Genomic DNA, 56,789 nt, shown 5'->3' with positions numbered 1-56,789 from the left:
GCTTACACCCTACGCTTTTCAGCTAGTCGTTGCACGTTCCTTTGTTAAAGGCTTCGCTCAGTATTGTCTCTTTTGAGAGTTCCACTGAATTAAGGGAGTTTTCTATGAATGTCACCACTCATAGGGACAATTTTTTATCCAATAGGTTATCTATATTCCAACTTTTAGTATCTACTCCTGCTGACATAATTCCTTGGACTTCTTTTGCCGAAAATCCAGCTTGAATCATCTGATCCCCATATTCTGCGATAATATCTAATTGTTCTGGGGGAAATCCCGTTTTTAATAATGTATTCACTAACCCCAATGCTTCCTCGTTCGTAATACCTAGCGTTGCACCAACCTCATTGGTTTCTTGTATAAGTTCATTAAAATCAATTCCAGCGTAGGATGCTGCAATAGTCGCTGCCCCTTTAACCACAGCGGCATTTGTTTCATCAGAAGCATCCTTATTTAATGCCCATTGTCGGCGAACACCTTCTAATGCTTCTTCAGCATCAATACCATACGTACTAACGCCCCTAATAGCTTCTTCCACTGATTTTTTCGAAGACTCTGGAACATCAAAAGTGATATCAATCTTAGTTTTCAATTTTGACATATCCATTGCTTTTTCAACTGCTGTTGCGATTCCGCCACCAGCTGCCATTCCACCAATGACGTTTTCGAGTCCTACTTTGAGTCCTTCAAACTTTTTCTCAGTTCTCCCAGCTTCTTGTTGTAAATCTCTCAGTTCATTCCGTACTTGCTGAATTGAATTCCCAGCATCCACAGATCGTAGCGCACGTTGTAACTTTTCAATATCAGCTTCAGTTCCTAAAGCTTCACGACCAATAAGACCAATTGCTTGTTCTAACTGTCGACTTGTAGCCGATCCACTTTTAATTGCATTTACAAGACGATTACCTAATGCACCTGCAAAATCATCCACGCTTTTGCCTGTAGCGCTAAAAAACGTTTCTAATTGTCTTGTTGAACTTGCCACATTTTCTTGTTCAGCTTTCATATTACCAAGCTTATTTTTCAAACCATCAAGTGACCCTTGTGTAAATTCAATTTCACGTCTAAATGCACGATATTGTTCTTCCGATATCTTTCCGTTTTGGAATTGCGCTTGAACCTGCTGCTCCGCTTCTTTTAATTTATCGAGCTTTTGTGTAGTGTTTTCAATTTGTTGTGTAAGCAACTGTTGTTTTTGGGCTAATGCTTCCACATTACCAGGATTAAATTTTAAAAGGCGCTCTACCTCTTTCAGTTCGGTCGCTAAGCTATCACTCTGTTTATTTACATCTTTTAAAGCGTTTTGTAACGGCTGCGTATTCCCACCAATTTCAATCGTAATCCCTTTGATTTTTCCTCCAGCCATTCTTTCACCCCTTTCTTAGAATGAATCAAAGTCTTTTTGGTTTGCTTTTCTGACTTTTTCTTTGTCTGGATTCTCCATTTCAGCGAATTCTGCAATATAATCAAAACAATCTCCAATTGTCATGACTTCCAAATCCCAATGCGTTAATTTCGCTTTATAACAAAGAGCAAGGAACGTATCAGTGGTTAATTCTTCATCACTGAACATCCCTTGCTCTCCATTACTTTTCTTTATTTTTTTTTTGCGCCCATCGTACTTTGAATCATATCCATAATTTCTGGAATAATCTCTGAGATAGGGAATTCATCAAAACCGTCTAACCATGTAATTGGATCATCAATTTCTGGATTTGCTGTTTTCGCATATAACCAAACTAAATCATATACAACTTCAAAATCTAGCTTACTTAAATCTGCGTTTGCTAAATCAATAGTGGCTAGTGAACCCTCTTGAGGATTTGAAGGAGACAAAATCCCTAACTTAAACATATCAGCAAATAAATCACGTCTGAATTGCGCTTTATATCGTTTAACAGTAGCTGCTGTACTTTTTAATCGGACTTGTTTCCCGTCTATTGTAATTGTCTTTTCCATTTACTATTACGCTCCTTTTGGTGCTGCTGGTGTTTTTACATATACTTTTTTGTACCAGTCGTTATAAATTGCTTGTGTTGTTTTAGCAGTCGTTTTCGTTTTAACCATTGGTCTTCCACCAGGTACTAAAACAATTGGGCTAGAAACAAACTTCAGTTCATTTGTATTTGGTTCAGCCGAACTTGTTTTTGTTTTAGATGCAAGTGTTGGACGACTTGCTGAACAGTTATACATAACATGTCGAGTTGCATTCACGTCACCATCAAACTCAAATAATAAAGCGAATGGTTTTCCTTTTGCATCAGCTAATTCATTTAATACGCCATCCGTTTCGTCTAATTCTTCACCGAGTGCATCAATAGCAAACTTTTCTGGAATAGTAGCAATACTTAATGTTCCGTCGTAACCCTGATTATTACTTGCCGCGTAATAAAGCATGTCATCTGCATAGAATTCAATTAAATCACCGCGTGGCTCAAATGTTAGTTCAACTCCACCAGGTAATGGCATTGGTGTCCCAAATGTAACTAAGAAATCTTTAATATCAAATGGCACGTAATGTACATTTTTCAAACCGAATGTTACCTTGTTTTCATTCATTTACAACAACCTCGTTTCATATGTTTTTTGAAATAATTTCTCAGATTCAATAAAAATCCCATACGAGTCATAAGGTATTTCATGATCGTCTAGGGCCTTTTCCAGCTTGGCTTCTGCAACCAAGTCCTTTTTTGTGGTATAAAGTTCGATATTTACATCATTTATCTTGTGATAGACCTTGTTATCAGCCATTAAATTTGCTGAACCATCCACAAGAAAACAGATATAAGGCGGCTCCGGAACTGGATTACCAGGTGTTGCTGTGAAATGCGAATAAGCCACAGGATAACCTGTAGCTTCAAGAATTTTTGTTAATTCACCTAATATCATTATTCAAGCGCCCTTTCAATACGTCTTGGCAATTCATCAATTACATACTCTTCAACTGGACGAATATGTACTTTCTCTGGTACTCGTCCACCATCAGCTTTCGCATGACCATTTTCTAAAAGATGCGTCAATTGCCCTTTTGTATTATGGATAACAACAGCTTTATCAACTTTTTTCTTACGCCAGCCTTTTCGATAACCACCTGTTTTTTTAGGACTATTTTGTCTTAACTTATCTACAGCGATATCAGCTACATCTTCTTGCGCTGTCAGTAATTCTTCTTCCACAACATTTGCATATCTTTGTAATTCTCTAGCAAGCTCTCCCGCAAAATCGTTCATATTAAACATGCTCCTTTGCGATAATAGTCAATGTTTGATACATTTCATCATCATTCATTGGCGGTTCGATAATATCAAAGATACGGCCTTTCATATTGATTCGCATTTCTTCTGTAATATCAGAAGTATAAGGAATCACAAAACGATAAACCCGTGTAGCTTGTGAAGCTGAAGCTTCAATGTACTCGGAACCTTTCATCGTTTTTATCATTGACCAGGCTTTCTTTAATTCTTGCCAAGATGTTTCGATTACTTGATTTAATTCATCTTTTATTACTACAGGTTGCTCAATGCTAATTCGATTCCTGAAATCACCTGTATTCAGCGGTTTTTTATACTGAAAAGGACGCATATTAATCACCGTCCAACTTAATTTCTTCTAAAGCTTTTCCAATGCTTAAACTATTAATCTGGCTTAAAAAATTCTTATCAAAATACTCTAAGGCATCGTTATAAACATAACGAGAGCGTTCAAAGACTAATTCCTTGAACACCTCGTCAATATTAAGATCATAATTACCACAAACCCTAGTTAAATCTTTATTGGATGCAAATAGGATGCGTCTTAGGTTTGCATCTTCATCATCACCTAATCGCATCCTATCTTTGAATTGCTGTAATATTTCATTTGAAATTACCTTATCCATTCACATCATTCCTTATTTAGTTGCTGGTGGAGTTGGTGGTGTGAAAGAAATTTTCAAATCATAAACAAGAGCTGCTTTATTATCTTTTGGTTTACCATTAGCAAACTGTTTGATTGTATAAAGCGTAGCATCTTCAATCGCTAATGTTTGGTCAAACTTTTTAAGTTTGTATCCACCTGCTATTGCTGCGATATATTGTCCTTTCACAAAGAATAACGCTTTTCCAACTGGAACTTCTTCAGATTCAACAGTTTGAATGTTATAAGGTAATGCCATTACCCATTGGCCATTAGCAGTTTGAATTGTGTTACGTGCTTGTACACCAATTGCATCTACAGGATTGACAACCATCACAATTTTATTTAACACTTTACGAGATTTTCCTTTTCCATCAACAGATAAAGCTTTTACTACTTCATAAAGCTCACCAGCAATTACTTCACCATTTTCAGAAGGAGCAAATGTTAGTGTACCGGATGATTTTTTATCAGTAACCGCGCCTGTAGTTGCATTTACATCTTTCATTAAACCTACAGGTTGATGTGCTACTGATCCACCACCATTTACAAAGCCAAACTCTAAACCAACAGAATAACTTTCTACTAATAATGTTCGAACGTAACGCTCTACCCATACTGGTCCTAATTCAAGCATGTCATTTGGAATAGCACTAAATGCAGTTAATTTAAGTTGTCCAATTTGTTCTTCTCTAAAGGCTGCATTTATTTGCCCTCTAATATCACCGAATAATTCTCCCCATGCATATGCTTTTGTTGCGTCAGAATAAATAAACTTCGTTACTGCTCCTAAATCTTGCATTCCAATTGCTTCAAGTAATGGATGTTCAGTTACTAAATCTTCAAATACACGTTCTTGTGTAGTATATGGAAGAATTGAATCATCCTTAAATCCCCCATCTTGTACAACTGTATTAAAGAATTTACGTTCTTCAGACGTTAAAACGTTTTGTCCACGTGACGTCAAAATTTGAGCGTCTTGCGCTTCGATACGTGCTTGTGCTGAAATTTTTTCTGATAAATCCGTTACAAGAGTATCAAACATATCATCAAATGCAGCTGATAAATCCTCCATTTTTGTATCTTCCGCTTTCACCAGATTCATATATGCTTGTTTTTTCGCTTCAAAGTTTTCCATTGTACCTTTAATTTTCATAACCATAATTGTTTCCTCCTAATTTTTGAGAATTAAAAAAACCTTTTACGTTTTTGATTGCCCTCCACTTGTAAATGTGGTGGTTCTGGATTAGGTTTATTTGATAAATTCATATTTTGTTGTAAGTTATTCGTTACCCTATTAATAATCTGTTCCAACTGTTCATCAGTAATACCACTATCACTTTCTCGATTATCAAATTCTACTTTGTCAGCAAAACCTTCTTGTACTGCTTGTTCAGCAGTAAACCACGTTTCAGCTTCTAATAAATCTGTAATCTCTTCACGACTTTTACCTGTTTTTTGCTGATAAATTGAAACTATCGACTCATCATACGCTTCGAGTGCATTCAATGTTTTTTGAATATCCTGCTTGTTCCCATAAGCTATTGTTGACGCTTCATGAATCATCATTCGTGAGCCTGTGCGCATAACAATCTCGTCAGCAGCCATTGCAATAATCGATGCAGCAGAAGCTGCTAGTGATGTAACTTCCACAATGACTTTTTTATCTAAGTCCTTTAAGTAATTATAAATCTCAACACCTTGATCGGCATCCCCACCACCACTGTTTAGTTTAATTTTAACTGTAGATGCTCTAACTTCTTTCAAAGCGCTTCTTACACTTTCAGCACTAATAGCATCGTACCACCAACTGCTACTACCGATATAACCTGATAACACCATTTCGTGCTCATCATTTTCTGGATTAACTGCATTAGAAAACTGATAAGGAATATGTTGTATTTTATTTTTCATTCTTATCACCTCCTTCAATTGAATTTGCAGATTGATAATTCTTCGTAATTACAAATTCATCTAGTTCTGGATTATTAGAGCGTTCAGCACCAAACAACTTCCTCACCTCATTTCTAGTGAATGCACCACTGGCTACTAATTTATCAACAGCCTCAGCATGATCTATAATATCTTTCTCTTTCACGCCTGTTACTTCAATTTTTTCTCCTGATAGGAAATTCTTTTTTTCAATTAATTTCGCATTTAATTCATCTTCAATCTTTTTAATCAGAGGACTAATACAAAACTTTATATACGCTTTAATTGATGTTTCGTAATCTCCCATATCGCCACGAACTAATGCCGTAGGAATACCTAAAATATTAGCCACATGATCTATTAAATCTTTTTTTAATTTAGATAGTTCCTCTACAGACCTTCCATTATTTGAACCATCGGCAATTTCCGTATAATTAAAACCCTTTATCTTTGGAACAATTGCAAAAGCATTTTTACGAAACGCCCCAAACAATTTATCCATAAAGCTTTGTAATTTAGTAAGGTTTTCCCCTTCCAAATTCTGTGCAGATTCCATCTCAGCGGTTGCACGTATTTGATTAGAAAACATATTTGTCTCAATCATACGACTAAACAGTTGAGTGTAATCTTTAAATATTCCACTCATGAATTTTGTCAATTCTTCATTGTTATAAGTAATGTAGATAACCTCATCCATTTGAAATGACCTTTGAAACGTGTAATCCTTTACGGTTACATTTTTAAATACATCAGGGTATACTGCATATTCAACACGGTCAAAATGATCAGCAATGAGTAAATCATTTTGATCTGTAAGAATTGCCAACACTTCATTATCAAGTATCAATTTGTACACAAAATCTTGCCAAAAGTCAGCGGCACTTTGATCTGTATTCGGTCTAATATTCAATAAGTAATGCCAATCATTATATTGACGTGTATCCTTTTTCATCATCCGAAATTCAGACAGCGAAACGGTTCGAGCAATAAAATTAATACAAGTTTCTAAAGCTACTTTTTTTAAATACGCTCTTTGATTCGTTTCAATACCAAAGAAATCAAAATCATTTAGCATTGTATTAATCTCTTTATTTTTACCAAGTACATCCGACAACCAACTCATATTTCCTCCTCACCCCTTTCTTAAAAGTTTAATGCATTCAGCAAGTCTAGCGCTGCGCCAACATCTGTTTCTCTTACCTCATCCGCTCGATACATAGCATGTACAAACGCCTGGAATCCATCTGTTTTTCTACGAACTGGTTCTTTCTTCTCATACATTTTATTTCCATCTTTTTTAATAACAACGAGTACATTATTGGTATACCAACGCATTAACGGATTATCACCAAATACAATTTGACGATGTGCGAATGCAACTTCAATTCTAGGAGCAAGCAAACCATGAATAGCTCTCGGATTTCTAATTACTTCAACTTCAAATCCAGCGTCCTCAAAAAGTGTTCTTAATAAATCTGCACGATAATTATCCATTATGATTTTTTTGATATCATAATAGTTTCGCATTTCAACAAACCAAGCAACGATGGTATTTGGATCAATTGTTTCGCCTTCCACAACTGTCAGCAGATCTTGCTCTTCCCATTCTCGAATTGGTGCAAACTTCTTCTTACCAGCTATTTCAGCATCCTGTTTTTTCGAATAACTATAATATTTATCAACGAATTCCTTTCTAGCATACGAATGAGAATTCCATAAATAATCACCCTTACTTCTAAAAAGTAATCCACATGATGCGAAATCACGAATACTTGCATAATCAAGCGCACCAATACATTCATGACCTCGTAAATCTGGCAATTCACGATTAGTTGCTGCAATCTCTTCCCATTTTGCAACTGACCTTTCTAAATCTGTAACAGGTAAATTCATTCGTTTTGTCATGAACTCTTCTCTATTACTTGGGTCATCTTCTAAATCTTCGTATTCTTCTTTTATAGTTTCAAGTAACCCCTCAGCATATTCGCTCAATGGTTTAGATAACATAGGATTAGCAAGTTCCCAATTATCAATATCATCCACTTCAGTTTCATCATTCAATTTACAGATAAAAGGAAAGACAGCATTCGGACGTGCTTCACCGTTCAATACCTTCATTGCCTTTTCTTTTTGCTTATCTAAGAAACCGTCACGAACATATCCATCTGTACCAATGTAAAATTCACGTGGGTTTTTCTTTTTCCCTAAACCACTGATATGAACGCGGACATCTTTATTACTTTCGTATTGATGTATTTCATCAAATACAACCGCACCATCACGCAAACCATCTTTTGTATCACCGTTCGAAGTCCTAAACTTCAGTACACTTTCAGTAGCCTTTGAAACCGTTTGAGTTAACGTTGTTTTAAAGGCTCTTTTCAAGACCTCATTCTTCTTCACACATTTATGAACTTCATCAGGGCTTGTTTTCGCCTGTTCTTCACTATTCGCAACAACTGAAATGTTATACTCTGGAATGCCATGTAATTCACTAATTAAAAAATGAATAATAACAGAAATCAGACCATTTTTACCGCCGCCACGCCCTAACATCCATAGGAATTTACGATAAAATACACGTCCATTTTTCTTATAAAACAAAAAGACGAATGCTATTAAGAATTTTTGAAATGGTTGCATCGGAAAATACCACTTCTCACCGAAGTTAATACAATCCTCAATCATTTCATCATCAAAATACAAATCGTCTCTATTTAAAACGTATTTTTCTAGATATCCAATTAACAGTTCTCTTTCTTTATTGAACTTCACTTTCCCACTTCGATAAAGTTCAATATATTCTTCTACATATTTTTGCTTAATCATGTAAGATCACTTTTGTTATATCCTGTATCAGGGATAGTATTCTTAACAACAAACTTTATATCTCTCCCTAACGCAATTAAAGAACTGTTAATTTTATTCCTCTCACTTATAAGAGGGTGGGCCTTAACGAAAACTTGGGTTCCATTTTTGATTGTTACGGATTCCCCTTCTTTGGTTATCGTTTTATTAATTTTTCGAAATGCTTTAACTAGATCAATATAGCGTTCCACCTTTTCAACTTCAACTAAATCTTTCGTATCAATACTATTCATTAACTGTTCCTTTAACCTTACAATACTAACAGCCATCTACCCACCCCCCCTTACGCGCGTATTTTCGAAAAAAACCTGACAGTTAACCCCCTCCTCCGGTGCCCCTTAGAGCATTTTTTGATGAAATATTTTAAGGGGGGGTATTATTATCGAACCATTTTTACCACTTTTCATCGTTTTCCCATTTGTTCGGTTTCTTTTTGAATGTCCTACCGTGTTCTTTATTATGGCAATCCACACAGACTGTTTCTAAGTTATCCATTTCTAATGCAAGTTCTGGATGATACTCGAGCTCTTTTATATGATGGACAACCAACTGAATCTTCTTACGCTTTGCACTCTCACTGTACTCATTGGTATCTGTTTGTACTCGACCATTTCGTTTACACTCTTGGCACTCATAGTTGTCACGCTTCTTTACTTGTTCACGTACACTCTTCCACTCACCACTGTCATAGAACTTACGCTTCTGCTGTTTAGTTTTGTATTCCTTCATTACACATTACACCACCATCTACACACCACTTGCAGCGTAATCCGTCCTTTGATTTCGCTATTCGTTCACTATACTGTTCCGTATATCCACATGCTTCACACCTAAACTGTACAATCTTTTGTACCCTTTTACTTCTTAATAGATCGTCAATTAGTTTATTCATTAAACTTATATCGGCTTCTTTCTTTGCTGCTGGTGTTAGATTGTTATGAAATCCTTCTATTACTTCAATTAAGATTGGCAACTTCTCTACATCTACATACTCTTCAATATCATCTACCCCAACCGAATGTATAAGCGTACTAATTGCAATTGCTTTTTCAAGCTTAGTTAGTTGCATCTATCCTCACCCCTTATGTTTAAATCCTTTCTCCGTCTGTCTCTTTCTAGTAATTCTTTTATTGATGTTTGTTTCAGGTATTCCACGGAATAAAACATAGGTTTCCCGTCATATAGCTTGTAATACTTAACATCTATTCCAGCTTTTTTATGTGCTTTTTCAAGAGGTTTAAGGTATTTGATATATGCTTTCTTATCAATGAGCATAAGACCAAGCGCAGCAATCTTACCATTTAAAACGCTGTCCAATTACCCTCACCCCTTATCTTCTAATAAACTAGCAATCATTTTATTTAGTACACTTAATGTCGCTTCTCCACACTCTTTCTCTGTTGCACCGTTTACTATCGGTCCGAACTCTTCTTCTAATCGTTGTAAGTCAATATGTTTAGCAAGTGCATCCTCACCTACCGCTACGAGGATTGAGCTAACAATACCTATCTTCTCAAGTTTAGTTAATTGCATCTACCTCACTCCTTCTCTATCAAATGCAACACGTTTGCGCTTATCTTTCCTTAACAACAAATATAATTTATATCTGAATGTTTGAATCACTATCATTAATACGTTTGACAATTTCTGAAGCCATCTTCTTACCATTTAAAACGATGGGACATTCTACTGTAATATCTTTCAGTGCGCTCTTTCCCTTAAACCTACTCATAACCTTTTCCAACTTCTCCAATGCAGCCGTACATTCATTAGCAGCTTCCGTTACTTCTTTAATTCCTTTTAATGCTTCAGTTGTTTCAACATTTAATTCAATTGTTAATCCTTGAATATTCTTTTTTGTATCATTTGATTGTCGTTTATAATTATTAATCACCCACACATCTACAAAAGCACCATTACATTTTGGACAAACTGTTACTTCTCGATACTCTTCTTTAGATGGATGATAAACTTTATCCATATGACCACATACTAAACATTTAGCTTTATTAAAATACTTTTTCCCTTCATTCATCTTACTCACTCCTTATCTAATAAAACGATTGTTGTATTGTGTTTAAAACAATAAATACAACTTCTCCCTTCCAATCTTTTTCTTTCTCCTCTAAACGATGTCCCACAATCATTACAAACAAGTTTCACTATTTCATTACCATCAGAAATAACTTTAGATGTATTAACTTCTTCAATAAACCAAACATTAACCGGATATTTGTGTTTATTAATTGGTACAGTCTTATACTCAATTTTCTTTTGCATTATGTACTCTTTTCCTAATGTATCCAGCGCTTCCATAACTTTATGTAGTTCCTCTAAGGATTCAATACGCTTTTTGTATACGTCCACGATATCCACCACCTATGAAATTTTTACATAATAAAAAGCACCCAATTTGGGTGCTCGATATACTGATATATTCATAAAAAACATATAAAAAAACAGAGTAATTCACCTTTATCTATTTATACGCATCGCGATGCGTGTTATAATAAATATAGAAAGTTGAAAGGAGGTAATAACGATTTCTAGTAGGGAAGTAATTAAGAGGTTAAAAAAAGAAGGATGGTTTATAGTGAACATTGAAGGCAGCCACCATCAGTTCAAACATCCTTCTAAGATTGGCAAAGTGACTGTGAAACATCCGTGCAAGGATATTCCAAAAGGTACACTTCGCTCAATCTATAAGCAAGCGGGTTGGTGATAAACCACCCCTTGCTTTCCCTAATTATACAAGAAATCGTTATAAAAACAAATTATGAAAAAAGACTATTACGTTTATCCCGCTATCCTTGAAAAGTCTTCAGATGGTTACGGTATTTACTTTCCAGACCTTCCTGGTTGCGTTTCTCATGCAGATACACAAGAAGATGCTTTAAAGGAAGGTAGAGAAGCATTAGGACTTCACTTATATGGTATGGAAAAGGATAATGAATCAATTCCCGAACCGACACCAATTGATAAATTAGAATTAGATAAAGACGAAAATTCTTTTTTAATTGATGTTTGGATGCCACCACTTAGAAATAAAGACAAAACAACTTATAAAAGAAAAAATGTAACTCTTCCTTCTTGGTTAGAAGAATACGCAACTCATAAAGGCGTTAATTTTTCCGAGATCCTTGTAGAAGGTTTGGAAATGCATTTGGGCATTAAAGATAAAAAGAATACACCATAAAGGACGCCATGAGCGTCCTCTTTTTTATATAAGCTATTTGTTACTCATATTCATTTTTTTATTCTTCTTTGAACCGACACTATAGATAGGCACGTATCAGCTCAAAGAAGAGCAAAAGCTCTCCTTATGGACCGTTTAATTATTTTTGTATTCCTGCATAATCACAATTAGATTCGAAAGTTATCTTTGTAATTATGTACTTGCCCTATAAACGCCAGTCCATTCAAACAGACATCCATAAAGCTTTATTCGGTAACCAACCCATTAAAATTTTACAGTTACTATTAAAAATAGAAAAGAGCAACCATGCACCAGTCGCTCTTACGTAAAATTCTATGCTATTACTATAATTCATTTTTTCAATAGATACCATATGTAAAACTTACTGTAAGAAAAGTGTAAGTTCTTCAGCAAGCTTTATCCTTCTAGAAATTTCAGCATGCTTCTGATATACATAACTACTACTATAGCCCAATTCCCTAGCTATAGATTCTAATGTTTTTCGTTGTACATACTTACCAAATAGAATTTTATTTTCTAGCCCTTCAAACTTACTAATTAATATTTTGAGGTCGTACTGATCGTTCATCTTATTCGCTAGTTCATATTCTATAGCGGCTATGTGCTCTTCTAATTTCGCACCATCCGATTCAGCAGTTAACTTATACTTAGATAAATCACCAACACTCCAACGCATTAATTCTCTTTTACTTCTATGCAATTTATTTTCTAAATAAATGATTTCATCTTCCAACTTTTTATAATCTTTAAACCATTCAAACAAGGGTTGGTTCACCTGCTTCCTCTTTTACCATGTAAACTCATTTCTTCACGTTACGTTTATTTAACTGTTTTCTTAAATGCCCGTAACTCACATTAAACTTTTTAGCAATTTCAATATATTTCATTCCATGTTCTTTAAGTTTCATGGTTTCTTCACAAATTTCATTCCATTCATCTTCTGTTCTCTGTATGGATGTTTTAACAAAAACTTTACCACCCAAAACAACCCCTATTTCATTCAATCTCTTCCCTACTTCACACTTTGTCCAACAATACACAAAATCGCGAGAACATTTATTGTCACACTGACGGCAATGATTATCTGTTAATCCTATTACTTCCATTCTCGCTTCTTTTGGACTCATATAGTAACCATTCCTAACTTATCTACATGATATAAATAATCAACAGGTGCTCTATTAGTTTGTGGTACTACATACGCTCTTTTCTCAAATTCCTCTCTTGGAATAGACTTTCTTCCTCCGTCATACAGCATAGCTTCATAGTATTCTGCTACTACAGAAACAGGAACAAAATAAATAACCTGATCCGTTCTGAATTCTATTAAAAAGAAACAAAGTGCTCCCTGTTCTTGTGTATCCTTTAAATAGTCAATCTGGTGCCTACTTATATTATCTAACGGGAAGCTCGTGCTTTTTTCAGTAGATTTCGCTTCAAAATAAACAGCTCTTCCTTTGTACACACCGTCATAATCTACTGTAGATTTACTTTCCCATGCACTTTTAGTTATATTGCCTTTCTTATCTGTCTTTATCACTTTTATTGGTGTAGGGCGCTTATTAAATACTCCTACATTCGCCGCTTTATACATACGGCATGTATTGTTTAATAAAAGCTCAAATGACATTCCTCTATTTGCGTAACCCATGATACACCGTCTCTTTCCACTAAAATAATTATTTTGTATAAATATCTGGACTCCTACATTTCAAGAAGTCCAGATTGAATTATTTACTTAACTTGAACCAATGGATTAGCTTCTCCACTCACTTGCGGTAACTTACCATCCCATTTTTCTATCTTTTTAATTTCTACAATTTCTGGTGTTAAAGACTTCTTAATAATCTCATTTGCTTCAGCTTTTCCTCTTGCTTCCTCAATGGCTTTCTCTGCATTGATTGTAGCTTGCTTTTTCTCAATCTCTGCTTTTTCAAGGTTTTGTTGAGCGTCTACTACTCCTTGAATCGCTTTCGCTGTATTTGCGTCTGGTTTAGGTGCTTCTAACGTAACGGAATCTACTAAGAATCCAGTAGTGTCTACCATTTTTCTAAACTCTTTTTCTATTGATCCGTTAATCTCCCCTTGATGTTGAAATACCTCAAGAACTGAATAGTTAGAGAAAACGTTTAATGTAGCTTTCTTAAGTCGAGTTTGTAACCAACCATTTTCAATTACATCTGGAGCTTGTCCTTTGAACTTGTTATAAATCTTAGGAAGTTTCTCTGCATCATTCATGTAATCATAAGATAGACTCACTGTTAGAGGCTTACCATCTTTGGTTTGTACGCTGAATTTATCCACTTTAACCGTTTCTGTTGAAATAGGATAAGCTGTTACACGTTTAAATGGTGAAACTAAGTGCCATCCTTGTCCTAAGGTCTCCTTTTCAATTCCTGTACTTCTGTTATAAACAACACCTGCATGTCCCTGGTCAATCACCTTTACGCTCATTGCAGTTAAAATTCCACCTGTTAAAAGACTGAATCCTACTAATGCCGCACCTACGATTTTCTTTGTATTCATTTTATTTTTCCTCCTTGAACATGTTTTTAATTTTTAATACTACGTTTCCAATACACTCAAAAACTCCTAATTTACCTGCTACAATCCATAAAAATGACAACACCATGATAAACACTATAATTCCTACAAATAACGAGAACATTGCATCACTCCTTTCTCTTTAGCTTCACAGCAATCCAGCGTGGCATTTTTGTATATTTTAAGAGTGCAAACATAGTAGTTTCCGTATCCCCATTCACAAATGACCAACAAACTCTTCGCATCATTCTGTCCCAATTAAACGTTGGATCAAGTTTTTCTTTGTATGGCCATAACGTTTTGTTCTCTTCAATAGTTATATTCCCCATACCTTTCCTAGCTTTTTTAAACCGTTTGTAATCTTTATTGTTACCTTTGCATGCATATAAACCATATTGAGTGCCTCTTGCATATCGCATTTTAGATTAATCCCCTTACCCTTTATTTGGAATAGAACAAACTATTTATGCGCTTGCTCTATTCTGTTTTTAAATATAGAACATTCAAAAAATAAAATTTATATTTTTATCCAGCCATATCCTCATCAAAGAAAAGGATTTCTAAATTAGCTGTTGCAACTTCATACATCTGATTTGAATTCATGAGTTCTACAGTTGCTCTATCTTCTATTACATGTAACACACGATATGCATACACATCATCAGTTACAATATCACCAGAACGATACTCATTCGGCTTACGTCCCTTTCGGGCAAATACACGTCTCACACTTTCTTTATTGATTTCTTCAACTGTGGCATATCTACATTCATTCGCATGATTGTAGCCCCACTCACCATGTATCGCTCCTTCACATCCCCACGATCCCCATAACTCTACTTTGTTGTTAAAGGTATCCTTAATTACTCGTTTCACTTGTGTGATGAATTTGTTATCTTTCAACTCACATACAATCCATTGACCAGCAGTTACTTTCTTTTCATCAATTTGTAAATTCATTTCCTATCTCTCCTTAATTAAAGATTTATGAATTCAAACTAATTTGCTATATAAGTTAGCTTTCTACGCTTCATTATTTCTTCTCTTGCTGGTATAACCAACTTTGACCAAGGTGAAGCTTCTTTTGCCTTCTTTCCACATTCTGATCGTGTTAACACTGGAGTTGTTATGGCTTCTTCTACAGTCCACTTCAAACGTTTAACTCTGTCACGTGCCGTACTATAACTAATACCATTTAATTCAGCTTGTTCCGATTGTCCATCAGTTAACACTTTATTTTTACATTTTGAATTGGCTTGTTCCGCCAATTTTAATGCCTGATACTTATCTATAGGTGGCTTACTGATTGCATCAATCAATCTCCAACCTTTTTTTATTCTTGCTGTATAAGTTGAATGAGAGATACCATTTTTCAAAGCTATTTCTTTAATGTTTTTCCATCTATTTGCGTTATATCTTGATGGTTTTGTCATTGCAATTTCTTTGTCCCATCCCAAGTTTCTAATCCTACGTGTCAGTAATTCATTACTAATTCCATTCTTTGCAGCCGCCTCATATTCTTCTGGAGTTATATAATAATCATATGGATTCCGCATGAGTATCTTCTCCTATTCAATTGTTAGTTAAGTTCTTGAATTTCTTTTAACGATCTATTCGAAACTTCAATACTACGAATCTTAAAACTATAATTCTTACGATATTTTTCACGAATTTTTAACGCCGCTTCTTCTTTCGTTTCAGCTTCACAAAATTCTAATTTAAATCCTGATTCTGTAACAATATCCACCATGTATGTATCTATAAGTGGCTCATAAATAAAATCATGATCTATTGTGATTTGTTCAGTCATTTGATTCACCTTCTATCGGTGAAAGCGTAATAATCATTTGTTGATCTAACACATTCCCTATCACCGCATTCATCCATAGATTAGGATTCATTTTTCTCATTAAAAATTCGATGACTGTAATTAACTCTTTGGTAGATAAGGAAACACATTCACCTAAAGGTTCTTGATTAAACTTGCCACCACGTTTTTCAATCATTAGATCTACTCCGTTGTCAATCACGTATCTTTTTGCAGTTACTAAATCAAATTGACGGACTTTCTCGCGGCCGAATCCTTTTATTAATTCCTTTAGAACATCATGAATGACACGAAAATCTAACACTTTTACTTTCTGTTCAAGCTGCTCTCTACACTGCTTGCATAAAGTCCTTTCCAAACCAGAAATATATATTTTACTCATATCAGACTCAGGAAAAGGATTTTCGCATTTATAACACTCTTCTCCAATTACATCTTCAAATGGATTTAACATGTAAATCGCTCCTATGATTTATATTTGTTTAGCATTTCTTGCAATCTCTCACGCTCTTCATCAATAGATTGCGAGTTTTGCTTTTCAATTTCTTTTTTAGTTGGCTCAACATCTTCACGTAACCAATCTGGAACAATTTCTTTTCTATTTGAATGACCTGGTCCCGAGCCATTCAATCGCTTGTTCTTACTCATTTCAAAGCGTCTGTCTAATGCAGCAACATCATCTAATGTTTTTACTTTTTGCTTTTCCCAGCTTTTCAAAATGGCCTTAATGTAATTCCATTTTGGCTTATTTTCATCAATAGCTTTGTGAGCAGCATGTTTAATTAATTCGCTACCAAACGAATCACAAAACTCTCCTAATTCCGTAATGGCAATTTCACTTAACGGAATTCCTTCACCTTTTAAAAAGTTATAACTGATCTTAAATTCTTCATCGACTAATACATGTGATTTCGATTCTTTATTATCATCATGATAATAATTAGTATTTTGTATATTAGTATTTAATTTATTAGTACTTAGTATATTAGTATTTAGTAGTGTCGGATTTTCCACATGTAGGTTTCCCACAAGTGGCTTTTCCACATGTGGTTTTTCCATAAGTGGCTCTTCCATATATGGCTTTCCCATATCTGGCGTTTCATAAATTTCAGTTTCCCAATTTGTTATCTTCTTGCTCTTTTCATCACGAACAGGGTAACGCTTTATATACCCTAGCGCTTTTAACTCTTTAAACCCTGAACGTAACGAGTCTTCCCCGTCCTTGGCGTGTTGAGATAACTCACTTATATGAAAAGTCCAATTATCAGGTAATGTAAGCGCATAAGCTAAAATCCCTTTTGCCTTCCAAGACAACCTTTCATCTTTTAAACCGGTATTATTTATGACAGAATAATTGCTGTCTTTTTTCACTCGGATAATTCCCATAAAAGCCACCTCATAAATTCTCAAGAACTATATTTAATGCTATACTTATCAAGTAAATTTTTTTCTAATAGGACCCGTTGCAGCGGGTTCTTTTTTATGAATTACGTCGAATACTATCGACAACTTCTTTTCTTCCTCCCACTTCTTCCAAACGATCTGCTACTTGTAAAACCTTTTTTCTTTCTTTAGAAGAATCGTTTTTTATTTTTTTGAAGTACATGGCTGATAACTCCTTTGATATTTCTAAATCTCTGCTATTTTGCTTTTGATATAAATCATGAAGTTCAACATAAGCAATTTTGTCGCCGTTTCTATTGGCTTGCTCCATTTGTTTATATAAAAGTTGTCGGTTCTGTATGCATTCCTTACGCTCTTTTTCTAACTCTGATGCCATCATCAAATGTTCTGGAAGCACTCTGCTTTCGGTTCCCATTGTTTAAACGCTCCCTTTCTAAACGATCACTTTCATCAAACTTTCGTTCAATGAAAGTACCGCCTTTATAAACTCCATACGCAAGTACCGCTATCCCTAATCCAAAGATACAGACATTCGTTGTACTTTCTACCGTTATAATGTCCATTAGGCTAAAATAAACACCTTTTTAGATTCCACTTCTTGCGATAATGCTTTATTTAAGTACTCTTTAATGTTATTCATTGCTTCTAATTTCCAAGCCCCACCATCAGCTTCAAACAAACCACAACGAGCACCTTCACGCATCCTGAATACAAACTTACTTTCTGGTTGTTCTACTTCAACAAACGTTCTATATGGACTTAATTGAACTGGATTTGGTACTTTTGCATTCCCTCTACTAGCGACCCCTGTTTTCACAGTTACAGCTTGTGATACACCGTCATCTCCAATTTCCTTTACATCTTCTTCTACAACGGTACCAACTACCTGTAAAACGATGTCGCGATGATTGTTTTGTACAAAACCTGATTGCAATGCAATATTAAATTCTTCTCTGTCATAAAAATTTCCAAAATTAAAACGTGGAATGGATGCTTGTGCTTCGATATAAGTACTTCTAGCCTTATCTCCATTAACCGCAGTAAAGCAACTTACCGTTGTTGGATTTACAATATGAATCATTACAGGTTCAGTTGTGTCAAATTCTGATTTCACGTAACCTACTAAACCAGATAAACTACGAACAATAATCTCTGCTGGTGTTGGTTCTTGCACAAGATGTAATCGTTGTGTTGAATAAGTTTGTTCCCCAATTTTATGTGTTTCAATCGTTCCAATCTCTAATACTTTTTCAATTGCTTCTCTTGTCATAGTCATTTTTATTTCCCCTTTTCTTAATTAGATTTACTTTTCATATAATCGATTACTACTGTTTGCTTCTCAGCAGCCTGATTTTGTTCTTTTTCTTCTACTTCTTCTACAGGTTGGCCAACATCTGTTTTCACATCACCCTGTAGATCCATATAAAACTGTCCCTGGATCCCGGAAGCTAACTCTTGACCAACTAAATTTCCGTTTTGATCCATATCTAATAGAATCTTAGACTCTACCGCTTCTGTTGGTGCTAGTTTCGAAGTGGCTTGAACCTGACAATTCCATACATCACGTTTTTTATCACCAGCAAATGAAAGGGTTAAAACAATCTTTCTTGCTTTTTTAGGATCAGTATTTAAATCCGCCATATTTTCCATTACACGCTCAAACTCTTGATGAAACCTTTCAGCAAGTGCTCCATCAGCAAATGTATTTAAATCAATCATGACTTCCATTACTTTGCTCACCTAAACCTTTCTTATTAAAATTCAACATCCACTTGAATATCGATGTTCATAGGTAGTTCTTGAGCTACAATAATTGAATTAGGACTCGTTCCTTTTTTAATCAACTTTTGAACTCCTTCTTTTGCGGCATCCTTTGTTTTGTATCCAAAAACATTTGGTGTACTGGATAAACTCGTAACAATTACTAAAATTTGTTGTTGCATGATTGCTCCTCCTACTGAACTTCCGCCATATTTATTTGTGCATTTGTAGCTGTAATTTCTTCTTCTAAAATAATTGGAAGTGAATATTCTTCATTAATGATTTGAATCGCTCTATCTAAATGATGACGTTTAATAGCTTTATAACTACTAATTCCAAACTCTCTATGTAATTGACTATAAATATCGCTATATACTTTTTTTCTAAGGCTAACATCCCTATAAGCATTAGATTCCTTACCACCTAATAGAAGAACACCTAACTTTCTTACAACCTTTGATACTTCATCACATTCGATAGCATATAAAGGAGCGTTTTCTCTTAAATCCTTCACATCTGATTTAATATCTTGAATTTCTTGTTTTTGACCTTCTAAAACATTAAATGTGAGTTTCAGAATACTCATCGGATCTTTAGGAAGTTGTTGCTGATTTTGTATGTGTTGTTTCATTCGTTTAAACTCTTCAATAAACTTAATTTTCATTTGAACAGCTTCTTTTGTGTTGTAACTCATTGCAACTAGCGTGAAAGCTTCTTCTGTTAAGTTGTACTTAAGGTATTTTCGCCCACGCTCATTTTCATAATTTGACTCGTGAAAATTTACGAGTGAAAATTCAGGTCCCGCATATTCAATTTGTTTTCTAATATCTTTTAATACATTGTCATGTGTCTTTTCGAACATTTCAGCAATCATTAAACTATCTGTTACTACTTTTCCGTTGTTTTCAAATACTAATGCTTGTTCGTTTGCTGCTGTTAATTGATTCATGCTACGTTCCTCCTAATTAATATACTTTTGGAATTACTTTAGTTGTATTTGTATAACGATGTAATAAATGTAATTCGTTACTTACTTTTTTAAAGATTAACCAATGTTCAGGATTTAAATTGTATGATTCGATATGCATTTTTTCCTTTTTTGTTGGATTTTTACCGTTTTTCATGATTATTCACCTTCCTTATCTAGTTTTTCTTTACGTTCTTCTTCTAAAATACGAGGGATAGATGTTTTCATGAAAAATTCCACCATTCTTAACTTTGTTTCTTCACTTGGTGGATTATCCAATACAGTTCGTTCCATTAATAGCACCATCCGTCTCTGAAACTTCATGTTTCATGAAGTTTGTTGGTAAAAAAATTTCTTCAATACCTTTGCCTAGCTTTTGAGCGATCAAGAACATTTCATTGGCTTTAAATTGAGTAACTCCATGCTCTTTATTAACATATGTTCTTTTATCAGTTCCTATTAAATTAGCCATATCTTGTTGTGTTAACCTATTATACATACGCAATGATACTAGTTTGTTTTGCAAAATAATCCACCTCACTTTCGACAACTTCATATTACGTGAAGTTATGACATAATTCAACAATTATTTTCATATTTTATGAAATTTATTATTTATTTTCTTGTTATATGAAATTTTTAGTTTAAAACTTCATGAAATATGATATAATGAAATAAGACAGGAGGTGAAACTTCATGAAACAAGATGTTTCTAAATATGTTGGTCAACAAATTAAAAACTTTAGGAAACTAAAGAAAATGACACAAAAAGAATTAGGTTTACAAATAGGAAAAAAACATAATACAATTTCATCTTATGAAAATGGCACAAATGAACCTGAACAAGATGTGCTATTCGCAATTGCACAAGCATTAGATATATCAATTAATGATCTGTTTCCATCTACAAATGAGGTGTATAAGACTAATAATCAAATTATTTCTTTAGTAAATGAATCTGATTACACTTATTTCCCAACTTCAATTTCAGCTGGTTTACCTATACAAGTTGACGGAATGACAGAAATGGATTTGGAAACTATACGTATTCCTGATTCATTAATGGGGAAATGGGCAGGTAGAGAAGATATTTTTATGACTCGTGTTAATGGTGATTCAATGAATAAAGTCATACCTCATTCTTCTTTAATTGCTGTAAAAGAAGTGACATTAGAAGAACTTTATGATAATGACATGGTTGTTTTTAGTAACGGTTGTGATTATTGTGTAAAGCGTTTCTTTAATGACAAGGATAATAAACGTTTAATATTCCGACCAGATTCTTATGATAATTGTTTCTTTGATTACACAGTATCTTACGAAGATGCCACGAATATAAAAATACACGGTAAAGTAGTAATGTACTTCGTTTCATTAGACTAATACAAAAGTAATTAAATCCTTAGCGCTAGGAATTTAATGGACAGCCCGTACAGCTGTCCTATTTTTTAAAAGGAGAGATAATAGTGACTGTTGGGATTTATATAAGAGTAAGTACAGAGGAACAAGCACGAGATGGTTTTTCTATCTCAGCTCAACGCGAGAAATTAAAAGCATATTGTGTAGCACAAGACTGGGATAATTTTAAGTTTTATGTGGATGAAGGTGTATCAGCAAAGGATACCAATCGACCACAATTAAGTATTTTATTAAATCATATTCAGCAAGGCTTAATCACTACTGTTCTTGTTTATCGTTTAGATCGTTTAACTCGTTCTGTTATGGATTTGTACAAGTTACTTGATACATTTGATAAATATAACTGTGCTTTTAAATCTGCAACAGAGGTGTATGATACTTCTACAGCAATGGGACGAATGTTCATTACAATTGTTGCTGCACTTGCTCAATGGGAACGAGAAAATTTAGGTGAACGTGTACGAATGGGGCAATTAGAAAAAGCTAGACAAGGAGAATATTCAGCAAAAGCTCCTTTTGGATTCGATAAAAATAAACATAACAAACTTGTAATAAATGAGATTGAGAGTAAAGTGGTTTTAGATATGGTAAGAAAAATCGAAGAAGGTTACTCTATCAGACAGCTCGCCATCCATCTAGACAGCTATGTTAAGCCTATAAGGGGCTACAAATGGCATATACGTACCATATTAGATATCCTTTCTAATAACGCCATGTACGGGGCTATAAGGTGGTCTAACGAAATAATTGAAGGTGCACATGAAGGAATCCTTACTAAGGAGCGGTTTATACAATTACAAAAAATATTATCTAGCAGACAAAACATAAAAAAGAGACAAACGCATTCAATTTTTATATATCAAATGAAATTAATATGCCCTAATTGTGGGAATCGTTTAAGTAGTGAACGATCCAGATATTACAGAAAAAAAGATGAGCAACATGTGGAGTGTAATCAATATCGATGCCAGTCGTGCGCATTGAATAAACATACAACTAAACCTTTTGCTACTAGTGAAAGAAAGGTAGAATCTGCATTAATGAATTACATTTCAAATTTACAATTTGAACAAGTACCTAAAATAAATAATGAAAATAACGAATTAGAAATACTAAAGAAACAAGTTAAAAAAGTGGAAAAACAAAGAGAAAAATACCAAAAGGCTTGGTCAAACGACTTAATGACAGACGATGAATTTACAGAACGGATGAATGAAACAAAAATATTATTGAATTCTGCTAAAAAAAAGTTACAAACTTTAGAGGTGAATAACCATCAAGAGATAGATGTAGATGTGATAAAAGAAAAAGTGAATAATATCAAAAAGAATTGGTTTCATCTATCTCCTGATGAAAAGAAACAATTTATGAGTATGTTTATAGAGAATATCAAAATTGATAAAAAAGACGGAGTTACAGAAGTATTAGATATAGAATTTTATTAGTGTTTATGTTACATTTACACAAACAAAATGCTCTTGTTGTAAAAAACGCATTTCTTCCATCATGTATTTCGCACAATCTTCTGGACTTCGAATACTATATCTATTTTGATATTCTAAACGTACCATTCTTCTGCCTAGTTCAAAGGCTGCCATAAGTTGCGATGCCTTTGAAATCCCAATACCATGTATACTAATTAGCTCTTCTAATGTTGCATCTTTCAACATACGTAAGCCATCAAATTGGTGTAAAATTTTATCTGACAACTTTAAAACTGTTTCTTCTTTAGAACCTGTTCTGAGTAACACTGCGAGAAGCTCTCGATTTGATAAACTTCCAGCACCTTCTAACAATAAACGCTCCCGTGGCTGTTCTTCTCTTACAACATCACGAATACCGTTCATTTCTCCACCCCTTTATTTGTTCTCTCAAAGAAAACCCCATGCAATTTTACGCATGGGTTACATCAATATCAAATTGTTTTAATTCCCGAACGAGACGTGCAATTGGTAAGCCAACTACACTATAGTAGTCCCCTTGAATATGTTGAACGAAAATAGATCCTTTACCTTGAATCCCATAACTACCTGCTTTATCAAGAGGTTCTTTCGACGCGACGTATGTATCAATTTCCTCTTCTGTTAACTCCCAAAATGTAACTTCTGTACGCTCATAAAAAGTAACCGTTTTTTCTTTTGATATAATCGCAACACCTGTATACACTTCATGTGTTTTCCCAGATAGTAATTGTAACATCTCTTTCGCCTCATCCTCATTAGAAGGCTTACCAAGGATACGCGACTCATATGTAACAATTGTATCTGCACCTAACACAATGTGATCACTATTATTTTCTGCAACCGCTGATGCTTTTTGCAAGGCAAGCGACATTACAATATCAGAAGGCGATGAATATGCACCAATTGTTTCCTCTACTTCACTTACAACGATTTCAAATGGTACGCTAGCTAACTCAAGCAATTCCTTCCTCCGAGGTGACCCTGAAGCTAAAATTATTTTTTTCATATTTTCTCCTTCCTTTCTCACATGAAGCAGAACAATTTATATCAATCGTATCAAAGGAATAGTTTGCCCACAAATGAAAGAAATATTAATTTCTCTAACTAAAAATAACACTTCTTTATTGCATACGATTATATTCCTGTCATAGAGAAAGCACTTTGCTCTAAATTCAAAAGAAAAGAAAGAAGTACATGTACTTCTTTCTTACTCATTTTATTATCCTATCATTTCACTTTCTACGAAACAATTTTTTCATACGAGAGTAAGCCATCAATAATAACTTGATTTAATTTCGCCAAAGATTCCTTATCCATTTTCCCATCTTTTACTGTTTGTACAGCTACCGACGTATACATATACAGTTTCTTTGCTTCTTCTCGCTTCATACTTTTCCCTTCTTTTTCAATCGCTTTCCATTCTTTTTCAATCACTTCTATATCTTTTGCGCTGCTTTTTCCACCAACTTGTACGCTAGAAGCATATTTTGCTAAATGAGTATATAATGGCTGCACTTTTGTTAAAAATGTTCCTACTTCTTTATCATCTTTCAGCAATGCTTTATCTGTTATATCCCAGTTCTTTTTTAAAACGGAGACACCATCATTTTTATACTTAGTCATTAATTGATTTATAGCCTGTTCATCGCTAGCAATACCAACAACTATTGCATACTTATCCCCGCTCGGTCTCAAAGCACCAATGCCCCCATTGCCTTTCCATTCTTCAAGAGCTGCCTGTCCCTTTTCTTCAGAAGAATAAAGCCCCCCTTGAACAAAGAATAATTTCATCGGATCCAATGACGTTCCTGTCTGCGCCTTTTGTTTTTCTTCTTTCGGTGCTGGTGTTTGTTCTGCCGTTCCACCCACCTTTGATTCTCCATTTCCAGTCGGCCTTGAAGCAGTTACTTCACTTCCTCCTGTTGTTCCTTGTCCAGTAAGTAAATGAAGCATCCCCATTCCAAACGCCGTACCGATAATAATTGCGGTTGCAACGATTGCAATTAATGTATTACTCCACTTCTTTCGGTATTTTTCCACAGACACTGATTTCGCTTTTTGAAACGGAACAACATTTTTAGGTCGTTCACTTTCTACTACCATCCATTCAAATTCATCTTTCTTCTTTTCCTCATACTTCGCTTCTGTTCCATTCACTTTCACTGAGATCGTTCGTGATTGCTTGTCCATACACTCACACCTCACCTCTTATCGTTGTCCGCATCATATCATATTCATTTCACAAAAAAACGAGATATTTGTCAGAGGAATTCGCCAAATAACCCTATATATTTATCTTATATGTATGCATTTGACTTCATTTGTAGAACAAAAAAACTAGATAGTAAAGACTATCTAGTTTTTCTCTCGAATATATTTTCGAACTTCAGAAATGAAATAAAGAGAACCTGTTATGATAAAAACATCATTTTCCCCTATCATTTCAACTTTTGTATCAATTGCCTCTTTCCAATTTTCAAAAACTAATTTTGATTCTTTTTGTGAATATGATGCAAGCTTGTCTGCAGAAATAGCACGATCAAAGGCGAATGTTGTAAAAATCATTTCATCTGCAATGGTTTCTAATCGGCCTACCATGTTATGCAATTGTTTATCACCAAGGGCAGTAAATAAAACTATTACATTTTTATCTTTGTAATGCGCTTCTACTGTCTTCACAAGGCTTTCGATACCTTCTGGATTATGAGCACCATCTATAATAATATCCGGGTTACTTTGTAGCTTTTCAAAGCGCCCAATCCAATACGCTTCCCGTAATCCCGTTCTTATTCCCTCTTCCTCAATTAAAAATGATAAATATGTTTTTACATACATTACTGCCATAAGTGCTAGCGCTGCATTTCCTACTTGATGAATACCTTTCATTGAGATTTGCAAATCTTCAAATGCGGTAAAAGGACAAGTAAAATCAAACTGTTCCCCATCTTCGTTAGACTGTTTATGTAACGCTGTAAAATGCTTGCCAAGTTCGTATAAGTTTGCATGGTTTTCCTTTGCAACATTTTGAATGACTTGCAAAGCTTCTTCATCTTTTACACCAGTAATTACCGGCACACCAGACTTAATAATCCCCGCCTTTTCATATGCAATTTCTCCTAGTGTATTCCCTAAAATATGCATATGATCGTGACCGATATTCGTAATAATCGTGAGAACAGGGTGTATAACATTGGTAGAATCAAAACGTCCACCGAGCCCTGTTTCAAATAAAACAACATCACAGAAATTGACTTTACCGAAATAGCAAATTGCCATAACAGTAATAATTTCAAACTCAGTCGCTTCCCCTAAATCCGTTTCATCTAGTTTTTCCACGACTGGTTTTACCATATTTACGAGTTCAGTAATCTCTTCATCTGCAATTGGTGTTCCATTCACACTAATGCGTTCATTAAATGTTTCGATGTAAGGAGAGGTAAACGTTCCTACCTTATATTTCGCGCCTTCTAACATGTAACGCATATATGTTAACGTTGAACCTTTTCCATTTGTACCAGCAAGATGAATACATTTTATATGACGCTCTGGATTTCCGAGCTCTTCTAGCATCCAATTCATTCTTTCTAATCCTGGTTTAATACCAAATTTCAATCGGCTATGAATCCACCCTATCGCTTCTTCGTATGTATGTATCACGTATGCTTTTCCCCTTTCAAAAGACAACTTTCATAGTTCTATTATACGCAAAGAAAAGAGACTCACCAATATAGTGAGTCTCTAAAAATATTTTTACTTTTCAAGATCTGCTAGACGTTGACGAACTGCTTCGCGTTTTTCTAGGTAATCTTGCTCTTTCGCACGCTCTCCTTCAATAACCGCTGCAGGAGCTTTCGCTACAAAACCTTGGTTAGAAAGTTTCTTCTGTACACGTTCTACTTCTTTATCGAACTTCTCAAGTTCTTTCTCAAGACGAGCTCTCTCTTCATCAAGATTGATAAGATCAGCTAACGGTAAGAATAACTCTGCACCTGATACGATTGCAGTCATTGCTTTTTCTGGCGCTTGTAAGTCCGTTTGAATTGTTAATTCGCTTGGGTTACAGAAACGCTCAATGTAAGAGCTATTTTTCGTAAGTTGAGCAAGTACAGCCTCATCTTTTGCTTTAATTTGCATTTGAACTTTTTTGCTCATTGGCGTATTTACTTCTGCACGAATGTTACGAACAGAGCGAATGATATCAACTAGAAGGTGCATTTCTGCCGCAGCTTCCGTATCTTGTAAATCTTCGCGAACTGTTGGCCACGCAGCTACTGTAATAGATTCGCCTTCATGCGGTAAATGTTGCCAAATTTTCTCTGTTACGAATGGCATGAATGGGTGTAATAGACGCATTGTTTGATCTAATACGTAAGCTAAAATAGAACGAGTCGTTTTCTTAGCTGCTTCATCTTCACCGTATAGTGGAAGTTTCGCCATTTCAATGTACCAGTCACAGAAATCATCCCAAATGAAGTTGTATAATGAACGACCAGCTTCACCGAACTCATATTTATCCATGTTACGTGTTACACTCTCGATTGTTTCGTTTAAGCGAGTTAAGATCCACTTATCTGCAACTGATTTTTCACCAGTTAAATCGATTTCTTCATACTTCATATCATCCATGTTCATTAATACGAAACGTGATGCGTTCCAAATTTTATTAATGAAGTTCCAAGTAGATTCTACTTTTTCCATGCTGAAACGTAAATCTTGACCTGGTGCACTTCCTGTTGATAAGAAATAGCGCATTGCATCTGCACCGTACTTCTCGATAACATCCATTGGGTCAATACCGTTACCAAGAGATTTACTCATCTTACGACCTTGCTCATCACGAACTAAACCGTGAATTAATACATCTTTAAATGGACGCTCGCCTGTAAACTCTAAACCTTGGAAAATCATACGAGATACCCAGAAGAAGATGATGTCATAACCCGTTACTAGTGCATCTGTTGAATAGTAACGTTTGAAGTCTGCTGAATCTTCATTTGGCCAACCAAGTGTTGAGAATGGCCATAGCGCTGAACTGAACCATGTATCAAGTACGTCGTTATCTTGATTCCAGTTTTCAATATCTGCTGGTGCTTCTGTACCTACGTATACTTCACCAGTTTCTTTATGGTACCAAGCTGGAATACGGTGTCCCCACCATAATTGACGAGAAATACACCAGTCATGAATATTTTCCATCCATCGTAAATATGTGTTTTCAAAACGCTCTGGTACGAACGTTACTTTTTCTTCTTCTTTTTGTTGAAGCGCTACTGCTTTTTCAGCAAGTGGAGCCATTTTTACGAACCATTGTGTTGATAAGTAAGGCTCAACAACTGCACCGCTACGCTCACTATGACCTACTGAATGCATATGTGGCTCGATTTCTACTAATACGCCAGCTTCTTGTAAGTCTTTCACTAATTCTTTACGGCATTCGAAACGATCCATACCGTTATATTTACCAGCTTTTTCGTTCATCGATCCATCTTCGTTCATTACTAAGATGCGTGGTAAGTCATGACGGTTACCTACTTCAAAGTCGTTCGGGTCATGAGCTGGTGTAATTTTTACAACGCCTGTTCCGAAGTCTTTTTCTACGTACTCATCAGCAATAATCGGAATCTCACGGCCTACGATTGGAAGTGTAACTGTTTTTCCGATTAAATGTTTGTAACGATCATCTTCTGGATGAACTGCTACCGCTGTATCACCAAGCATCGTTTCTGGACGAGTAGTAGCAAGGCGAATGTGACCTGAACCGTCTGTTAACGGATAGTTCATATGGTAGAATGCACCTTGAACTTCTTTATGAATTACTTCAATATCAGAAAGAGCTGTGCGTGTTGCTGGATCCCAGTTGATAATATATTCACCGCGGTAAATTAAGCCTTTTTCGTATAATTGAACGAATACTTTATTAACCGCATCAGATAAACCTTCGTCTAATGTGAAACGTTCGCGAGAATAGTCTAGTCCTAAACCAACTTTCCCCCATTGTTGACGAATGTGAGAAGCGTACTCTTCTTTCCACTCCCAAGCTTTTTCAAGGAATTTCTCACGGCCAAGATCGTAACGTGAAATACCTTCTTCACGAAGTTTTCCTTCTACTTTCGCTTGTGTTGCGATACCAGCATGGTCCATTCCTGGAAGCCATAGCACATCGTAACCTTGCATACGCTTCGTACGAGTTAAAATATCTTGAAGAGTTGTATCCCAAGCATGACCTAAGTGTAACTTACCAGTTACGTTCGGAGGTGGAATTACAATTGTATACGGTTGTTTCTTCTCGTCTCCTGTTGCTTCAAAATATTTGCCTTCAAGCCACCATTGATAAAGGCCTTCTTCAACGGACATATGATCATATTTAGTTGGTAAATTCTTTTCCGTGTTTGACATTATTTTCCCTCCTTAAAATAAAAAATGTCCCTCATCCAAAAAGGACGAGGGACATCGCGGTACCACCTTTATTTACAAACAAATTCATAATTTGCTTATACTCTTAATTTGATAACGGACATATCCGTCTTTTCCTAATGAGAACTATTCTGTTCAGAAAAGATGCTCCAGGGCTACCTTCTAACATAACTATCTAGAGAATCTCCCAGCTACTGATTCTCCTCTCTGAAGACGTTTCATGTTATACTCTTCCCCTTCAAGGCATTTATATGATTGTTAATTATTATATACAATAGTGTAAAAAACGAAACCTTATTCGTCAAGATAAATTTAAAACTATGACTTTTCGGGTGAATATAAAGAAGATAAGTAGCATTCTCTACTTATCTTCTTTATCCCGCTATTTGCGGGCAATAAGACCCCACCTCAAAATTCAGCTGAAGCAAAGAAGTTAGGTTGGCGCTACCCGCTGATTAAAGTTTTACTTTACCCGTTCCCTTGCTGGGCAGCTTGTAATTGTGACAGGAAATATTCTATATTGCTAACGAGCCAATGCGATTGTTGCAAACTCTTTACTCCGCGCAGTTCATTTTCCTCGTTGCGATTATCTCTTCTTTTCTTATAAGACTGGATTTGCCGAATAAATTGCGATGGATACGTCATATACGCAAACATAAGTAGTTGCTCTTCTTTCGTAAAAGGGAAATTTTTTTGATACATTTGAAACCATTCAAACCGATCACTTCTTGCGATTGGATATGTGTTTAAAGACCGTGAATAAAAACCTACTATATCTTGCACAGGCGTTGCAAACTTCGATTTTTCCAAACTAATAAAATAGCCATTTCGCTCATAGTCAAATAAAAAATGATTAAGTGACACGTTACCATGCACAAAAGTAATACGTGTTTTCTCTTTTTCTTTCATCGCATCGTTCCACTCATTTAATTGCTTCGTTGCAAATTCACGCGCTCTCATTACATGATGATAGTACGTACAATATTGTAATTCAAACGGGGACATATACCATTTTGATTCAGATTCTACGAGAAACTCTTCTAACATCTCACCATCATTTTCCCAGCGATCGGATATAGTTGTATAATGTTTTTCTAAATCTTCTTCCGTATATGTTTCTTCCTTCACAGTTTTTTGATGCAACGTTCCAAGTGTCTGAAACATTTTATGGTATTGATCATTATCCTCGCCGTTTCCTTCTGCACGTTCTAACCAAGGCATTAAATAATAATTATACGTCCCGTCACTTAAAATATAATTTCCATCCGTGGCGTGGTATATAGGTACATAATTTGAAAAACCTTTCTCCTTCAAATATTGAATATGATGCAGAAAATTATTCCGCTCTAACTTTCTGCCTTCTATTTTCTTGAGTGCATATGGACCTTGATTCGTATAAATTTTCATTACGCTTCCGTGCTCTTCCATATGCTGCGTATCCAATCTATATTGCCTCACGATAGGTTCATAGTGATTTCGTAATTCAATATCCATACGAATAACCCTTTCTATTCAAAACATAGCCTCTAAGAAAAGAAGCGAGTGAAAACACTCACTTCCTTATTTCGCCTTTACCCTTGAAACCGGAATATAAATAATTTGCCCCGTATTTAAAAATATATCTTCTGTTTGATTGACACGGCACACATTTTGCACAGACGTTTCATAACGTTCTGCAATAGATTCAATTGTATCCCCTTCTTGCACGAAATACATTCTTAACTTTGTAAATTCTTCTTCCGGTTCTTTCGTAAATAGTTTTGTTAAATAAAGCGCATTTTCATCTCGCTGTGAGTACTCTTCTTCTTGTTCTTCCTGCTTTTTCGCTTTTTCTTTCTTGAAATCTTTTCGCCCAAACAATTCAAATTGCGGCGTTGTTTCTTGCTCCTCTTCACGCTCCACAAATTCATGTTCCTCTATCTTCTCTTCTTCTAATTCCTGCTCTTTTCTTTCCTCTAATTGGAACGGTTCAAATGCGTAATCTTCCCACTCATCTGATTCCTTATATGCTGGTTCTTCTACATGCGGCGCCGGTCTATTTTCATCCTCTTGCGCTGAATCTTCTTCTAACTCGGCATACACCGTTTCTTCCTCTTCAGCTTCATCCTCGTTTCTCTCTTCATCACACAAACCGCTAATAGATATATCCGCTAATAATTGTAAGCAACCATTTTCCTTTAATTCATAATCAAATTCCTCAATTGATACATATAGCTCTTCAATTACTTTCACTCGATTTCTCGGAATTGATATTTCAAGCGGAAAGGAATGAACAAGTTCATTAACCCCATCTTCCCTTGTTTCTACATAATCAATTGACTTTGCTGGCGATAGTTCTCTTAATGAATACGCCGAATCATCTTTTCGTGCAACATACTCTCCCGTTAAATCTAATTGCCCTCTCACGATTACTTCATGATCAAGCTCTTCTATCTCAACGTCTGGATCTAACGAAATTGACAAAAGTTCATCGACTTCCTGTCCCTTTTGGAACCAAACAGATTCTTTTAATGAAAATCGTAACGAATGATCTGCAGCCACTTCTTTTCCCCCTCCCAAACTATATGTCATTACAGATTTATGTAGAGAAAGCTTACTTTATGAATAAAAAAAATCGCCCCCCTTATGGAGAGCGATTTTTCTCTAATACATTATTTTAATTTTGACATTGCAATTTCAGCTGCTGCAATCGTCGCCTCAATATCTGCGTCACTATGTGCTGTCGATAAGAATAAACCTTCGAATTGAGATGGCGGTAAGAATACACCTTGTTCTACCATTTCACGATAGTAAGCCGCAAAGAATTCTAAGTTTGAAGATTTTGCTGCATCGTAATTAATAACGGGCTCATCTGTAAAGAAAATACCAATCATAGAACCTGCACGGTTAATATGATGTGGAATGCCATGTTTTTCAGCTGCTTTACGTAATCCAGCTTCCAACATTTCAGCTTTACGCTCAAATTCTACATATGATTCTGGCGTTAACTGTACTAACGTTTCATAACCTGCTGCCATTGCAAGTGGATTACCTGATAAAGTACCAGCTTGGTAAATCGGTCCGCTTGGTGCAACTTGGCGCATAATTTCTGCTTTACCACCGTATGCTCCTACTGGTAAACCACCACCGATTACTTTACCTAAGCATGTTAAATCAGGTGTTACGCCATAATAACCTTGGCCACAATTATAAGCTACTCGGAACCCTGTCATTACTTCATCAAAAATAAGCAATGCACCGTTTTGTTCTGTTACTTCACGAAGACCTTCTAAAAATCCAGGCTGCGGAGGAACAACCCCCATATTTCCTGCTACTGGTTCTACAATTACACAAGCAATATCATCACCGAATTGTTCAAACGCGTATTTTACGCTTTCTAAATCGTTATAAGCTACTGTAATCGTATTTTTCGCTACACCTTCTGGTACACCAGGACTATCTGGTAAACCTAAAGTCGCCACACCAGAACCAGCTTTAATTAATAGCGAATCACCATGACCGTGGTAACAACCAATAAATTTCAAGATTTTATTACGACCTGTATAACCACGAGCTAAACGTAGTGCACTCATTGTTGCTTCCGTTCCAGAGTTAACCATACGCACAATCTCAATTGATGGCACGCGCTCAATAACAAGTTTTGCTAATTTATTTTCAATTTCTGTTGGTGCACCGAAGCTTGTACCTCTTTCAGCAACAGATTTTAACGCTTCTACAACACGATCATTTGCATGACCATGAATTAAAGGCCCCCATGATAATACGTAGTCGATGTATTCATTCCCATCAATATCATATACTTTAGAGCCTTTTCCACGCTCCATAAACAACGGATTCATCCCAACAGATTTAAAAGCACGAACCGGGCTATTTACGCCACCAGGCATTAAGTCTTGTGCCTCTTCAAACGCCGCAATCGATTTATCAAACTTTTTCATTATTTAGCGCCTCCTTCTTGTAACCATTTTGCTGCATCTTTCGCATGATACGTAATAATTAAGTCTGCTCCTGCACGTTTCATACTAATTAATTTTTCAAGAACAACTTCTTTTTCATTAATCCAGCCATTTTGCGCTGCCGCTTTAATCATCGAATATTCACCACTTACATTATAAGCGACAACTGGTAAATTAAAGTTATTTTTCACATCACGAACGATATCTAAGTAAGAAAGAGCTGGTTTTACGATTAAGAAATCTGCACCTTCCATTACATCTGATTCTGCTTCACGGAATGCTTCCATACGGTTTGCCGGATCCATTTGATATGTTTTACGGTCACCAAATTGCGGTGCACCGTGCGCAGCATCACGGAATGGTCCATAAAATGCTGATGAATATTTCACAGCGTACGACATAACTGGCACGTGTCCAAAACCATTTTCGTCTAATGCATGGCGAATTGCTGTTACGAAGCCGTCCATCATGTTTGATGGCGCAATAATGTCCGCTCCTGCTTTCGCTTGACTTACAGCCGTTTTCGCAAGAACTGCAAGAGACTCGTCATTTAAAATAATACCATCTTCAATTACACCGCAATGACCATGGCTTGTAAATTGACATAAACATGTGTCTGCGACTACTACTAGCTCAGGGAAATCACCTTTAATTTGCTGAATAGCACGTTGTACAATTCCATGATCACAATATGCTGATGATCCAACTTCATCCTTTTCAGCAGGTAAACCAAATACAATAACAGAACGAATACCTAAATCAACAACTTCTTGCATTTCAGCTTGCAATAAATCTAAAGAAATTTGATATACGCCTGGCATAGAAGGAACTTCATTACGAACATTTTCACCTTCTAATACAAAAATAGGGTAAATAAAATCTTCCGTATGTAAAAACGTTTCACGCACAAGCGCACGCATGCCCCCGCTTTGTCTTAAACGACGATGACGATTAAATTGTAAAGAGTTCATAGATTTCTATCCCCATTCTTTCATTTTATAGATTCACAAACACATTGTAGTAATGCTTCTACAGTGTACTCTTTCGGCACAATAACAGACGGAAAATAACGACTTGCCTCTTTTTCCGTAATAGGTCCTATACAAGCAATTGTACATTTTTTTGTCCATTCTCTCCAGTTTGCACCCTCAAGTAAACGAACAAAACTAGTAACAGTTGAAGGACTCGTAAATGTAATAATGTCTACTTCTCCTAACTTCAACGCTGCTATAAGCTCTTGCTTTTTTTCTACATTCACTTTCGTACCGTATACGATCAACTCATCTAGAGAAACACCAATTTCACGCAGTTTAACTGGTATTACATCTCTTGCTAAATTGCCTTTTGGAAATAAAATACGTTCGTTTCCATTTAATTCTTTTAGAAGCTCTTCGGCAAATGCTTCTGCAACAAATGAAGTCGGAACAAAATGAACTTGATAGCCCCTTTTTTCTAACTCTAATTTTGTTTTCACACCTACCGCAGCGATTTTAATGGTTAGTGGTAGTTTCTTTTTTAAACTATCTAGAAAAAAAGCTACACCATTTCTGCTCGTAAAAATAACCCAGTCGTATGAATGTAGCTGCTCTTCAATATGTTGAATTTGCCTATGAGACATACCTTCCATACGCAAAAGCGGAATTTCCAATGGAATTCCGCTCTTTTCTTTCACTGCTACACTCATTTGTTTCGCTTGATGCTGGGCACGTGTAATCAATACCGTTTTTCCAGCGAGAGCGTTCATATTTATTGTTGCTCCTTATTTGCAGCAAGAATGAGTTCTTTGGCGCCTTGTTTAATTAAACGGTCCGCGGCCTCTAATCCTACTTCTTCAGGATTAGTACCCACTACTGTCTCTTTTAATAAAACAGAGCCATCCATAGAGCCAACAAGAGCTGTTAATTCGATTGCATCGTTTTCTGTAAGGGTTGCATATCCAGCGATTGGAACTTGGCATCCACCTTCAAGTTTATGAAGAAATACTCGCTCCGCTGCCACTGTTCTTTCTGTTATCGCATCATTAATATGCGCTAACAATTGCAATAAATCCTTATCATCCTCACGACATTCAATCGCTAATGCACCTTGTCCTACAGCAGGTACACATAACGTTTCATCTAAATGTTCTGTAATAACTTCATCATCCCAGCCCATTCTTTGTAATCCAGCTGTCGCTAAAATAATCGCATCGTAATCTTCTTCTTTTAATTTACGTAAACGTGTATCGATATTCCCGCGAATCCACTTCACTTGTAAATCTGGTCTCGCAGCGAGTAGCTGTGCACTACGTCTCAAACTACTCGTACCTAAAATAGCACCTTCCGCTAACTCTTTAAACGATGCTCCATTTTTTGAGATAAAAGCATCCCGAGGGTCAACACGCTTTGGTGTACAGCCAATCATTAAACCTTCTGGAAGTACGGCCGGCATATCTTTCATACTATGTACAGCCATATCGATTTCTTTCGTAAGTAACGCATGCTCAATTTCTTTAACGAACAAGCCTTTTCCGCCTACTTTTGAAAGAGTAACATCTAAAATAACATCACCTTTTGTGACAATTTCTTTCACTTCAAATTCATATGGTAGACCTAGCGCTTTTAACTGATCAATAAACCAGTTTGTTTGCGTTAATGCTAGTTTACTCTTTCGTGACCCTACAATAATTTTGCGCATAATTCTCTCTCCTCATTATAAATACCAAAAGTGGAAATTGGATAAACTGCTTAATAGAAAAATGTTTACTAGCATTACGAGAAACGATCCGATATTCCACTGTACAATTTTCTTACCTTGCAACACATCTGCCGCTCGTAAATATAAACCTGTGCAATACACAAATAGAACGACAAAAGATCCGATTACTTTCGTATCATACCAATGGAAATTGTCCAATTTTGTATATCCCCATATACACCCCAATAAAATTGCTAGTAAGAAAAATGGAACAGAAAATAAATTTAATCCGTAAGACGTAGATTCAAGCTTCGGTAAATTCCCTAACCTTCTTAATCTCGCATTCCACTTTTTCTTTTTTAATAGGCGATATTGCAGTAAATACATAATAGAAAAAATAAACGATACCGTAAACGTTGCATAAGAAATAATCGCCATTCCAACATGCACGTATACAAGTTCTGAAACTAATTGCTCTGCAAGTACTGGCGACATCTTTCCGAGCGGTGTAAAAATAGAAAAAGCGCTTACGCCAAATGCAACAACATTTGTAAAGAAGACTAAAAAGTCAACGCGCATAAATCGATTTATGACTAACGACATCGTAATCAATAACCAAACATAAAAATAAATCCCTGATAATAAAGTTAAAATGGGATTCGTTTCTGAATCTGTCGCCCTAAGCAACATAAAAATAGACTGCAATACCCATACAATCGAAAGTAACCAAAAAGCAAATCGGTTCGCCTTTCGGTTACTTTGGAAATAATCTATAAAATATAAACTAATGCTACAAGCATATAAAATAATTGCAATATGATAAATAATACTGTTATTTAAAAAACTCATCCGATCATCCTTCCAAATTATAAAGATGGAACGGATGGTGTCCACACTCTTTTATGTTCTACTTCTTCCGCACGACTCTCTACTTCTTCCGTTTCTAAATCAAAAATCTTTGCAAATAACGCTAGTTTTTCGCTCGCTCCCTCTTCAGCAGCTATTTCTTTTGCTACTAAAATTGGGTCTTTTAATAATTGATTAATAATACTTTTCGTATGCTTACTAATAACTTTTTTCTCACGATCACTAAGGTTTGGTATTTTTCGCTCTAGGCTTACCATCGTTTCACTTTGGATTGCAAGTGCCTTATCACGAAGAGCTGATATTAATGGAACAACACCAAGTGTACTTAACCACGTTTTAAATAGAACAATTTCCTCTTCAATCATAAATTGAATTTTCTCTGCTTCTTTCAAACGCTCAGCACGGTTTGCCTCCACCACTCCTTGCAGATCATCAATGTCATACAAGAAAGAACCTTCTAGCTCATCAATCGCTGGATCAATATCACGTGGCACTGCAATGTCAACCATAAACAAAGGACGACCAGAGCGCATTTTCTCCACCTTTGTCATCATCTCTTTCGTAATGACATACTCAGATGCACCAGTTGAACTAATTAAAATATCTGCTTCTAATAATGCACATTGTAATTCGCTTAATGATTTTGCATGTCCCATATATTTCTCAGCCATTACTTCTGCTTTCGAAAGCGTCCTATTCATAACTGTTACTTTACGAGCACCACTTCCATATAAGTTTTGCAATGCAAGTTCGCCCATTTTACCAGCACCAAGAATAAGCACGTGACAATCCGTTAACTCGCCAAATATTTTCTTTCCAAGCTCAACAGCAGCATAACTAACAGACATCGCACTTTCACCAATTGTTGTTTCTGAGTGGGCACGTTTTGCTAATGTAATGACTTGCTTAAACAATTCATTAAAAATTGTGCCTGTTGCTTTAACTTGTTGTGCTTCTAAAAAGCTATCTTTTATTTGGCCTAAAATCTGTGTTTCTCCCACTACCATAGAATCTAAACCGCACGTTACGCGGAATAAATGGTCTATTGCACCATCTTGTTCAAAAATAGTTAAATATGGTGCGACTTCTTCTATTTCAAGCTGAAACCAATCAGCTAAAAATTTCTTAATATAATACCGTCCCGTGTGTAATTGATCGACAACAGCATAAATCTCAGTGCGATTACAAGTTGATACAATGACATTCTCTAACACGCTCTTTTGATTTTGTAATGTAGTCATCGCTCGCTCTAGCTCTGCTGCCTGAAATGTGAGTTTCTCACGAAATTCTACAGGGGCTGTTCGATAATTTACACTAACAACAAGAATATGCACGCAGCATGTCCCCCTTCACCCGTTTTATCACTTTATCTACTATCATAATACAACTTTCCTCTTATGAATCTGACAATCGTGTGAACAACCGATTATTTTTTAATTATTCTCCGTATGTAATAAAGGAGATTCAGCAAACTAATAAAAAAACTTCTACTTTATAATGATTATAAATTAATAACTCTATTTGTACGTTACCAAAAAAAGTCCTCATAATCAAGTGATGGAAACTATTCCATATAAATTATAACATCATCTTTCCTATCTTCTTTCATCATGAAGGAAAATATGTATGATTGTTCCAAAATGTAGCAAACACTTTCTCAATACAATGTATTTGACATTTTATTTCTTTTTCGTTATATTGATTTTACAAAATTAAATTGTGCACAACTTAATAAGAAGGGAGTTATGTATGACAGAGGACTCTTTGCATCTAGATAACCAACTTTGTTTTTCTATTTATGCCTGTTCTAGAGAGGTTACTCGTTTTTATCGACCTTATTTAGAAGAGATGGGTATTACGTATCCCCAGTACATTACTTTACTCGTACTATGGGAGCAAGATGGACTAACAGTAAAAGAAATTGGAGAACGTCTATTTTTAGATTCCGGTACGTTAACACCTATGTTAAAACGAATGGAATCATTAACACTTGTAAAACGTGTTCGTTCCAAAGAAGACGAGCGAAAAGTTTGTATTGAATTAACAGAACAAGGTAAAAATTTAAAGGAAAAGGCTTGTTCATTACCGACAACAATGGCTACAAACTTAGGAATTACAGAGCAAGAATATCGCTCTTTATTAATTCAACTAAATAAACTAATTGAAACAATGAAAACAATTAATGATGGAAAAGGGGAATAAATATGGATAAATTATATACTGCTTCAGTAACAGCAACAGGTGGAAGAAATGGGAAAGTAGTTTCAGATGATGGCATATTAAATCTTGATGTGAAAATGCCGAAAGCACTAGGTGGTGCAGGTGGAGAAGCAACAAATCCAGAACAACTATTTGCAGCTGGTTATGCAGCTTGTTTCGATAGTGCATTACAACTTGTCATTCGTACAAAACGTATGAAAGTAGAAAGTACAGAAGTAACCGCTCACGTTTCTATCGGAAAAGATACAGATGGTGGTTTTGGCCTATCTGCCGTGCTTGATGTACATGTCGCTGGCGTTTCACATAGCGAAGCACAAGAACTTGTAGAAGCGGCTCACGGTGTATGTCCTTACTCTAAAGCAACACGAGGTAATATTGAAGTTACATTAAACGTACGTTAACAGCTTATATAAAGAAAAAAACGCGCGACATTCGTCACGCGTTTTTTGTTTTTGTCATTTTATGAATTGCCTTCCACGCTTCTTCTTTTCCAAGTCCTGTTTCAGAAGAGAATAGAACGATTTCATCGCCAATTTCAACAGCAAGCGTTTCTTTTACAACTTTTAAATGCTTTTGCCATTTCCCTTTCGGGATTTTATCAGCTTTCGTCGCAATAATAATTGTTGGGATTTCATAATGCTTTAAGAAATCATACATCATCACGTCATCACTTGTCGGTTGGTGACGTAAATCAACTACTAATACAGCTGCGTCTAATTGCTTGCGCGTTGTAAAGTACGTTTCAATCATTTTCCCCCATGCCGCGCGCTCCGATTTAGACACTTTCGCATATCCATAACCTGGAACGTCAACAAAATGCATCATCTCATTGATCAAGAAAAAGTTCAGCGTTTGCGTTTTTCCTGGTTTAGAAGAAATACGCACTAACTTTTTACGATTTAAAATTTTATTAATAAAGGAAGACTTCCCGACATTTGAACGACCTGCTAATGCAATTTCTGGTAAATCACTGTCTGGATATTGTTCTGGTTTAACAGCACTAATTACAATATCTGCTTTTGTTACTTTCATTGTTTCACTCCTACTAATGCGTGCTCCAATACTTCATCTAAATGAGATGCAAGCACAAACGTAAGGTTTTCTTTTACGCTCTCTGGAATATCATCTAAATCTTTCTCGTTTTCTGCTGGCAAAATAATTTTTGTTAAGCCTGCGCGGTGAGCACTTAATGTTTTTTCTTTTAAGCCACCAATTGGTAATACACGACCACGAAGTGTAATTTCACCTGTCATACCTACTTCTTTACTTACAGGAATACCTGTTAGTGCAGAAATAAGTGCCGTTGCCATCGTAATACCTGCTGACGGTCCATCTTTCGGAACTGCTCCTTCTGGAACATGAATATGAATATCATTTTTCTCATGGAAATTCGGATCAATCTGAAGCTCTTCTGCACGAGAACGTATATAACTAAACGCAGCTTGTGCGGATTCTTTCATAACATCCCCAAGTTTCCCTGTTAAAATTAGTTTCCCTTTTCCTGGCGCTACAGAAACTTCAATTGCAAGTGTATCGCCGCCTGCTGCTGTGTAAGCTAGACCTGTTGCCATACCAACTTGGTCTGTTTTTTCAGCTTGCCCATAACGGAATATGTGTTTACCAAGTAAATCAACAATCTTTTTCTCTGTCACAACGATACGTTTACGTTCTGCTGTAACGATAATTTTCGCTACTTTACGGCAAACTTTTGCAATTTGGCGTTCTAGCGTACGAACACCAGCCTCACGTGTATAATAACGAATAATTTCAAGAAGCGCTTCATCACGTACTTGTAAATTACCTTTTCGTAAGCCATGCTCTTTTAATTGTTTCGGCAATAAATGCTCACGAGCAATGTGTACTTTTTCAAGTTCTGTATAGCCAGCAATCGAAATGATTTCCATACGGTCAAGTAATGGACCTGGAATACTTGAAAGTGTATTAGCAGTTGCTACAAACATAACTTTCGATAGATCATATGGTTCTTCAATGTAATGATCACTGAAGTTATGGTTTTGTTCTGGATCTAATACTTCAAGTAATGCTGCTGATGGATCTCCACGGAAATCGTTAGACATTTTATCAATCTCATCTAATAAGAAGACTGGATTAACTGTTTTCGCCTTTTTCATACCTTGAATAATGCGTCCTGGCATTGCTCCAACATATGTACGGCGGTGACCACGAATTTCAGATTCATCACGCACACCACCAAGAGATACACGGACAAAGTTACGATTCAATGATGTTGCAATTGAACGCGCTAACGAAGTTTTTCCGACCCCAGGAGGGCCTACTAAACAAAGGATAGGTCCTTTTAATGAATTCGTTAACTTCTGTACAGCTAAATATTCAAGTACACGCTCTTTCACTTTTTCAAGACCGTAATGATCGTTATTTAAAATCTCTTCCGAATGAGCAAGATCAATTATATCTTCTGTTGCCTCTGTCCACGGAAGCGCTAATAACCAATCAATATAATTGCGAATAACACCACTCTCCGCAGAACTTGCTGGTAACTTTTCATAACGATCTAATTCTTTCAGCGCAGCCTTCATTGTTTCTTCAGGCATTCCTGACTGTTCAATTTTTTCACGAAGTTCTTCTACTTCTCCGCCCTTACCTTCTTTGTCGCCAAGTTCAGTTTGAATCGCCTTCATTTGCTCACGTAAGAAATATTCTTTTTGCGTGCGCTCCATTGAACGTTTCACTTGTTGCCCAATTTTCTTTTCTAGGCTAAGTAACTCTTGTTCATCTTGAATAATTGAAATAAGTGTATGTAATCGTTCTTTTACAGATACAATCTCTAGAATCTCTTGTTTCTGCTTCGTTTTAATCGGCAAGTGAGAAGCAATTAAATCAGCTAATCTCCCTGGTTCCTCTACATCAGCTACTGTTGCAAATGTTTCATTTGAAACTTTTTTCGAAACTTTAATATATTGTTCGAAATGCTCCAGTAACGTACGCATAAGAGCTTTCTCTTCTAAATCATCTTCTACTTCTTCAGTTACCGTTTTAATAGACACTTGTACTACATTTTCTTCTTCGATAAACTCTATTACTTCTGCTCTATGTAAACCTTCCACAAGGACACGAAGCGTACCGTTCGGCAATTTTAGCATTTGCTTTACTTTCGCCACTGTACCTACACTATATATGTCATCTTCTTTCGGATCATCGATATTCATTTCTTTTTGCATTGCTAAAAAGATGATATTTTCATCCATTGCCGCCTGCTCTAGTGCTTGTATCGATTTATCACGTCCTACATCAAGATGCAAAACCATCGTTGGATATACGAGAACGCCTCTTAATGGTAGGAGGGGCACGATTCTTTCGTTCGTATTCATACTAGACATAGCACCTCCATAATAAATTAAACTCCTGTTCAACTATTTTATATTACAATACACCTAGATGCAATTGCTGAGATTCCTCGCAATTGTAAATAGCTTGTTTTTCTACCTCACGAAAAGAAAAAAGACTCCGATTAAGCATACAAACTTAAACGAAGTCTGGCAAATTTTATTATTGTTTATTTTTACATAGATTGTGCATCTGTTTCGTCTACGTTAGTATGTACATCTAGCTCTCTATGCATATTTTCTTGCATAAACGTTAACTCAAATACTTCTTTTAATTTACGGACAGGAATAATTTCGATTCCCTTTATCGTATACAAAAATGGTTGCATATTTTCAGCAGGAATAATGACTTTCTTAGCTCCCGCTTTTTTCGCAGCTTTTATTTTTGCGTACACGCCACCAATAGGCTTTACTTCTCCGTGTATACTTATTTCACCTGTCATCGCTACTTCATTATTTACATATGTGCGATGCACCGCAGAATATACACCTGTTGCCATAGCGATTCCTGCAGAAGGTCCATCAATTGGGATACCACCTGGAAAATTAATATGTATATCGTATCCTTCTGGCAACACATCTAAAGAACGAAGTACTGTTAATACATTATCAACAGAGCCTTTTGCCATACTTTTACGGCGAATCGATTTCGTTTGACTACCAATACTTTCTTCTTCTACAATTCCGGTAACATTTACCGATCCTTTATCTTTCGCCGGAATTGCTGTTACTTCAATTTCTAATAACGCTCCTGTATTTGGTCCGTATACAGCAAGACCATTTACAAGACCAATCCTTGGAATCGGATAAATGTGCTTTTCGTATTTCGGCGTAAGCTGACTTGAGTGAACAACCCACTCTATATCTTCATCTTTAATGAAAGAACGTTCTTCATTTATCGCCATACCAGCAGAAATTTGTACGAGATTAATCGCCTCTCGTCCATTTCTTGCATACATCCCAATCATTTCAATACCATTTTCACCTATTTGCATTTCCACTTTTTCCGCGGCGTTTTTCGCTACTTTTTGAATCTCTTCCGTATCTAATTCACGGAAAAATACTTCTAAGCAACGTGACCGAATAGCAGGAGGAATTTCCTCTGGCGAACGTGTCGTTGCTCCAACTAAGCGAAAATCTGCCGGTAAGCCTTTTTGGAAAATATCATGTATATATGTTGGGATCATCGTATTTTCTTCACTATAGTACGCACTTTCTAAAAATACTTTTCGATCTTCTAACACCTTTAACATTTTGTTCATTTGAATCGGATGGAGTTCGCCAATCTCATCAATAAACAAAATACCACCATGCGCATCTGTTACAGCACCTTTTTTCGGTTGCGGAATACCTGCTTGCCCCATCGCCCCAGCACCTTGATAAATCGGATCATGCACCGAACCAATTAAAGGGTCTGCGATACCACGTTCATCAAACCGAGCTGTCGTCGCATCAAGTTCAATAAATGTTGCATTCGTACGAAATGGAGATTTAGGATTTCGTTTCGCTTCTTCTAATACAAGACGTGCTGCCGCTGTTTTCCCAACACCTGGCGGACCATATATGATTACATGTTGCGGATTCGGACCACAAAGAGCCGCTTTTAAGGACTTAATCCCGTCCTCTTGCCCTACAATATCTAAAAAGGTTGTAGGACGCACCTTTTCTGCTAGCGGCTCTGTTAAAGAAATCTCACGCATTTTACGAAGCTGTTCTAATTCTTTTTTCGATTCTCGATCAATTGAAACTTTTTGTGTTCGTTGATTTCGAAGTAAATGCCAGAAATATAATCCGACAATTACACCAAAAACAAGTTGAACAACTAAAAATATATTTGTCCAGCTCATTATTTATTTCCTCCCGCAATATTTTATCTCTTAGTATTTCCGCGGAGGAACGTAGCTAAACATAAAGAAAAACAGCAATTATAAAAATTGCTGTTTCCCTTTCGCATTATGCAGATGTTTTTGTATCAAGTACAGTACCGTCTTGTAACACCAATTTTGGCGGTTCATTATCAGCTACTGTTTCTTTTGTAAGAATACACTTCTCGATATCTTTACGAGATGGAAGTTCGAACATTACATCAAGCATTAAGCCTTCAATAATAGAACGAAGTCCACGAGCACCCGTTTTACGTTCAATTGCTTTTTTCGCAATTTCGATTAGTGCACCTTCTTCAAACTCTAACTCAACATCGTCAAGCTCCAATAGTTTTTGGAATTGCTTAACAAGTGCATTTTTCGGTTTCGTTAAAATATCAACAAGAGCATCTTCATCAAGTGGCTCTAGGTTCGCAATAACTGGAAGACGACCGATAAACTCTGGAATTAAACCAAATCTTAAAAGATCCTCTGGTAATACGTGAGATAAAACATGCTTCTCATTTACATCAGCATTTTTCTTCTCAGAACCAAATCCAATTACTTTCTCACCAAGGCGACGTTTAATAATCGGCTCAATGCCATCAAACGCTCCACCACAAATGAATAAGATGTTCGTTGTATCAATTTGAATAAACTCTTGGTGCGGATGCTTACGACCACCTTGAGGTGGAACGCTTGCTACAGTACCTTCTAAAATTTTCAGAAGTGCCTGCTGCACACCTTCACCAGATACATCACGTGTAATTGATGGATTTTCGGACTTACGTGCCACTTTATCAATCTCATCAATATAAATGATTCCTTTTTCCGCTTTCTCTACATCATAATCAGCTGCTTGAATTAATTTTAGTAAGATATTTTCTACATCTTCCCCAACATATCCAGCTTCTGTTAAAGATGTTGCGTCCGCGATTGCAAATGGAACATTTAGAATACGCGCTAACGTTTGTGCAAGTAATGTTTTACCACTACCTGTTGGCCCGATAAGTGCGATATTACTCTTCGCTAATTCTACATCATCAATTTTGCTGTTAGAATTAATGCGTTTGTAATGGTTATATACCGCTACCGCTAGTGCTTTTTTCGCGCTATCTTGCCCGATGACATACTCATCTAAGATTTCACGAATTTCTACCGGTTTCGGTACATCTTTGAATTCTACTTCTTCGTCCTTCGCAAGCTCCTCTTGTACAATTTCAGTACAAAGTTCGATACACTCGTCACAAATGTAAACACCTGGACCTGCTACTAACTTTCGAACTTGCGTTTGTGTTTTACCACAGAAAGAACATTTTAATTGCCCTTTTTCATCATTAAATTTAAACATATTTTCACACCCCTTACAAAGTGCTAACCTCTTGCCTTCGTATGTACACGATAAATGTATCGTATGTAAATACATATTATGTCACTACGTGGCGAGAAATACAAATAATATGACTAGTTATGTACAAATAAAAAAATTTTAAAACTTTTGAAATATGTATATTCGACTTGTAAAGGAACTTTTCCTTCTCCATCGAAAAGTTTTATAAATATATTTCTATATTTATAAAACAAGGCACGATTAAAATCGTGCCTTGTTATTTTATTATGCAGCGTTTTCTACTAAGAAGTCTACAGCTTTACGCACTTTAAGATCTTCAGCTAAAGCGTCTACGCTTCCAAGAGCTTGCTTGATAGCGTCTACTGGCATACCGTACATTTCAGCCATTTTTTCAACTTCTGCAGTTACTTCTTCTTCAGTAACTTCGATGTTTTCAGCTTCAATGATAGCTTCAAGAACAAGATTGATTCTTACACGTTTTTGTGCATCTTCTTTCATTTGCTCTTTTAATTTGTCAGCGTCAGTACCTGTGAATTGGTAGTAAAGCTCAAGGTTCATACCTTGTTGGCTTAAACGTTGCTCGAATTCACGAACCATACGATCTAACTCAGTGTTGATCATAGCTTCTGGAATTTCGATTTCAGCGTTAGCAGCAGCTAATTCTACTACTTCGTCACGTACTTTGTGCTCAGCTTCGTGCTTTTTGCCTTCTTCTAAGTTTGTGCGAAGTTTTGCTTTTAATTCATCAAGAGTTGCAACCGCTTCGTCTGCTTCTTTAGCGAACTCGTCGTTTAACTCAGGAAGTTCTTTTGTTTTGATTTCGTGAATTGTTACTTTGAATGTTGCTGGTTTGCCAGCTAATTCAGCAGCATGGTACTCTTCTGGGAATGATACTTCAACGTCTTTAGACTCACCAGATTTAAGACCGATTACTTGCTCTTCGAAACCTGGGATGAATGTACCAGAACCGATTGCTAGAGAGTAGTTTTCGCCTTTTCCGCCTTCAAATGCTTCGCCATCAACGAAACCTTCGAAGTCGATTACAGCTGTATCACCGTTTTCAACAGTTCCTTCTTCTTTAACAACTAGTTCAGCTTGACGCTCTTGTAAAGATTTTAATTCGTTCTCTACATCTTCGTCAGTTACAGTTGTTTCAACTTTTTCTACTGCTAAACCTTTGTACTCACCTAATTTAACTTCAGGTTTCACTGTAACTTTTGCAGTGAAGATAAGGTTAGCATTTTTTTCGAACTTCTCGATGTCGATTTCAGGATGATCAACTGGGAAGATACCAGCTTCTTCGATCGCTTCACCGTATGCTTTTGGTAAAATGATATCTAAAGCATCTTGGTATAAAGATTCAATACCAAAGCGTTGTTCGAATAATGGACGAGGCATTTTTCCTTTACGGAAACCTGGTACGTTAATTGTTTTTACTACTTTTTTGAACGCAGCGTCGATAGAGTTGTTTACTTCTTTAGCATCAACTTCGATTGTTAAAACGCCAACGTTACCTTCTAATTTTTCCCATTTTGTAGACATTTATTCTTTCCCTCCAACTATAATAATGTATGCACATACCTCTATAGATTAAGATCTTCATTATCTCTTTTTTGAAATAACAAATACACAAATAATCCTCTAGCAAAAGCTTTCAGATATAATGTTCCAATCTACTAATTGCCCAGAAGACAACTACGGTATATTTTGTTCGAGAATAATATGAAACATATTAAGTAAGAGAATTACACTTCTCTTCTCTTACAAACAGGCAGATTTCTGCCTTTTGCAACCCTTACATTATAACATAGAATATGCTCGTTTCAAGAACTGAACGATTCTTTTTCATAATTATACGGGCAAATATCCTTCTCTTTCAACACGTAATAACCATTGATAGGCAATATGAAACTCTTCCAATTCGATATTATATGCTGCCATAAGCTCTTCTTCATCTATAGCCAATCCGAAACGCTTTCTTCCAATTCTCTCTAAAACAGCTGACCAAATCTCTTCTTTATCCATTAATAGAGCGAATGGGAAAACGCTAATTTGCAACTCTTTCCAATATGTAACCATTGCTTCAAATATATCGGGATAATTTTGCTCTAATCGGCTTGATAATTTATGTATAATGTTATTGGATTGCTCCTCATTATGACCTGTAAATGCTGGAATCACCTTAATCGTATTTCCAAACTTTTCTACCTCTATTTCTTCTTCTACCTGACTTTCTATCATTTTATACAAAATAGAAGTTTTCAAATAGGGGTGCTGCTCTTCGTCTATTAAAAATTTCTTTAAAACAGGTAATGCAAGATCTAAGTCTTTTAACGAAAGTCGCTGAATCGCTCTTAGCTTCTGTCCAAAGTTTTCTCCAAAAATTTCATTAGTAAACTCATCCAATTCAAAATTTGAATCCACTAGCGATGCGTCTCCCTCATTTAGCATACCTTCTGCAAATAAAGCAAGCTGCGCTAATTTTTCCTTTTGATCAGGCATTATATCTTTCGTTTGTAAAACCTTTTCAACAGTTTCAATAACACCTTCATAATCATTTGTTTGAACTAAAATAGTTACGTACGTTTCAAGAATATCACCAAATAAGACAACTCCTGTTTTAAGCAACTGTTCACATTTGTCTTTCGCTTCTTCCATACGTTTTAATTCGAGTAAACAAATAACTGAAGCTAATTCCGTTTGTTCCGTTTCCGCATTATACTGACGTAATATTTCAAAGCAACGCAATGCATCTTCGAATTCCCGCTCTTTCAGCGCTAAAAAACCTTCATCAATATAGCGCTCTGATAGTTGTGGAAACAATACGACCGTATTTTCTTTTTTATCCATACGTCCGCCTCTTTTTCTTGATTTTAATTATGTTCAAAGTAAATATATCAAATGCGTAATGAGAACACAACATCCCTAAACTATTTGTTTGAAATATAAAAATATTTAATTTTTACATTCCAATACGAATAAATTTCTACTAAAAATTAAAATTGTACAAATAAAAATCCCCAGCAACAAGCGCAGAGGATTCATCATTAATGGAAAGCTTTTATAATTGTGGGGTATATTACAAGGGTAATAATTTGGAGAACAATAATTGCCATAACAATCATGCTAAAATAGAAGATTGGTTTACTTCGCTTCATTAAAAACATAATAATAAGCATCGTACAAGCAAACAAACTTAAGAAGAACAAACTTGTTGTCGAACTAAGTATACCACTTGGGACAAAGAACAATAACACTACACTACAAGTACCTATAATTCCAAATAACCATTCCATTCATTCACTCATTCCCTTTCCCTCTCATGGCTGTTTTCTCTAAGCGATCAAATGTTTCACAACATCAACTACATACGTTAATTTCTCATACGCTACAAATCCAAAAGCAACCGTTAAGCCCGTTACAACTAATCCTTTCATCATTTCTTCCTCCTTGTTTTATCGTTGTTATCTTCATTATAAAAGATTAGCAATTTCTTACCATCGAACTACCTTACAGTTACCTTACAGAATTGTAAGATTTCAAAAAGAGATTGAAAAACACCTCATATCGCTTGAGGTGCTTTCACGGAATTTCTCTATAATTACTTGTAAAATCAACTTTTTTCTTTTAGTTATTTTTGAACGAATCGACTCTTAAACTAATAGATTTACTAAATAATTTAGAATCAAAATAATTATTCGTTACTTTTCTTAACTTACTTTCAGATATTTTCGTATTAGAAGAAAACAACTGGTGAAAATCGTGTTAATATATTTTTGTACAATTAAGAATTTAATTTACAAGGGGGATTATATATGTTTAAAAAAATGGCGGCAGATGTATTAGGACTAAGCGATGTAGGTTCTGTCATTACACCTAAAGACTATGATAAGGTCGATGCTGATGATTATGTGATGCATGAAGATGGGGAGAAAATTTACTTTCTAATTAAATCCAAATCAGATGAATATTGCTTCACAAACAAAGGGTTAATTCACTTAGACGGTACAAGCGCAACAAGTAAAAAACGTACACTACGCCGCTTTAGTTATAGCAAATATCAAATTAAAAACGTAGCACTTGAAACTGCAGGAACGATTGATTTAGATGTAGAAATTAAGTTTCAAATGGGCGATGAACATTACTCAATTGATGTTCATAAAAAACATATTGAAGAATTAAAAGATTTATATAAGGCTTTACTTAAAATCGAAGAAATTTCATACGACAACGATATTACATTACAATATGCACATAAAAGTTTAGATATGGCATCTAATGCCTTTAGCCGTATTTCAAACGCACAAGTAAACTTAGCAGAGCAATTTAAAGAAATGAACGAGATTGCCTTTAACTGGCTTGTTGATACGAAGAAACAATATAATGTGAAAGATTATGGTTTTGTCTTTGACAAGTTTATTAACAACTAATTTTAAATACACAAAAAACCTTGTTATCAAAAGATAACAAGGTTTTCTTAGCGTCCCAGGAGAGATTCGAACTCCCGCTCCGCCCATTTCCGTACTATTTTATATATTTGGATCGCAGTCTTAATATATCTTCTCCTTCGCGAATGCCTGCCGATCCCTTCCTCACATTTTTTACGACAGTCCAATTCGGGTTAGTTTCATCACCGATATTCTGTACTGTAAAATTGCCATCACCATATTTCCGGTGACCTTCTGCCAATTTCTCCGTTAAATCATTCTCATTTGATCTCGCCATCTTTGCGCCATCTCCCTTTTTTATACGACCTTCTTAAACCCTCTAACCAATCACAGGTCCAGTCAATTGGAGATTCTCGTTTTCCGCTTCTATTAATTGTAACACACTGCCGGGGATAAGTTCCGACAATCGATGCTCAATCTTACTAGAATGGTAAAGAGTTTGATAATATTGTAAGTAAACAATTAAGAGAATCTGGATATGGTTTTCAATACGTGCATAAACCATTTGATGAGCCTGAACAAACAAATAATATAACTGACTAGCAAAGAGCGTTTTTTAAGCGCTCTTTTTAATGCACTTTAATCTGTTGCATATACTCATTATCATATATCCCGTTATAATATTTTTAAACCTCTTGCACATACATCAATTTGTAGACAAACAAAAAACCTTGTTATCAAAAGATAACAAGGTTTTTTTAGCGTCCCAGGAGAGATTCGAACTCCCGACCGTACGCTTAGAAGGCGTATGCTCTATCCGGCTGAGCTACTGGGACATGGAGCGGGTGAAGAGAATCGAACTCTCGACCAGAGCTTGGAAGGCTCTTGTTTTACCACTAAACTACACCCGCATATGTTATTTTCTTTTCTTCGTTAGCGCCGTTGCCCTATCGACAATATTTATTATATGTATAACCACACATAAAGTCAACACCTTTTTTAAAAGAGGATAAATTTTCTTATCCTCTTTTAAAAACTGCTTGTTCAACTAGTTGTCCGTCTAACGTTTCGAAACGAACTTCCATTTGATTTTCATCCATTTCTAATAAAGCAAATGTCTTTTCTACACGCTGACGTGGTAATAAAATACTGCCTGGATTAATAAATAAAACGCCCTCGATTAATTCCGCACCTAATACGTGAGAATGTCCGAAGCATGCAACTTGCGCTCCCACTTCTTCAGCATGGTACGCTAGCGTTTGTAATGTCATTTTCACATTATGGCGATGTCCATGCACTACTAAGAAGCGAATTCCATCTACATCAGTTACAATTTCATCTTGAAAGTTAGCATAATCACAGTTTCCTTTTACAACATGGAAACCTTGCAGTTCTTCATGAGCAGGCGTTAGCTCTGAATCACCGCAATGAATCATGATATCTACTTTCCCTTCATATTTCTCTTTCAACTGCTGTAATTCCTTCACAGAGCTATGACTATCGCTTACGATTAAAGCTTTCATCATTCTCTCTCCCTTATTCTCCTAAAAACCATTCCGGGATTTTTTCTTCTAACTTACGAAGAGCACGGCCACGATGGCTAATAGCATTTTTTTCATCTGAACTTAATTCCGCCATTGCTTTTTTGTATTCTTCCACATAAAAAATCGGATCGTATCCAAAGCCATTTTCTCCGCGGCGTTGTTCTAAGATAAATCCTTCACATGTCCCATTTACAATGACAGGCTTTTTATCACCTTCAGGGAAAGCAACTGCTAATGCACAATAGAAACGAGCTTTACGCTTTTCAAAGTCAACGCCATTTAATTCTTGTAACACTTTATCGATATTTGCTTGGTCATTTTTCGGTTCACCAGCAAAACGCGCTGAATACACTCCTGGTTTTCCATTTAAAGCATCTACAATAAGACCCGAATCATCCGCAATTACGATAGAATTCAACTGTCTACTCAAACTATCCGCTTTTAAGATCGCATTTTCTTCAAATGTTTCACCAGTTTCTTCGACTTCTTCAATATGAGGAAAATCGTGTAATGATTTCACTTCTAAATCAAATCGCTCAAATAACTCAGCAAACTCACGTACTTTTCCCATATTTTTTGTCGCTACAACAACTTGTTTCATACTTTCCACCTCTACTCTATATGAGATACGATGTCACCTAAAGCTTCTTTTTGTATATCAATCAGTTGGAAAATGCCTTTTTCCGCAGCATCAAGTAGTTCATTTAACTGCGCTCTACTAAACGTCGCTTCTTCTCCAGTTCCTTGCACTTCAACAAATTGGCCTTTTCCAGTCATAATTACGTTCATATCAACGTCTGCTTTAGAATCTTCTGCATAGTTTAAATCTAAAACAACACCTTGCTCTTCAACAATTCCTACTGACGTTGCTGCTAAATAATCTTTTACTGGAATTTTAGATACTTTTTCTGCTTGTAATAATTTCTCGAAAGCTAATACCATCGCTACATATGCACCTGTAATAGACGCTGTTCTCGTTCCACCATCTGCTTGGATAACATCACAGTCAATCCAAACTGTTCTCTCGCCAAGCGCTTCTAAATCAACTACCGCACGTAATGCTCGTCCAATTAGACGTTGAATTTCCATTGTACGTCCTGTTACTTTCCCTTTACTTGACTCCCTAATTGTACGTTGTTCTGTCGCACGTGGAATCATCGCATATTCAGCTGTTACCCAGCCCTTTCCTTCTCCACGCATAAATGGCGGGACACGCTCTTCAATTGTCGCTGAGCAAATCACCTTTGTATCCCCAACTTCAATTAATACAGATCCCTCTGGATGTTTTAAATAATTCGTATGAATATGTATATGGCGTAATTCTGTTTTCTCTCTACCATCTACTCGCATAAAAATAACCTCCTCTTAATTACTACTCGTTAGTATAGCCAAATTTAAATGTATGATATGTATACAATAAAAGAAGGAGAACCCAAAAAGCAATTCTCCTTTCTTACTTAAGTATATCAAATTATTCAAGATTAAAAACTACCTGTATTCACGTTTTCTGGACGATCTACAGGTTTTATTAACTTTCCGCCCTTTTCATCTATAAGATTTGCTTTTCCATTCACTTCAATAGAAATATTTTTCACACCTTTCTTTTCTGTTAAAGATAAAACTAACGACTTCAATACGTAATTTGAGATCATATTTTTATCTGGGTTTACAAATATATTTTCATTAAAGTTTAATGTAAGATTTCCGTCTTGTAATTTCGGATTCGTAATAAGCTTAACGCCTGGATTAAAATCATTCAGGAGCGATTGATGGATCGGACCTTTTACAAGTTCATCTATAATTGCTGCATAGTCATTTTCTTTACCTTCCGCAACGCGGCGTGTGACTGGTACGTAGTATTGCTGTTTATTATTATTTTGCGCCATAAAATACAGTGTGACTGGTTTTGTATTTGTTACATCTGCTACTTGTTCATCATCGAAGTTAATACCATTTGCACGGCTCACTCCTTCACCAAGCGGTGTACCAGCAACCGGCATCTTCGCCAATTTCTCACCATTTATTTGGAACTGCACTTGTTTTATCTCTGTAAATTGCGTCAACGTCCACGCTATAGATTCAATGATTTGACGCTCTTCTTCTTTCGCATAGTTTTTCATTTCTTTAGAAAAATCAATAACTGCCGTCCCGTCCTTTTTCAAATCTAAAGTCATCGTTGTATTCGCCGGAATGACTGCACGAAACCCATTCGGTAATAAATTCGTTACCGGTCCATCTTTCACAAGGTATTCTAACGTTTGCTTCACAGTCTCATTTGCTTTCGGAGTAGGTATAGCTAACGTTTGTGGTACAACATAACCATTTTTATCAACAAGGTATAGTTCTCTATTTACCATTTGCCCTTGCTTATCTTTTTTAGCTACTTCTTTCTTCCCACCCTCTGTATACGTAACTTGTTTTGGCGGATCAATTTGTTCAGTTGCTTTCTCCTGATTTATAAAGCCACACCCTGTTAGTAAAACAGCGCTCACAGTAGCACCAACAACCCATTTAAAAGTGGATTTAGGCATGCCATTCCCCCCTAAAATCTAAGTTTGTACTATTATGTATACGAGCCGTTTCACATTTTAGAACAAGCTGTGCCTCTTATAAAGTGAAACTTTAATCAGTGGAGGGTCTAACTGCCCAGCAAATAGCAAGATAAAACAAAAAACTCCTGATTTCTCAGGAGCTCACTTATATGAATTCTACTATTATTCTTTTTCTAAATGAATATGCTTCACATTTTCAATCGGTTGACCGAACCATTTTGATGCAATTTCTTTAAACAAGCCTATTTTTCCTGTTGTTAAGAAGAGATGATCGCTTTGTTCTTCTCCTTCATTCAACATTTTACTATGATATAAGATTGTACTTACTTCACGTGCTGTTTCATCACCAGAACTAATTAGTTGTACTTTATTTCCCATTACTTTTTTAATAACAGGTCCTAAAATCGGATAGTGTGTACACCCTAATATAAGTGTATCAATATCGGTACTTTTCAGTGGTTGCAGCGTTTCTCTTACAACTTCATACGCCATTTCACTTTCGAAATTCCCACTCTCTACAAGTTCAACGAAAGGTGGACAAGCTAAACTTTCTACCATAACACGGTTATTAATAGACTTTAACGCCTCTTCGTATGCACCACTTTTCACCGTTCCAATCGTTCCAATAATCCCAACGTGATACGTGTTTGTCACTTTTAAAGCTGTACGTGATCCTGGGTGAATAACTCCTACTACTGGAATTGGTAATTGTTTTTGCATCTCTTCTAATACAACTGCAGTTGCTGTATTACACGCAATAACTAACATTTTAATATTTAAATCTAGTAAATGCTCCGTCATTTCCCACGTAAATTGACGTACTTCTTCTCGAGAACGTGGACCATAAGGACAACGTGCTGTATCTCCTAAATATATGATACGCTCTTTCGGCAACTGACGAATTAATTCCTTCGCTACTGTTAAACCGCCAACTCCTGAATCGATAACACCGATTGCTCTATTCAACTTCATCACCCGTTTTCTCATTCATCATCTTTTATGTTTATCATTATATTTTACACACTTTAAGTTCGCTCACTTCAAATGCTTCTGTATGAAATTTTTCATTTGCCCATGTATAGACTAGGACCTTTTTTATTTTGCTCCTTTTTTTCATAATTTGCAAGATAGAAAAATAACCGACCTTCTATAAGAAAGTCGGTTTCTTCTATATAAAGTGCATATTCATTGATCCATCTTTTTTTGAAAAGAAGACATTCCCATTAATAAGACGAAATGAACAGAAATTAAAATGACGATCAAAATAAAATTCAATCGATAACTATTTGTTGATTCCATAATTTTGCTTGCTACAGCTGGTCCGAATGCCATACCGAAAAAGTTAATTAAATTATATAAACCAAGGCCGACTCCAACTTTAGCTGGATTTAATGTTTTCGGAATAAATGTGTTTAATGATACTTGAATTGCCGAATAACTCATAAATGTTAAAATAACCGCAAATAAAATAAAGAGTAAGTTCCCGTCTGGAATAATCCCTAAAATTAAAAAGCCAATGATCATAACTACAGACGCTACATACATCATCCTCACATTCCCAAACGCAGGAATAATCTTTCCGGTAATAAAACTAGATACAATACCAAAGAGAGATGCAACAAACAATACAATTCCAATAACGAACGGAGACAATCCGTGCCCTCTTCCTAACAGTAATGGTAATAATAATAAACTAGCACATAACGCCACATTAATGATAAATCCGACCGCTATTAAACGCAGGAATGGTTTATTTGTAAACAACTCAATATCAATAAACGGCGACTCTGCTCTCTTCATATGAGCCTTGAATAAAAATAGGAAAGCAACAGATAACACAAAAAGCCAACTATTAATATTCACTCCTAATAAAACGGTCGTAATCAATACAAATAATAAAAATGCTCCAATGAAATCAAAGTGGAACACTTCATCGGTATGTTGCACCTCTTCTGGCATAAATTTTACGTAACTACTCAGCTTAGTTAGGAAACAAGGCATGCCAAATACATGTTTCCGATTTGAAAACATGATAAAGAAAAGACTCCAATCAGAGAATGAATCTAGATCAAATCGAGAAATTCTCTTATGAAGTCGTGATTTTCCAAGGAACCGTTCCGGTTTCTATAACCTGGCCTATCGCTTGTAAGACAGATTGTTTTTGTTTTTTCATGGTACTCATAAAGCTTCGTATTTGACAAAAAGATTCTGCACCTTTCTCACTTCGGAAAGTCCCAGACACTTTCTGTTTAACTTTCGTCATTCGAATATCCCGTTCTGCTTGATTGTTATCAAAT

Annotated in this window: 71 protein-coding genes, 2 tRNA genes, 2 pseudogenes and 1 other annotated feature; of the genes and pseudogenes, 7 read left to right on the top strand and 68 right to left on the bottom strand. The window is 35.8% G+C overall.

The features are described from left to right. Nucleotides 1-118: 118 nt before the first annotated feature. The 19 genes from ATL10_RS24225 to ATL10_RS24135 form a co-directional block, all read right to left on the bottom strand. Nucleotides 119-1,366 carry a hypothetical protein gene (locus tag ATL10_RS24225; protein WP_110497666.1) on the bottom strand — a complete coding sequence of 416 codons (1,248 nt, stop codon included), beginning with the start codon at nt 1,364-1,366 and terminating at the stop codon, nt 119-121. Between the two features lie 15 nt (nt 1,367-1,381). After that, complete coding sequence (locus tag ATL10_RS24220) at nt 1,382-1,573, bottom strand: hypothetical protein (protein WP_097846553.1); 192 nt, start codon at nt 1,571-1,573, stop codon at nt 1,382-1,384. Nucleotides 1,574-1,596: 23 nt separating this feature from the next. Next, nucleotides 1,597-1,959 carry a hypothetical protein gene (locus ATL10_RS24215; RefSeq protein ID WP_000415931.1) on the bottom strand — a complete coding sequence of 121 codons (363 nt, stop codon included), beginning with the start codon at nt 1,957-1,959 and terminating at the stop codon, nt 1,597-1,599. Between the two features lie 6 nt (nt 1,960-1,965). Continuing rightward, a complete protein-coding gene (locus tag ATL10_RS24210; protein WP_110497664.1) occupies nt 1,966-2,559 on the bottom strand; it encodes a major tail protein in 594 nt (197 codons plus the stop codon). Then, nucleotides 2,560-2,889, bottom strand: a complete 330-nt coding sequence (locus ATL10_RS24205) for a hypothetical protein (protein ID WP_110497662.1) — start codon at nt 2,887-2,889, stop codon at nt 2,560-2,562. Continuing rightward, on the bottom strand, nt 2,889-3,230 hold the full coding sequence (locus ATL10_RS24200) for an HK97 gp10 family phage protein (RefSeq protein WP_110497660.1): 342 nt from the start codon (nt 3,228-3,230) through the stop codon (nt 2,889-2,891). The genes ATL10_RS24205 and ATL10_RS24200 overlap by 1 nt, the downstream gene beginning before the upstream one ends. Nucleotide 3,231: 1 nt before the next feature. Continuing rightward, nucleotides 3,232-3,582, bottom strand: a complete 351-nt coding sequence (locus ATL10_RS24195; protein ID WP_001247297.1) for a phage head closure protein — start codon at nt 3,580-3,582, stop codon at nt 3,232-3,234. 1 nt (nt 3,583) lies between these two features. Beyond that, complete coding sequence (locus tag ATL10_RS24190; RefSeq protein WP_016109427.1) at nt 3,584-3,877, bottom strand: hypothetical protein; 294 nt, start codon at nt 3,875-3,877, stop codon at nt 3,584-3,586. A gap of 12 nt (nt 3,878-3,889) precedes the next feature. Beyond that, complete coding sequence (locus tag ATL10_RS24185) at nt 3,890-5,050, bottom strand: phage major capsid protein (RefSeq protein WP_431519943.1); 1,161 nt, start codon at nt 5,048-5,050, stop codon at nt 3,890-3,892. A gap of 32 nt (nt 5,051-5,082) precedes the next feature. Next, on the bottom strand, nt 5,083-5,808 hold the full coding sequence (locus tag ATL10_RS24180) for a head maturation protease, ClpP-related (RefSeq protein ID WP_000791073.1): 726 nt from the start codon (nt 5,806-5,808) through the stop codon (nt 5,083-5,085). After that, on the bottom strand, nt 5,798-6,949 hold the full coding sequence (locus tag ATL10_RS24175; RefSeq protein ID WP_061663613.1) for a phage portal protein: 1,152 nt from the start codon (nt 6,947-6,949) through the stop codon (nt 5,798-5,800). The genes ATL10_RS24180 and ATL10_RS24175 overlap by 11 nt, the downstream gene beginning before the upstream one ends. 20 nt (nt 6,950-6,969) lie before the next feature. Then, a complete protein-coding gene (locus tag ATL10_RS24170) occupies nt 6,970-8,655 on the bottom strand; it encodes a terminase large subunit domain-containing protein (protein WP_110497658.1) in 1,686 nt (561 codons plus the stop codon). Then, on the bottom strand, nt 8,652-8,963 hold the full coding sequence (locus ATL10_RS24165; RefSeq protein ID WP_061663614.1) for a P27 family phage terminase small subunit: 312 nt from the start codon (nt 8,961-8,963) through the stop codon (nt 8,652-8,654). Before ATL10_RS24165 ends, ATL10_RS24170 begins: the two co-directional genes overlap by 4 nt. A 124-nt stretch (nt 8,964-9,087) precedes the next feature. Continuing rightward, nucleotides 9,088-9,423 (bottom strand): HNH endonuclease, encoded by a 336-nt coding sequence (locus ATL10_RS24160; RefSeq protein ID WP_110497656.1) that lies wholly within the window; start codon nt 9,421-9,423, stop codon nt 9,088-9,090. Next, on the bottom strand, nt 9,404-9,763 hold the full coding sequence (locus tag ATL10_RS24155) for a hypothetical protein (protein WP_110497654.1): 360 nt from the start codon (nt 9,761-9,763) through the stop codon (nt 9,404-9,406). The genes ATL10_RS24160 and ATL10_RS24155 overlap by 20 nt, the downstream gene beginning before the upstream one ends. Then, nucleotides 9,754-10,011: a hydrolase gene (locus ATL10_RS24150; protein WP_110497652.1), complete on the bottom strand. Its 258-nt coding sequence runs from the start codon at nt 10,009-10,011 to the stop codon at nt 9,754-9,756. Before ATL10_RS24150 ends, ATL10_RS24155 begins: the two co-directional genes overlap by 10 nt. Nucleotides 10,012-10,017: 6 nt before the next feature. After that, entirely contained in the window at nt 10,018-10,227 is a 210-nt protein-coding gene (locus tag ATL10_RS24145; protein ID WP_016099128.1) for a hypothetical protein, read from the bottom strand. A 67-nt stretch (nt 10,228-10,294) separates the two neighbouring features. Further along, entirely contained in the window at nt 10,295-10,729 is a 435-nt protein-coding gene (locus tag ATL10_RS24140; RefSeq protein ID WP_110497650.1) for a hypothetical protein, read from the bottom strand. Between the two features lie 5 nt (nt 10,730-10,734). After that, on the bottom strand, nt 10,735-11,061 hold the full coding sequence (locus ATL10_RS24135; RefSeq protein ID WP_110497648.1) for a hypothetical protein: 327 nt from the start codon (nt 11,059-11,061) through the stop codon (nt 10,735-10,737). Nucleotides 11,062-11,230: 169 nt separating this feature from the next. On the opposite strand from ATL10_RS24135, the gene ATL10_RS24130 reads away from it, so the two are divergent. Together ATL10_RS24130 and ATL10_RS24125 are read left to right on the top strand one after the other, a co-directional pair. Continuing rightward, entirely contained in the window at nt 11,231-11,416 is a 186-nt protein-coding gene (locus tag ATL10_RS24130) for a type II toxin-antitoxin system HicA family toxin (RefSeq protein ID WP_481747231.1), read from the top strand. A gap of 54 nt (nt 11,417-11,470) precedes the next feature. Beyond that, nucleotides 11,471-11,890 (top strand): type II toxin-antitoxin system HicB family antitoxin, encoded by a 420-nt coding sequence (locus tag ATL10_RS24125; protein WP_000711194.1) that lies wholly within the window; start codon nt 11,471-11,473, stop codon nt 11,888-11,890. Nucleotides 11,891-12,272: 382 nt separating this feature from the next. On the opposite strand, the gene ATL10_RS24120 is transcribed toward ATL10_RS24125, so the two are convergent. The 19 genes from ATL10_RS24120 to ATL10_RS24040 form a co-directional block, all read right to left on the bottom strand. Next, complete coding sequence (locus ATL10_RS24120; RefSeq protein WP_003282438.1) at nt 12,273-12,674, bottom strand: hypothetical protein; 402 nt, start codon at nt 12,672-12,674, stop codon at nt 12,273-12,275. A 37-nt stretch (nt 12,675-12,711) separates the two neighbouring features. Next, nucleotides 12,712-13,038 carry a hypothetical protein gene (locus tag ATL10_RS24115; protein WP_110497644.1) on the bottom strand — a complete coding sequence of 109 codons (327 nt, stop codon included), beginning with the start codon at nt 13,036-13,038 and terminating at the stop codon, nt 12,712-12,714. After that, nucleotides 13,035-13,562, bottom strand: coding sequence for a Holliday junction resolvase RecU (gene recU / locus ATL10_RS24110; protein WP_110497642.1), 528 nt, complete (start codon nt 13,560-13,562; stop codon nt 13,035-13,037). Before recU ends, ATL10_RS24115 begins: the two co-directional genes overlap by 4 nt. A gap of 83 nt (nt 13,563-13,645) precedes the next feature. Next, nucleotides 13,646-14,437 carry a prohibitin family protein gene (locus ATL10_RS24105; protein ID WP_110497640.1) on the bottom strand — a complete coding sequence of 264 codons (792 nt, stop codon included), beginning with the start codon at nt 14,435-14,437 and terminating at the stop codon, nt 13,646-13,648. A gap of 146 nt (nt 14,438-14,583) precedes the next feature. Next, entirely contained in the window at nt 14,584-14,874 is a 291-nt protein-coding gene (locus ATL10_RS24100) for a hypothetical protein (protein ID WP_110497638.1), read from the bottom strand. A gap of 106 nt (nt 14,875-14,980) precedes the next feature. Next, nucleotides 14,981-15,415 (bottom strand): hypothetical protein, encoded by a 435-nt coding sequence (locus ATL10_RS24095; RefSeq protein ID WP_110497636.1) that lies wholly within the window; start codon nt 15,413-15,415, stop codon nt 14,981-14,983. 38 nt (nt 15,416-15,453) lie between these two features. Continuing rightward, the gene (locus ATL10_RS24090) at nt 15,454-16,011 is read right to left on the bottom strand and encodes a hypothetical protein (RefSeq protein WP_110497634.1); all 558 of its coding nucleotides are present in this window, start codon (nt 16,009-16,011) and stop codon (nt 15,454-15,456) included. A gap of 23 nt (nt 16,012-16,034) precedes the next feature. After that, on the bottom strand, nt 16,035-16,265 hold the full coding sequence (locus ATL10_RS24085) for a hypothetical protein (RefSeq protein ID WP_000139235.1): 231 nt from the start codon (nt 16,263-16,265) through the stop codon (nt 16,035-16,037). After that, a complete protein-coding gene (locus tag ATL10_RS24080; RefSeq protein WP_021728134.1) occupies nt 16,258-16,737 on the bottom strand; it encodes a hypothetical protein in 480 nt (159 codons plus the stop codon). The genes ATL10_RS24085 and ATL10_RS24080 overlap by 8 nt, the downstream gene beginning before the upstream one ends. A gap of 11 nt (nt 16,738-16,748) precedes the next feature. Continuing rightward, nucleotides 16,749-17,669 (bottom strand): DnaD domain protein, encoded by a 921-nt coding sequence (locus tag ATL10_RS24075; protein WP_048549491.1) that lies wholly within the window; start codon nt 17,667-17,669, stop codon nt 16,749-16,751. 94 nt (nt 17,670-17,763) lie between these two features. Next, entirely contained in the window at nt 17,764-18,066 is a 303-nt protein-coding gene (locus ATL10_RS24070) for a hypothetical protein (RefSeq protein WP_228220131.1), read from the bottom strand. Then, nucleotides 18,035-18,250, bottom strand: a complete 216-nt coding sequence (locus ATL10_RS24065; protein ID WP_021727970.1) for a hypothetical protein — start codon at nt 18,248-18,250, stop codon at nt 18,035-18,037. Before ATL10_RS24065 ends, ATL10_RS24070 begins: the two co-directional genes overlap by 32 nt. Beyond that, nucleotides 18,250-18,963 (bottom strand): hypothetical protein, encoded by a 714-nt coding sequence (locus ATL10_RS24060; protein WP_021727971.1) that lies wholly within the window; start codon nt 18,961-18,963, stop codon nt 18,250-18,252. Before ATL10_RS24060 ends, ATL10_RS24065 begins: the two co-directional genes overlap by 1 nt. Before the next feature lie 17 nt (nt 18,964-18,980). Next, nucleotides 18,981-19,415, bottom strand: coding sequence for a hypothetical protein (locus tag ATL10_RS24055; RefSeq protein WP_000453492.1), 435 nt, complete (start codon nt 19,413-19,415; stop codon nt 18,981-18,983). 26 nt (nt 19,416-19,441) lie between these two features. Next, entirely contained in the window at nt 19,442-19,630 is a 189-nt protein-coding gene (locus tag ATL10_RS24050) for a hypothetical protein (RefSeq protein ID WP_001187283.1), read from the bottom strand. A gap of 11 nt (nt 19,631-19,641) precedes the next feature. Further along, a complete protein-coding gene (locus tag ATL10_RS24045; protein WP_001072823.1) occupies nt 19,642-20,397 on the bottom strand; it encodes a Rha family transcriptional regulator in 756 nt (251 codons plus the stop codon). A gap of 16 nt (nt 20,398-20,413) precedes the next feature. Then, on the bottom strand, nt 20,414-20,572 hold the full coding sequence (locus ATL10_RS31385) for a DUF6906 family protein (protein ID WP_000788391.1): 159 nt from the start codon (nt 20,570-20,572) through the stop codon (nt 20,414-20,416). A gap of 2 nt (nt 20,573-20,574) precedes the next feature. Continuing rightward, nucleotides 20,575-20,709 carry a hypothetical protein gene (locus ATL10_RS31975; RefSeq protein WP_000442628.1) on the bottom strand — a complete coding sequence of 45 codons (135 nt, stop codon included), beginning with the start codon at nt 20,707-20,709 and terminating at the stop codon, nt 20,575-20,577. Continuing rightward, a complete protein-coding gene (locus ATL10_RS24040; RefSeq protein WP_001180112.1) occupies nt 20,687-20,941 on the bottom strand; it encodes a helix-turn-helix transcriptional regulator in 255 nt (84 codons plus the stop codon). Before ATL10_RS24040 ends, ATL10_RS31975 begins: the two co-directional genes overlap by 23 nt. Nucleotides 20,942-21,111: 170 nt before the next feature. Between ATL10_RS24040 and ATL10_RS24035 the strand changes: the two genes are divergently transcribed. Together ATL10_RS24035 and ATL10_RS24030 are read left to right on the top strand one after the other, a co-directional pair. Then, nucleotides 21,112-21,798, top strand: coding sequence for a helix-turn-helix domain-containing protein (locus ATL10_RS24035; RefSeq protein WP_000806799.1), 687 nt, complete (start codon nt 21,112-21,114; stop codon nt 21,796-21,798). An 83-nt stretch (nt 21,799-21,881) separates the two neighbouring features. Continuing rightward, on the top strand, nt 21,882-23,279 hold the full coding sequence (locus ATL10_RS24030; protein ID WP_021727680.1) for a recombinase family protein: 1,398 nt from the start codon (nt 21,882-21,884) through the stop codon (nt 23,277-23,279). 15 nt (nt 23,280-23,294) lie between these two features. Here ATL10_RS24030 and ATL10_RS24025 read toward each other — a convergent pair. The 13 genes and pseudogenes from ATL10_RS24025 to hemA form a co-directional block, all read right to left on the bottom strand. Further along, nucleotides 23,295-23,681 (bottom strand): annotated as a pseudogene (locus ATL10_RS24025) (UPF0758 domain-containing protein); the annotation flags it as partial. Between the two features lie 46 nt (nt 23,682-23,727). Continuing rightward, entirely contained in the window at nt 23,728-24,303 is a 576-nt protein-coding gene (locus ATL10_RS24020) for a Maf family protein (protein ID WP_029443367.1), read from the bottom strand. Nucleotides 24,304-24,536: 233 nt separating this feature from the next. Next, the gene (locus ATL10_RS24010) at nt 24,537-25,487 is read right to left on the bottom strand and encodes a hypothetical protein (protein WP_000361016.1); all 951 of its coding nucleotides are present in this window, start codon (nt 25,485-25,487) and stop codon (nt 24,537-24,539) included. A 165-nt stretch (nt 25,488-25,652) separates the two neighbouring features. After that, on the bottom strand, nt 25,653-26,954 hold the full coding sequence (locus ATL10_RS24005; protein ID WP_090976994.1) for a bifunctional folylpolyglutamate synthase/dihydrofolate synthase: 1,302 nt from the start codon (nt 26,952-26,954) through the stop codon (nt 25,653-25,655). Nucleotides 26,955-27,047: 93 nt separating this feature from the next. Next, the gene (locus ATL10_RS24000; RefSeq protein WP_000072222.1) at nt 27,048-29,693 is read right to left on the bottom strand and encodes a valine--tRNA ligase; all 2,646 of its coding nucleotides are present in this window, start codon (nt 29,691-29,693) and stop codon (nt 27,048-27,050) included. A gap of 37 nt (nt 29,694-29,730) precedes the next feature. Further along, nucleotides 29,731-29,962: a binding site (T-box leader), on the bottom strand. Between the two features lie 217 nt (nt 29,963-30,179). Beyond that, a complete protein-coding gene (gene ysxE, locus ATL10_RS23995; RefSeq protein ID WP_000350660.1) occupies nt 30,180-31,205 on the bottom strand; it encodes a spore coat protein YsxE in 1,026 nt (341 codons plus the stop codon). Nucleotides 31,206-31,271: 66 nt separating this feature from the next. Then, on the bottom strand, nt 31,272-32,282 hold the full coding sequence (gene spoVID / locus ATL10_RS23990) for a stage VI sporulation protein D (protein ID WP_115609903.1): 1,011 nt from the start codon (nt 32,280-32,282) through the stop codon (nt 31,272-31,274). A gap of 80 nt (nt 32,283-32,362) precedes the next feature. Then, entirely contained in the window at nt 32,363-33,649 is a 1,287-nt protein-coding gene (gene hemL, locus ATL10_RS23985) for a glutamate-1-semialdehyde 2,1-aminomutase (RefSeq protein ID WP_000712942.1), read from the bottom strand. Beyond that, a complete protein-coding gene (gene hemB, locus ATL10_RS23980) occupies nt 33,649-34,638 on the bottom strand; it encodes a porphobilinogen synthase (protein ID WP_001087056.1) in 990 nt (329 codons plus the stop codon). The genes hemL and hemB overlap by 1 nt, the downstream gene beginning before the upstream one ends. Nucleotides 34,639-34,658: 20 nt before the next feature. Further along, a complete protein-coding gene (hemD, locus tag ATL10_RS23975) occupies nt 34,659-35,411 on the bottom strand; it encodes a uroporphyrinogen-III synthase (protein WP_023523117.1) in 753 nt (250 codons plus the stop codon). 2 nt (nt 35,412-35,413) lie between these two features. Next, nucleotides 35,414-36,343: a hydroxymethylbilane synthase gene (hemC, locus tag ATL10_RS23970; RefSeq protein WP_016080168.1), complete on the bottom strand. Its 930-nt coding sequence runs from the start codon at nt 36,341-36,343 to the stop codon at nt 35,414-35,416. A 15-nt stretch (nt 36,344-36,358) separates the two neighbouring features. Further along, nucleotides 36,359-37,192, bottom strand: a complete 834-nt coding sequence (locus ATL10_RS23965) for a cytochrome c biogenesis protein (RefSeq protein WP_000009005.1) — start codon at nt 37,190-37,192, stop codon at nt 36,359-36,361. Nucleotides 37,193-37,209: 17 nt separating this feature from the next. Then, entirely contained in the window at nt 37,210-38,544 is a 1,335-nt protein-coding gene (gene hemA, locus ATL10_RS23960) for a glutamyl-tRNA reductase (protein ID WP_000547868.1), read from the bottom strand. A gap of 415 nt (nt 38,545-38,959) precedes the next feature. Between hemA and ATL10_RS23955 the strand changes: the two genes are divergently transcribed. Both ATL10_RS23955 and ATL10_RS23950 read left to right on the top strand, forming a co-directional pair. After that, on the top strand, nt 38,960-39,412 hold the full coding sequence (locus tag ATL10_RS23955) for a MarR family winged helix-turn-helix transcriptional regulator (protein WP_016080166.1): 453 nt from the start codon (nt 38,960-38,962) through the stop codon (nt 39,410-39,412). 2 nt (nt 39,413-39,414) lie between these two features. Then, a complete protein-coding gene (locus ATL10_RS23950; protein WP_000359774.1) occupies nt 39,415-39,831 on the top strand; it encodes an organic hydroperoxide resistance protein in 417 nt (138 codons plus the stop codon). Nucleotides 39,832-39,865: 34 nt separating this feature from the next. On the opposite strand, the gene ysxC is transcribed toward ATL10_RS23950, so the two are convergent. The 7 genes from ysxC to ATL10_RS23915 form a co-directional block, all read right to left on the bottom strand. Further along, nucleotides 39,866-40,462, bottom strand: a complete 597-nt coding sequence (gene ysxC / locus ATL10_RS23945; RefSeq protein WP_000869118.1) for a ribosome biogenesis GTP-binding protein YsxC — start codon at nt 40,460-40,462, stop codon at nt 39,866-39,868. Then, nucleotides 40,459-42,789 (bottom strand): endopeptidase La, encoded by a 2,331-nt coding sequence (lon, locus tag ATL10_RS23940; protein ID WP_000097288.1) that lies wholly within the window; start codon nt 42,787-42,789, stop codon nt 40,459-40,461. The genes ysxC and lon overlap by 4 nt, the downstream gene beginning before the upstream one ends. Before the next feature lie 182 nt (nt 42,790-42,971). After that, nucleotides 42,972-44,642: an ATP-dependent protease LonB gene (lonB, locus tag ATL10_RS23935; protein WP_000119173.1), complete on the bottom strand. Its 1,671-nt coding sequence runs from the start codon at nt 44,640-44,642 to the stop codon at nt 42,972-42,974. A gap of 106 nt (nt 44,643-44,748) precedes the next feature. Continuing rightward, a complete protein-coding gene (gene clpX, locus ATL10_RS23930) occupies nt 44,749-46,008 on the bottom strand; it encodes an ATP-dependent protease ATP-binding subunit ClpX (protein WP_000472289.1) in 1,260 nt (419 codons plus the stop codon). 264 nt (nt 46,009-46,272) lie between these two features. Continuing rightward, nucleotides 46,273-47,550 (bottom strand): trigger factor, encoded by a 1,278-nt coding sequence (gene tig, locus ATL10_RS23925; protein WP_000105215.1) that lies wholly within the window; start codon nt 47,548-47,550, stop codon nt 46,273-46,275. A gap of 309 nt (nt 47,551-47,859) precedes the next feature. Beyond that, the gene (locus tag ATL10_RS23920; RefSeq protein WP_000358255.1) at nt 47,860-48,858 is read right to left on the bottom strand and encodes a hypothetical protein; all 999 of its coding nucleotides are present in this window, start codon (nt 48,856-48,858) and stop codon (nt 47,860-47,862) included. Nucleotides 48,859-49,055: 197 nt separating this feature from the next. Continuing rightward, nucleotides 49,056-49,304: a hypothetical protein gene (locus tag ATL10_RS23915; protein WP_001983650.1), complete on the bottom strand. Its 249-nt coding sequence runs from the start codon at nt 49,302-49,304 to the stop codon at nt 49,056-49,058. 519 nt (nt 49,305-49,823) lie between these two features. On the opposite strand from ATL10_RS23915, the gene ATL10_RS23910 reads away from it, so the two are divergent. Beyond that, nucleotides 49,824-50,438 carry a PH domain-containing protein gene (locus tag ATL10_RS23910; protein ID WP_000473868.1) on the top strand — a complete coding sequence of 205 codons (615 nt, stop codon included), beginning with the start codon at nt 49,824-49,826 and terminating at the stop codon, nt 50,436-50,438. Between the two features lie 94 nt (nt 50,439-50,532). On the opposite strand, the gene ATL10_RS23905 is transcribed toward ATL10_RS23910, so the two are convergent. The 10 genes and pseudogenes from ATL10_RS23905 to ATL10_RS23850 all read right to left on the bottom strand — a co-directional run. Next, complete coding sequence (locus ATL10_RS23905) at nt 50,533-50,733, bottom strand: hypothetical protein (RefSeq protein ID WP_000124460.1); 201 nt, start codon at nt 50,731-50,733, stop codon at nt 50,533-50,535. Between the two features lie 425 nt (nt 50,734-51,158). After that, nucleotides 51,159-51,232 (bottom strand) — tRNA-Arg (locus ATL10_RS23895). Nucleotide 51,233: 1 nt separating this feature from the next. Beyond that, nucleotides 51,234-51,307 (bottom strand) — tRNA-Gly (locus tag ATL10_RS23890). Nucleotides 51,308-51,415: 108 nt separating this feature from the next. Beyond that, the gene (locus ATL10_RS23880; protein ID WP_000645488.1) at nt 51,416-51,919 is read right to left on the bottom strand and encodes a metallophosphoesterase; all 504 of its coding nucleotides are present in this window, start codon (nt 51,917-51,919) and stop codon (nt 51,416-51,418) included. 13 nt (nt 51,920-51,932) lie between these two features. Beyond that, complete coding sequence (locus ATL10_RS23875) at nt 51,933-52,541, bottom strand: XTP/dITP diphosphatase (protein ID WP_000815949.1); 609 nt, start codon at nt 52,539-52,541, stop codon at nt 51,933-51,935. Between the two features lie 11 nt (nt 52,542-52,552). Beyond that, entirely contained in the window at nt 52,553-53,290 is a 738-nt protein-coding gene (gene rph, locus ATL10_RS23870) for a ribonuclease PH (protein WP_001261762.1), read from the bottom strand. A 131-nt stretch (nt 53,291-53,421) separates the two neighbouring features. Then, a complete protein-coding gene (gerM, locus tag ATL10_RS23865; RefSeq protein ID WP_001126743.1) occupies nt 53,422-54,471 on the bottom strand; it encodes a spore germination protein GerM in 1,050 nt (349 codons plus the stop codon). A 183-nt stretch (nt 54,472-54,654) separates the two neighbouring features. Further along, nucleotides 54,655-55,464 (bottom strand): glutamate racemase, encoded by an 810-nt coding sequence (gene racE, locus ATL10_RS23860; RefSeq protein WP_016512279.1) that lies wholly within the window; start codon nt 55,462-55,464, stop codon nt 54,655-54,657. Between the two features lie 213 nt (nt 55,465-55,677). Continuing rightward, nucleotides 55,678-56,460 (bottom strand): annotated as a pseudogene (locus ATL10_RS23855) (MFS transporter); the annotation flags it as partial. Between the two features lie 118 nt (nt 56,461-56,578). Further along, nucleotides 56,579-56,789, bottom strand: a 211-nt coding sequence (locus tag ATL10_RS23850) for an IS66 family transposase (RefSeq protein WP_142669996.1), incomplete at its 5' end; no start/stop codon positions are given.

Source organism: Bacillus sp. 196mf (genome assembly GCF_003217275.1).
GTDB classification, from domain to species: Bacteria; Bacillota; Bacilli; order Bacillales; family Bacillaceae_G; genus Bacillus_A; species Bacillus_A thuringiensis_S.
This window is presented reverse-complemented; position numbering and strand designations above follow the sequence as displayed.

Bases quoted from the DNA above. Each gene is read 5' to 3' on its own strand.
- hemB (WP_001087056.1), bottom strand. From the start codon at position 34,638: ATGAACTCTTTACAATTTAATCGTCATCGTCGTTTAAGACAAAGCGGG.
- ATL10_RS23955 (WP_016080166.1), top strand. From the start codon at position 38,960: ATGACAGAGGACTCTTTGCATCTAGATAACCAACTTTGTTTTTCTATT.
- ATL10_RS24070 (WP_228220131.1), bottom strand. From the start codon at position 18,066: ATGATGGCATCAGAGTTAGAAAAAGAGCGTAAGGAATGCATACAGAAC.
- rph (WP_001261762.1), bottom strand. From the start codon at position 53,290: ATGCGAGTAGATGGTAGAGAGAAAACAGAATTACGCCATATACATATT.
- ATL10_RS24010 (WP_000361016.1), bottom strand. From the start codon at position 25,487: ATGGACAAGCAATCACGAACGATCTCAGTGAAAGTGAATGGAACAGAA.
- ATL10_RS24000 (WP_000072222.1), bottom strand. From the start codon at position 29,693: ATGTCAAACACGGAAAAGAATTTACCAACTAAATATGATCATATGTCC.
- ATL10_RS24190 (WP_016109427.1), bottom strand. From the start codon at position 3,877: ATGGATAAGGTAATTTCAAATGAAATATTACAGCAATTCAAAGATAGG.
- ATL10_RS24080 (WP_021728134.1), bottom strand. From the start codon at position 16,737: ATGTTAAATCCATTTGAAGATGTAATTGGAGAAGAGTGTTATAAATGC.
- hemL (WP_000712942.1), bottom strand. From the start codon at position 33,649: ATGAAAAAGTTTGATAAATCGATTGCGGCGTTTGAAGAGGCACAAGAC.
- recU (WP_110497642.1), bottom strand. From the start codon at position 13,562: ATGGGTTACGCAAATAGAGGAATGTCATTTGAGCTTTTATTAAACAAT.
- ATL10_RS24155 (WP_110497654.1), bottom strand. From the start codon at position 9,763: ATGCAACTAACTAAGCTTGAAAAAGCAATTGCAATTAGTACGCTTATA.
- ATL10_RS23880 (WP_000645488.1), bottom strand. From the start codon at position 51,919: ATGAAAGCTTTAATCGTAAGCGATAGTCATAGCTCTGTGAAGGAATTA.
- ATL10_RS24085 (WP_000139235.1), bottom strand. From the start codon at position 16,265: ATGACTGAACAAATCACAATAGATCATGATTTTATTTATGAGCCACTT.
- ATL10_RS24075 (WP_048549491.1), bottom strand. From the start codon at position 17,669: ATGGGAATTATCCGAGTGAAAAAAGACAGCAATTATTCTGTCATAAAT.
- gerM (WP_001126743.1), bottom strand. From the start codon at position 54,471: ATGCCTAAATCCACTTTTAAATGGGTTGTTGGTGCTACTGTGAGCGCT.
- ATL10_RS24045 (WP_001072823.1), bottom strand. From the start codon at position 20,397: ATGAATCAATTAACAGCAGCAAACGAACAAGCATTAGTATTTGAAAAC.
- ATL10_RS24200 (WP_110497660.1), bottom strand. From the start codon at position 3,230: ATGAACGATTTTGCGGGAGAGCTTGCTAGAGAATTACAAAGATATGCA.
- spoVID (WP_115609903.1), bottom strand. From the start codon at position 32,282: ATGACATATAGTTTGGGAGGGGGAAAAGAAGTGGCTGCAGATCATTCG.
- ATL10_RS23920 (WP_000358255.1), bottom strand. From the start codon at position 48,858: ATGGATAAAAAAGAAAATACGGTCGTATTGTTTCCACAACTATCAGAG.
- ysxC (WP_000869118.1), bottom strand. From the start codon at position 40,462: ATGAAAGTAACAAAAGCAGATATTGTAATTAGTGCTGTTAAACCAGAA.
- ATL10_RS24055 (WP_000453492.1), bottom strand. From the start codon at position 19,415: ATGGAAGTCATGATTGATTTAAATACATTTGCTGATGGAGCACTTGCT.
- ATL10_RS24170 (WP_110497658.1), bottom strand. From the start codon at position 8,655: ATGATTAAGCAAAAATATGTAGAAGAATATATTGAACTTTATCGAAGT.
- ATL10_RS24035 (WP_000806799.1), top strand. From the start codon at position 21,112: ATGAAACAAGATGTTTCTAAATATGTTGGTCAACAAATTAAAAACTTT.
- ATL10_RS24100 (WP_110497638.1), bottom strand. From the start codon at position 14,874: ATGCGATATGCAAGAGGCACTCAATATGGTTTATATGCATGCAAAGGT.
- ATL10_RS24180 (WP_000791073.1), bottom strand. From the start codon at position 5,808: ATGAAAAATAAAATACAACATATTCCTTATCAGTTTTCTAATGCAGTT.
- ATL10_RS23915 (WP_001983650.1), bottom strand. From the start codon at position 49,304: ATGGAATGGTTATTTGGAATTATAGGTACTTGTAGTGTAGTGTTATTG.
- ATL10_RS24185 (WP_431519943.1), bottom strand. From the start codon at position 5,050: ATGAAAATTAAAGGTACAATGGAAAACTTTGAAGCGAAAAAACAAGCA.
- ATL10_RS24125 (WP_000711194.1), top strand. From the start codon at position 11,471: ATGAAAAAAGACTATTACGTTTATCCCGCTATCCTTGAAAAGTCTTCA.
- ATL10_RS24205 (WP_110497662.1), bottom strand. From the start codon at position 2,889: ATGATATTAGGTGAATTAACAAAAATTCTTGAAGCTACAGGTTATCCT.
- ATL10_RS24050 (WP_001187283.1), bottom strand. From the start codon at position 19,630: ATGCAACAACAAATTTTAGTAATTGTTACGAGTTTATCCAGTACACCA.
- ATL10_RS23965 (WP_000009005.1), bottom strand. From the start codon at position 37,192: ATGAGTTTTTTAAATAACAGTATTATTTATCATATTGCAATTATTTTA.
- ATL10_RS23950 (WP_000359774.1), top strand. From the start codon at position 39,415: ATGGATAAATTATATACTGCTTCAGTAACAGCAACAGGTGGAAGAAAT.
- ATL10_RS24095 (WP_110497636.1), bottom strand. From the start codon at position 15,415: ATGAATTTACAAATTGATGAAAAGAAAGTAACTGCTGGTCAATGGATT.
- ATL10_RS24220 (WP_097846553.1), bottom strand. From the start codon at position 1,573: ATGTTCAGTGATGAAGAATTAACCACTGATACGTTCCTTGCTCTTTGT.
- ATL10_RS24105 (WP_110497640.1), bottom strand. From the start codon at position 14,437: ATGAATACAAAGAAAATCGTAGGTGCGGCATTAGTAGGATTCAGTCTT.
- ATL10_RS24140 (WP_110497650.1), bottom strand. From the start codon at position 10,729: ATGAATGAAGGGAAAAAGTATTTTAATAAAGCTAAATGTTTAGTATGT.
- ATL10_RS24160 (WP_110497656.1), bottom strand. From the start codon at position 9,423: ATGAAGGAATACAAAACTAAACAGCAGAAGCGTAAGTTCTATGACAGT.
- ATL10_RS24145 (WP_016099128.1), bottom strand. From the start codon at position 10,227: ATGCAATTAACTAAACTTGAGAAGATAGGTATTGTTAGCTCAATCCTC.
- lonB (WP_000119173.1), bottom strand. From the start codon at position 44,642: ATGAGCTGGACAAATATATTTTTAGTTGTTCAACTTGTTTTTGGTGTA.
- ATL10_RS24165 (WP_061663614.1), bottom strand. From the start codon at position 8,963: ATGGCTGTTAGTATTGTAAGGTTAAAGGAACAGTTAATGAATAGTATT.
- tig (WP_000105215.1), bottom strand. From the start codon at position 47,550: ATGTCTACAAAATGGGAAAAATTAGAAGGTAACGTTGGCGTTTTAACA.
- ATL10_RS24215 (WP_000415931.1), bottom strand. From the start codon at position 1,959: ATGGAAAAGACAATTACAATAGACGGGAAACAAGTCCGATTAAAAAGT.
- racE (WP_016512279.1), bottom strand. From the start codon at position 55,464: ATGAAGTTGAATAGAGCAATCGGTGTTATCGATTCAGGAGTTGGCGGT.
- ysxE (WP_000350660.1), bottom strand. From the start codon at position 31,205: ATGGATATTGAATTACGAAATCACTATGAACCTATCGTGAGGCAATAT.
- ATL10_RS31975 (WP_000442628.1), bottom strand. From the start codon at position 20,709: ATGGAACGAACTGTATTGGATAATCCACCAAGTGAAGAAACAAAGTTA.
- clpX (WP_000472289.1), bottom strand. From the start codon at position 46,008: ATGTTTAAATTTAATGATGAAAAAGGGCAATTAAAATGTTCTTTCTGT.
- lon (WP_000097288.1), bottom strand. From the start codon at position 42,789: ATGTCTAGTATGAATACGAACGAAAGAATCGTGCCCCTCCTACCATTA.
- ATL10_RS23875 (WP_000815949.1), bottom strand. From the start codon at position 52,541: ATGAAACAAGTTGTTGTAGCGACAAAAAATATGGGAAAAGTACGTGAG.
- hemD (WP_023523117.1), bottom strand. From the start codon at position 35,411: ATGAACGCTCTCGCTGGAAAAACGGTATTGATTACACGTGCCCAGCAT.
- ATL10_RS24020 (WP_029443367.1), bottom strand. From the start codon at position 24,303: ATGAAAAAAATAATTTTAGCTTCAGGGTCACCTCGGAGGAAGGAATTG.
- ATL10_RS24225 (WP_110497666.1), bottom strand. From the start codon at position 1,366: ATGGCTGGAGGAAAAATCAAAGGGATTACGATTGAAATTGGTGGGAAT.
- ATL10_RS24090 (WP_110497634.1), bottom strand. From the start codon at position 16,011: ATGCGGAATCCATATGATTATTATATAACTCCAGAAGAATATGAGGCG.
- ATL10_RS24065 (WP_021727970.1), bottom strand. From the start codon at position 18,250: ATGGACATTATAACGGTAGAAAGTACAACGAATGTCTGTATCTTTGGA.
- ATL10_RS24195 (WP_001247297.1), bottom strand. From the start codon at position 3,582: ATGCGTCCTTTTCAGTATAAAAAACCGCTGAATACAGGTGATTTCAGG.
- ATL10_RS24210 (WP_110497664.1), bottom strand. From the start codon at position 2,559: ATGAATGAAAACAAGGTAACATTCGGTTTGAAAAATGTACATTACGTG.
- hemC (WP_016080168.1), bottom strand. From the start codon at position 36,343: ATGCGCAAAATTATTGTAGGGTCACGAAAGAGTAAACTAGCATTAACG.
- ATL10_RS24115 (WP_110497644.1), bottom strand. From the start codon at position 13,038: ATGAGTCCAAAAGAAGCGAGAATGGAAGTAATAGGATTAACAGATAAT.
- ATL10_RS24060 (WP_021727971.1), bottom strand. From the start codon at position 18,963: ATGACTATGACAAGAGAAGCAATTGAAAAAGTATTAGAGATTGGAACG.
- ATL10_RS24175 (WP_061663613.1), bottom strand. From the start codon at position 6,949: ATGAGTTGGTTGTCGGATGTACTTGGTAAAAATAAAGAGATTAATACA.
- ATL10_RS23905 (WP_000124460.1), bottom strand. From the start codon at position 50,733: ATGGCGAGATCAAATGAGAATGATTTAACGGAGAAATTGGCAGAAGGT.
- ATL10_RS23910 (WP_000473868.1), top strand. From the start codon at position 49,824: ATGTTTAAAAAAATGGCGGCAGATGTATTAGGACTAAGCGATGTAGGT.
- ATL10_RS31385 (WP_000788391.1), bottom strand. From the start codon at position 20,572: ATGAAAAACGGTAAAAATCCAACAAAAAAGGAAAAAATGCATATCGAA.